Raw genomic sequence first — 55701 nt, 5'->3', positions numbered from 1 at the left:
CCGTCCCCCTCAGACGAGCGCCCCCACAACGCCGAGCCCCCCACTCGACACTGTTCCGCCCACCAATACCCCGGCGACTCCATCCACCCCCACGGCACCGCCGCCGCACCACCCCGGCGTCAGCCTGCCGACCGGAGCATTCGTCGGGATCGGCCTTGCCACGCTGATCACTGCCGCTCTCCTCGCCGTCCGATGGCGTCGACGCGTGAACTACCTCCCCGGCAGCGGACAACGCGACGACCTGACCATCGCCCCTGTCGTACGCGCCCTACGTGTCGCCCACGACGATGCGACCCGTGTCGATGAGCCCGACGTACCGGACGACTCCGACCAAGCCGTGCAGCCTCGTCCCGCCCTTCACGAGGCCCCTCGGCCGCCTGGCGAGGCCCCTGCGCCAGGCGCCTCCGCATCGGTGGGTGCGCGGCTCATCGGCGTCAAGGACGGTCAGGCACTCGCCTGGAACATCGCCCGGGCCCGCGGACTCGGCCTCATCGGCCCAGGAGCCCTCGACGCCATCCGCGCACTGCTCGTCGCCTTGCTCGCCGAGCCGCAGCATCCCACCGCCGGCGACGTCGAGATCCTCATCCCGGCCTCCGACGCCCACACGCTGATCGGCGAAGATACAGGCCACCCCGCCCGACTGCGTGTCGTCGACGACCTGGACGCGGCGCTGGACGCGATGGAGGCCGAACTGCTCACTCGTACACGTACGGACCCCGAGGCCGGCTCTGCAGGGACGAGGCCGTTCGCCGGCGACCTGGTGCTCGTCGCCACTCCCGCTCCACACGCCGACCGCCGCCTGCAAGCCGTTCTCGACAACGGCTCCACGCTCGGGCTCGCCGGCATCCTCTTCGGCCAGTGGCGCCCCGGAGGCACCGTTCGTGTCCGGCTCGACGGCACCGTCGCCGCCACCAGTTCCTCCGTCGCAGACGTACTCGCCGACGCGCGGCTGTTCACCTTGCCCACCGTCGACACCCAGGCTCTACTTGATTTCCTCCGCGACGCAGAAGCTCCAAGCCCGCTTCGTGTTCAGCGGTCCCCAAATACTGCGGGCACCTCGGCTCCTGCATTGGACAAGGGTGACGTCGATTCCGCAGCGCCCGCTCCTAGGCCGACGTCCGCAAGGTCCCGTCGCCGTCTCGCTCATGGCCCCGCTCGCGGCTCCCAGCCCCAGCAACCGTCACATGCGAGCGATCGTCAGCACCCGGCCGACCGGGACGACATGGAAACGGGCGAAGTTTCCCCCACAACAGGTGATGACGATGCCCAGCGGCCCCTTCACCTGGCTGTCCTAGGCCGTACGCGACTGACACATCACCGAACCGGCGGGGACGAACATGCTGACCTCGGCAACTCTCTCGCTCCCAAGCAGCGTGAAGTCCTCGCCTACCTCGCCCTTCACCGTAATGGCGTTCGACGTGAGGCTCTGACCACCGCCATATGGCCGGACGCGCCCAGAGACCGCCCGTACAACAGCTTCCATGCAACGTTGAGCCAGCTGCGGCGGGCATTGCGCACCGCGACCCACGATGCACTCAGCGACGTGACTATGCATGAAGACGGTCTCTACGGCCTGAACCGCGACCAGACCACGGTCGACTTGTGGCACCTGCAAGACGCCCTGGAGACAAGCCGCGACGTCACCGGCGCACAGCACCGCCGCACGGCTCTTGAGCGTGTTCTCGAGCTCTACGTCGGTGACCTGGCCGCCGATCTCACCGTGGAGTGGATCGAAGCCCATCGCGAGGCTCTTCGACGAGACGTGCTGGACGCTGTCAGCGCCTTGGTTCGGATCCTTCGCGACGACGAGCCCGGGCAGGCATTGGCCCTCCTGGAAAGGGCTCGCACCCTGGATCGATACAACGAAGCCATCTATCGCGATATCGCCCGGTTCCAAGCTCAACTCGGCCAGCACGACGCGATCTCACGGACTCTCGCCCTGCTCACCAGGACTCTCGCTGAGATCGAGGAGGAGCCGAGCCGGGAGACCAAGACCCTCTGCGACTTCCTCCAACTTCCCAGGTCGGCCAAGCGCACAACGGGAGGGAGAGAAGCCGGCTGACCATGCCAAGGAACCATTCCAGCACCGCAGTCAGTCGGCTCCGGCTTCCTCAACACGTCGGCGCTCGCGAGTACGTTCCAAGAGGTCTGCGTTCGACTCCGCCCACTCGGCCCAGGACGCCGCCGCGGCGAGTAGCTGCTCTGCCGCAGCAGTCAGCTCGTACGCCGAACGGTAGGGGAACTCAGTCTCGCGGTTGTGCTCGACGAGCTCTCCCTGCTCCAGACGGCGAAGGGTCCGGTTCAACGTGCCATCTCGAAGGTAGTTGTGCTTCTTCCCAGGCCAGCCAGTGCCACTCTGCTTCGACCGAATGACATCAAGGAGAACTGTGTACTGTAGCGGGCCGCTATGTAGAGCCACGAGAACATCCCACGTCCATTCACCACTGATCAAATGGCGAACGTTGTGTATGCCCTGCAAAAAGCGCTCATCTTCTGGTGTCAGGCAGTTCTCTGAATTCGGCTGAGGGAGTCCGATGCCTCTATGTGACTCCCGTCCTTGATCCCCGTCATCCCGGTCTGAGCCGCGTCTCCGCCAGCGGCCTAAGCGATCGGGCACAAAATCCTCCCTCGGATATGGTCGCTACGCGATGCCGTGGTACTGGACTTACGGGAAAGTGAGCGTGCCGCGTTGAAAAATCTCGGCTCTGCTCACGGTTTGCGGGCAACCCCTACGTACAGCGGCTGATCATTGCGAATTTTCATCCCGCTATCAGGATGCCAGCGTGTAGACAAGACGACCCCGGGATCGCAAACCTCAAGGCCTTCGAAGAACCGTGCAACCTCTTCGTGTGACCTGGCCTTGACCGGCGTTCCGCCGGCACGGTAGATGGCATCGACGCGGTCCCAGATCTCGGGATCGAATTCCCATGTCACGTGGGACAGCATGAGGTAGCTGCCGGTGACCATTGAGTCCAGCAGGGTCCTGACAATCTTGTACGGATCCAGGTCGTCGGTGATGAACTGGAGCAGTGCGACCAGCGACAGCCCGATGGGCTGCTCGAAGTCAAGGTGCTTCCTCGCGAACGCGAGAATCGAATCGGGCTCCCGTACATCGGCATGCAAATATGCGGTGTGGCCCTGTTCTGTGCCCTGCAGAAGGGCCTCGGCGTGCCGTAGTACGATGGGGTCGTTGTCCGCGTACACCACGCGAGCGCTGGGGTCGATTTCCTGGGCGATCTGGTGAAGATTGGGCTCGGTTGGGATCCCTGTTCCGATGTCCAGGAATTGTCGGATGCCTCGATTTCCCACGAAGCGGGCTGCTCGATGCATGAATTCGCGGTTCGTCCCTGCCGTATCCTTGACGTTCGGGAACAGACGGACGATCTTCTGGGCCGCTTCGACGTCGGCGGCGTAGTGATCCTTTCCGTCGAGGAACCAGTCGTACATGCGAGCCGAATGTGGTTTGCTGGTGTCGATATCGTCGGCACTGAATCCAGCGTCTGGCACTTGAGTCCTCCGTTGACGAAATAGGATTTCTCGTGAGTTTAGGTCTCAGCGCTGCTGAACAGAACTCAATTTACGAGGAAGTCTGCACCTCCGCCTTTGGCCGCCTCGATAAATTCGGTAATCGCGGAGGGTGAACAGATGAGGGCGGGGCCCTCTGGGTCCGTCGACTGCCGCAGTGCCACTTCCCCGCTGTCCAGTTTCTTGGCCTCGACGCAGTTGCCGCCGTTAGTGCCGCTCCACGGCTTGTGCCAACCTTCAGCCCCCAGATCCTCTGCGGCATTGATGGCGCTTATCATCGATCTAGCTCCTTGCAAACATTCAGAAGAAATTCCCTGGTGCGTCCCTTGGACATTGCTTGGACGCTCATCCGGTCGAACACCTCGCGATGCAGCGCCACTTCATCCTGTTCTTCGCTGTATTTAGCGCTGCTGAGGTTGTCCGTGCAGATGATGTCGGGGAAGTCTTTCATTGGGAAACGGAAGAGGGTGAACGGCCCGAAGGCCCCGGGGTGCAGGCCGGCCGAGAATGCCAGCACCTGCAGGGTGATGTTCGGAAGGTCCATCGCCTTGATCAGGCGCTCTACTTGAGCCTTCATCACCTCCGGCCCGCCAGGCGGGCGCCGCAGCACAGTCTCGTCCATGATGATCCACAGATGTGGCGGCGCCGGGGTGTGACGTGCCAGCAGGGTCTGGCGCTCCATGCGCAGAGCCACACGCCGTTCCAGTTCTTCCGGGATTGGTCGAGGACGATTCAGCCGCAGGACATCACGGGCGTAGTCCTCTGTTTGGAGAAGGCCGGGCACGACGTGGGGCTCGTAGCCGCGCACGTGGGTGGCCGAGTTCTCCAGACTGACGTGCACTGCGAACCATGCCGGGAGCGCATCGCGGTAACTCTGCCACCAGCCAGGTTCGTTGGCCTGGTCCGTAAGGGCCAAGAACTCCTGTGCCTCGGTCTCTTCGACGTCGTAGATCTCCAGCAGTGCCTTGACGGTCGCCCACTTCAAGGCGACCTTGGCTTGCTCCATCCTGATGACCGTGGTGTGCGCCTGGCGCAGCAGGGCGCCAACTTGCTGTGATGACAGGCCCCTTGCCCGGCGCAGCTCCTGGAGCCGTCTACCGAGCACCATCTGGAGAACGGTCGGGGCAGACCGCGGTGCGCTCACGTCGCATGCCTCCTCGAACCCCGGACGCCTCAGAAGTGTGTCATGGTCCTCGCATCCCGGACAGGCTGCACACAAAAGTTGTGCACTGTGCAAAGTGATGGGTTGCCATGTGACTGATGAGGCGAGCATAGTGACGGGGTGACCAAGCTCACCCGTGCCCCACGGCGGGCGCTGGCCGCACGCGGACGATGCGTCAGGCAGCCGGGTGATCCGCCCCGGAAGCCTTGCGGCGCACTTCTCGTATGCGCCACGACGCGCTGCACGCCAGCTGTTGAGCAAGTGATCGCACCGTCTGTCCGAACGCGTGGGCTGATGGCCCGCGTTGCCCCTCCCAGGACCTGCACATCGTCATGGCGGCTCTCGCAGAGGACGGCCGCCCGGTCTTTCCCCACGTTAGGAATCAGTCGTGGCCTTACCCGACGCCGCTACGACGACCGGAGACACAACTCCGCCCGATCTCGGCACCGCAGCACGCCACGCTGCCTTCCTCTTGCCGGCTGAGCGCAGATCCGTCAGCGAAGCCCGTCACCGCGTTCTCCAGCAGCTCAGAGCTTGGGGCATCCTCGCGGAGGGCTGTGACACGGCGGCCCTCGTGGTCAGCGAGTTGTTCGCCAACGCCGTGATCCACACGAGCAGCCGTACGATCGCGTTCAACCTTGGCGCCACGCCGGAGCAGTTGCTGATTCAGGTCGTAGATGACGGCAGCGGTCCGTCCACACCCAGGTCGCAACGAGCCGATACCGATGCGGAGTTCGGCCGCGGACTGCTGCTCGTCCAGTCCATGACGGAGCGCTGGGGGGTGGGGCCGGTCGAAGACGGAGCCGGCCGGATCGTATGGGCGACGGTGCGCCTGAACTGAAGGTGAATGGGCGGTCCGCTGGCCACACGCCAATCACTGCTGCACGTCGGCCTACTCCGGTCTGACTTCCAATCTCACTTCCTATCTGACTTCTGTTCTCACTTCCTGTTAGAGCGGTAGACCTCGACTCAGCCTTGTCGCAGGTAGATTGAATTTGGCCGGCGCCCACGCCGCACGCAACTGGGTACCTGGTGGGCACCTGAACAGACGGGCGGAGGGGATGGTGGGGGCAGCGGCCGGAGCGGTGTGGCTGCTTTGCGGACTGTGATTTTTCTATTATTCACTTCATTATTGCCGGTTTCTGGGGAATCTAATTCGCGCACGTATCTACATGGGTCAATTCTTTTCGGTCACCCTTATTTGAGAGTGCGGCGTCGCATGAATTGGGTGTGAGATGCGTGAATGTTGACCTTCCGGTAAATGGCTCAGAAATAGCCTTGCGGCTGCTTGCGGTAATCCAGAATTGCGAGATAATTGAATTACCGAGGCGCAGTACATTATGGTACGCGTCGCGAATGACCGGAGACGATCGTGAAAAACCATAAATCCGGCAGGGGAGACCCGGAGGGTCGGCGGCTCGGACACGTCACGTCGGAAGACATGAGGCGCCTGACGGCAGCCGATTTCGCGGAGTTGCAAAAGATCGCGCGTGGATACTGCCGTACCGTCGATTCCGCGCGTTCACGCAAGCGCATGGACGGAAGTGCAACTGTCGCCCGTAGCGGAAGCGCGCTGTACGGCACAGATGACGTAAGCGACGACGTCACACAGGATGCCGTTTTGATCTTCGCGAAGCGGCTGGGTGACATCATCGCCACATGTGAGGTATCGGCAGTCTGGGTGGACACTCGCGAGCCGTCCGCATGGCAGTACGTTCGGCGAGACGGCGAAACGATCGTCGTCACCCGTAAGACGCTCCAATACTGGGCCGTGAGGGACGCTGCGGCGCGGAACGGGTACAGGTTGGACGTCAAGCCCGAGGAAATCGACGCCACCCCGGGAATGCAGATAACGCGCGGCATTCCGCACGCGGACAAACTGTCGACGCTCGCAGTGACCCCGTATCTGTCGGGCAACAGTGAAACGATCTTCCGTTCCGCGTGGGGAGACGGGAGTGAATACCCGACGTTGCGCGGGATGCTCCGTCATGCGAGCGGCGCGGATGACCTCGGTCGCGCGGGCGTCATCGGCAAGACTGCGCAAGAACTGTACGGCGGGCCGCTCAATTCGTCGTCCAAAGTGCAGCGCGCGCGGGATGCGGGGGCCAAGGAATGGCGGGCCTTGTCCGCATCACTTGATGCCGTGCGGGATGAACTGATCTACCGCAGCGCGCAGCAGAAGAACGACTAGGGGCGCTTGTCTCTCAGGATCCCTCCGGTTGTACAGCTGGAGGGATCCTGGCATGTGTGCCCTGTGATCGGTATTCGGGGGCGTTCTGGATGCGTATCTAGATGAGGGTTCGATGGAATGCCAGTCGAGTCGTCGCGGCCGCATGGCAGCATTTTCTGCGCGCCCAGAAATGGTTCGCGAAATTTCTTGCCTGATCGGTAATCTGGCGCTTTTGGGTGACGTATTTATATGAGAGCGAATCGGGGATTGCGTGGACGTCTCATTACGCTCTCCGGGCCCTGACCCTTCCGACTGAGCTCCACTTCAGCGCGCGTCTCGTACGTGCGCTGATTGGGGTGCTCATGCCGGAGCCCCCATGACCCGTTGGAGAGGATCATGGAAACCGCAAGTGCGATCGAGTTAGTTGATCACACGGTCTACAAGCCGGGTTGGACGTTCACCGCCCGCGAGCACACGAAGAGGTTCGAGAGTGCCATCGTCGTGCGCGTGGACTACCCGGCACGCAACAGCAACCGGGACCAGGCTCCGGCTGGTTACCCGGAGGAGATCACCACGTACGCGGAATTCCCGCTGGTGGTCAAGGACTGCACCGACGAGGACCTGTACGCGGCTCTCCTCCAGGTGATCATGTCCATCGAGGAGCATGAGGCTCGGGAGTTCCTACGCGTGCGACCGACCCACTGGGCGCCCTTCCACCCGCATCGAGTCGACGGCATGCGCCGTTGGGCGGCCCGCAACGGCAGGAGCGACTTGCTGCCTGATCTTCAGTTCGGCATCGCGTGATGTACGACCGGACCGGGTGTCTGATCGGCTGGTGCGCCTCGACCGTGTGTGCGCTCACCCCGGCCCTCCTCTCTGCGCACTGGTGAGCCTGCCTGCCACGTGGCATGGGTGCGGCACCTCTGCAACGGGGTGCCGTCGCCCGTCCGTTGCAGGCACGTGATCGAGGAGAGGGATCATGCGGCTCATCCATGACGCCACCGCGTCCGCCGTTGAGCCGGGCACCACGATTCACATGGTGTCCGGTCCGAACGCGGGCCAAGCGTGGCGGTTCGAGAAGATCACCGAGCACGCGACCGATGGGCACCGGGTTCATGTCTCGCGGTCGCATTCGAGGCTCGGTCGGATTCACCGGGAGTTCCACCCCGGGTTGTTCGGCTGCTCGGTGGTCATCGATGTCCAGTGGTACGCGGACCGGCAGCGCTTACTGCGGGCTGTTGGCCGCACAGCCGCGACGGGGTTGAGCGCGTTTGGTGCCGCCGTCGTCGCCTGGCTGGTTCATGAGTACGGGAATGCCGAATGGGGCGGAGTCCTCGCCGTGTTCGGCGTGCACGCCGGGAGTTGACCGCTGGGCCATGGGGCGCGCGTCCATGCCGGGACGCGCGTCCTCCTGGTCTCGCTTGCCTTAAGACCCCCGCCATGCCGGGCGGGACCGTGATCAGCTGGAGAGGACTGATCGTGGACACTCTGACCACGCTCGCCGTGGCCTCCCTATACGACGCGCTCTTCCTGAACGGTGGGTTCACGATCATGGCCTGCCCGGACGGCAGCGCGCACGTCCCTACTGAGGGCTACGCCGTAAGCATCACCTCGACACAGCACACCATCTCCGCCGCTGCACCCTTCGATGCGTTCGCAGAACTGGTCCACAGCGTCACGGACCGGTACGGAGACGCCGACGGCCTGGGCGGCTGGCTGGCCGACGGCGTGATCTACATCGACCCGGTCGAGGTCATCCCCGACCGGCAGGCCGCGACCTTAGCCGGAAAACAGCGAGAACAACTGGCGATCTTCGACCTGGCCACAGGAGCGGAGATCGCCTTGTAACTGCTGGGCCGCGGAAGGCGGATCCGAAGCTGGAGTACGCCTTCCTGGATGAGGGCCTCCAAGCTCGCCAGCGGGGATGCCGCCCCGTGGCGCCCGCTTCTGGGAAGCGGCGCCTGGCGCCTTGGTGGCCCTCACGGTCCCGTGTCTTTGGAGAGGAACAGGACCTGTGAAAAAGCTTGCCACGCACTCATGGGCAGCGCGAGAGGCGCTGGCCCGGCGCGAGCCGTTCCATACATACGGCGCCTTTCGCGCGGTGGACGGCTACTCGCTTCCGTTCGGCAACCGGTTACCGTCCTCCCGGCAGGAGAAGTACCGTGCCGACCGGGACGAGATCATCTACACCGTCCTGAGTTACCAGACCCCGATCGCGTGGGCGCTGCGCTCCGGGGAGATCGTGGTCCCGGACGTCAAGTACTCGCGCACCACCGCGGGTCACCAGAGTCTGTTGTACGCACTTCGTCAACCCGCGGACGGCCCGCTGGCCAGGGCGGCTCAGGAGGAGCGGCAGGCGGCCCGTACGCGGATCGCGCGACGCCGTGCACCTGCTGCGCTCGGCAAGTTCGGCGACCCGGCGGCAGTGCCCCCGACCATCGTGGCGCGTATCGATGATGTGCTGTCCCGCCCCGTGCCGGCCAACTCCGGGGAGGCTGCGATCTACAGCACGGAGTACCTGGAACGCCGGGACGGCGCCGCTCAGTTGTCAGAGGCGGCGTGATCGTGAGCTACACGATCGAGGTCACTCGCAGCGTCCTGAGCTACCGCACCCCGACAGGGGTCACCCAGACCGGTGACCGTAACGGCGGGGCGTGGATGGACGGCGATTCCCGCGTGATCGAGCAGCCGTCCACGACCGGCGAGACATACGACGAGTACGACGCGGAGTGGTGGGAGGGCGACGTGGTCGCCTGGGCCATCGACAAGATCGACCGCACAGGCGTGACCGAGCCATCCACCTATCCGATCGGCGATGCCGTACCCGAGCACGCCTGGCTCAGCGGCAGCTACGAGGACCCCTATGAGAGGGACGGCAAGGTCACCGAAACATCCGTACGGCTCACCGGCGACTGGTCCCCTTAGCAGCGCGCGGAAGTCTTCCGCGCGGTGAGTCATGTCTGACGCGCGCGCTGCCCGGCTCCGCGCAGCGGTCGCAACGCACTGACCAACAGAGACTCCCGCACCCCCTCAACTCGCTCCCCACCCTGAGGGGGTGCGAGGCCAAGCGTGGGGCGCCGCCGTGCCGGGCGGCGCCCCTGCCATCCGGCCGTCGTGCTCACGCTCACCCCTTCTCTCGGCCAATCGGAGGTTCTCCGCCATGACCATCGCTGCCCGCGCCGCATCCGCTTACGAGCTGCTGCGACAGCACTCCACCCATCCGCTGATCTCCGATCACCGCGCCGCCGATATCGCTCGGACGGCAGCACGCCTGGCCGCACTATTGGGCATCGATCTGGCTCACGTACGGCCGAAGCACAGTTGGAATCATCTGTCGTTGCCGCTGTCGCCGCTCACGCTGTACGCGAGTGATCCGGACGACCCGCAGCAGGTCTACTGTCGTTGCCGCTGTCGCCGCTCACGCTGTACGCGAGTGATCCGGACGACCCGCAGCAGGTCTACACATTCTCTTACCGCGACCCGCTCTACGACGATGAGCCGTTTTACTATCTCGGCCCTTGCCCGGATTGCGGAGCCATGGTGCCGCTCGCCGAGGTCCGCAGCTTGGCGGAGCTCGGGGCCTTTCTAACCGTCGGGCCCCCGCCTCTGCCGGACGACGGAGGTCTGCCGGTCGGTTACCCCGACGAGTTTGATCGGCACCCTGCGCACACTTCGTCCTGCCGGTTCTGGGGCGAGTAGAGACCGGCCCCGGTAATGCCACAAACGGCCTTCCGAGATCGGTATTTGGCGGATTTTCGGAGCCGTATTTAAGTGAGAACGGGGGAGTCATCGCCCCCGGATTTCATTCGGTGATGCGTGCACCCCATCTCCCCTAATCGGCAGGAGGGAGGCAAGTCATGATCTCCGTCAGTATTTCTGAGGAGACGCGCGAGCAGTACATACGAAACATCATCGCTACGTGGCGGGCCGCTACTCCGGCGCAGATTGAGCGTGGCCGCATGTGGTACCGCACGGCGCACGACCTTGCAACGCAGATCACCAAGGGCGACGCACGGGCGGGTGCAGGCGTCCTTGCCGCACTCTCCGCCAACAAGTCATGGTCGGAAAATTGCCGGTTAGCCCATCAAGCATACGAAACCGGCGTACCTTCTGGTCATTTCCAGGACGCGTTGAACAAGGTCGCCAGGATCATGGCGGGGGAAGACCCCGCGGATGTGCTGCCGATGGAGCGCAAGACGGGGATGTTCTTCCGCTGCATCACGGACCCGTTCGACCCCGATGCGGTGGTGATTGACCGTCACGCCCACGACGTAGCGGTGGGGGAGACATACGGCCAACGCGACCGAGGTTTGGGAAGCGCCCGTCGGTACGCCCTGCTGGCGCACTGCTACCGCGAGGCCGCCCATCGGCTCGGCGAACTGCCCAGCACAGTGCAGTCGGTTACCTGGGTCGTCCACACGGACCGCATCGCGGGCACCGGCACGCGTGGTCCTCGTAGATGAGCACGTCGGCCCCAGTGCAACATTCGGGCCCGTAGCTCAGTGGCAGAGCAAGCGTCTTAAAAACGCAGAGTGTCGCCGGTTCGATTCCGGTCGGGTCCACCCCTCGCGGACTATTCGTGTGCTATCGAAGCATTTTTTGAGTTCCTCGCTTCACCGTCCCGGCCGCTGGGCTGGATGTTCAAAGCTCCCGGGCACCCCTCCTCTCCCTCCTCGGGGTGCCTGGGTCCCATTGCAAACCTGATGAGCCGCCAGAAGCGCTTACGGCCGTGTTTCGGGCCGCTTCAAGGGCTGTTCTCCAATACTCACCCCCGGGAGTGCGGTCTGTGTGCTCGGTTGCGTAGCTCAGTTGGTAGAGCGCCGGTCTTATAAGCCGTTGAGGTCGCGGGTTCGAGTCCCGCCGCAACCACAACCCGATAAAGCCAGCTTCAGGAGCAAATCGAGTGGCCGCATCAGTTCAAGGAGATAGCCAAGGAGTCGGACCGTGGCCAACAACGGTTGGGAATGCGACAAGGGGGACTGCACGAGGTTCCCCACTTACGCCCTGCGGACGGACCGGTTGACGAGCACTTTCGAGGTGTGCAGCTTCCACGTCACCTGGGCGATCAAGTTCTTCATGGAGATGCACGGCCGCAAGGTCGAACCCTTCGTCATCTCGAAGATCGCCTTTCGGCGAGAGACCAGCGCGGCGGTACCCGCGATCAAGGCCGAGTTGCTGAACGAGGCCGCCGACCGCATCCAGGAGACGGTCACCGTCCAGAACCGAAGCGAGGAGCACGGCAGGGACCGTGCTATCGAGCTGCTGCGCGACATGGGCCAGGAGCCTCGCTCGTGAGCCGCAAGGGCACTGGCCCGCGTGCTGGTTCAGCTTCGGCCGCTGCGCCGAATCCGGCCCAGTGGCGCTCACCGCGCTGCTCGATGAGTCCGGGCCCCACCGCTGGCGCGGAATGCACGTCCCGATGACGGGGCCGTTGAGACGGCCCTCGCCAATCACACCGTCAAGCAGGTCATCAAGGAGTCGAACCATGGGAACCGACGTCAACGACGCGTTTACACAGGAGAAGACGAGCCAGATCGAGGCCGTGCAGGAGGAGGCACGCGCGTTCCAGGGGCGCATAGACCGGGGTGAGATCGCGCCGATCGGTGACGACCGTTACCGCGTCCTCACGGGCTGGGACGAGGGCGAGACCTTCACCGTGCGACGCAACACCGAGGGACGAATCTGGCAGATCCTCGCCCAGCACGGTCTGGACACCACGACCGGCGGCGCTGCCCTCTACACCAGCACGCCCGCTTGGCACGGCCTGGGCGCCGTGATCCCCGGCGGGATCACGGAGATCGACGAGGTGCTGAAGCTCGCTCGGATCGACTGGGAGGTGAGCAAGAGGCCCGTTCTATACGAGTGGGATGACGGCCTCCGCGCCGCTGCTGACCACTACGTCACGGTCCGCAGGGACTCAGGCGACGCCCTCGGCGCCGTGGGCGGCCGGTACGAGGTTTTCCAGAACCGGCGCGTCTTTGAGTTCCTTCAGGAACTTGTTCACCGCCACGACGCGGTCTGGGAGTCGGCCGACGCGCTGCGTGGGGGCCGGAAGGTCTTCGTAACCATGCGGATCCCCCAGCCGATCGTGATCGACCGTGGTGGCCTGGACGACGAGATCACCCTCTATCTCGCGGCGATCAACTCCCACGACGGTACGTCTCAGGCCGAGTCCATTGTTACGCCGTGGCGGATCGCGTGCGGCAACACCGAGCGCTTCGCGACCCGGGACGCCGTGCACCGCTGGGGCATCCGGCACACGAAGGGTGGCCTGTCCAACTTGGAGGAGGCCCGCCGGACCCTTGGCCTGACGCTCGCCTACGCGAAGTCGTTCGAGGCCGAGGAGAACGAGCTCGTCCGCGCGGAGCTGCTGCTCGACGACTTCCACGCGCTGGTGGACAGCCTGTGGCCGGTGGACGAGGACGCCAACGGCCGGGCCAGGACATTCGCGCAGAACCGGCATGACGAGCTGGACGGGATGTTCCGCGAGCAGTTCCGAAACCTGGGTCGGACGGCCTACGCGGCCGAGCGGACCATCACCGACTTCCTTGACCACCGTGCCCGCGTCGTGCCCCGCAGCCTGAGCGAGGACCTGGCGCGTGCACAGCGGTCGCTGGAGGGGACGAACGACGACCTGAAGTCCAAGGCCCACCGTCAGCTGCTGCTCCATGCCCGGTGACGAGCGTGCACTCACTGCGCACCGTAGGTCGGGCGGGAAGACGAGGGGGTGTTCCACCACCCCCTCGTAGAGCAGCGCCTCGACGCCGAGCAATCGTCAGCGCAACAAATCCGTGCCAGAAGGGAGGGAGGACCTTTCGTGGAACCGTTCATCCTGCACGAAGAGGAGGTGATCAGAGGCTCGCGACTGGCTGACCGAACTCGTGGTCGCCCACGAAATCGATGTCGGCTTCGGTGAAAGGAGCTTCATGCGGAGCGCCGACTCCCCGCCCATTGGGATGGCCTGGCGCCCCACAGACCCCGGCGAAGAAGACGGCGCGTTCCTCCTGGTCCGTACGGCGCAAGCGGCTGGCCTGGTCACCAGCACCGAGGGGATGACCATCACCTTCGAGTTCATCGACGACGGCGATGAAGGAGTCTTCCGGTGGCTTCTGGACGTCATAGCACCGACTCCGCTGAAGCTGGCGTCGGTGTCCGAGGCGATGGCCGTACTCGTGGAGCCGGAGGTGTCTGGAGTGCCCGCCGCCATGGCAGTCCTGCGCGAAGCCGTTCGGAGGGCTAACCTCCTCGTTCAGCAGCTGTCGGACTATGTCGCGGCCAGGAACATGCCGGGCCACGGCAGCTGACCGCCGTGCCGAATACCTTCGGGCGTTCCGGCTGCGGGAGACTGCCTAAGAGCCTGGAGGTTGGACGTTGCAGATCGACCTGAGCGCGGTACGGCAGACCGTGCGGGAGCTGGCCGAGCGGCTGGAGGAACTCGACGGAACGGTCGTGGACGAAGCACCGACACGCACCGGCTCGCGCCAGCGCACCGAAGTGAGCCGCAGCCTCCAGTACCTCGCTCACCTCGGTGACCGAAGCTCCGTCGAAGTCATGGACGTCTTCTATGCCTTCAGGCGCTGGGACGGGGACCGACCGGCCGGGAAGTGAGCAGCCGGATGAACCACGCCACCGAGATCCTGCTGCGCGACGTCACGGACCGTCTGGAGCGGGCGATCGAGGAGCGGGACTGCCCGGCCATGGTCGCGCTGCAGGGAGACCGGACCTTGGTTCTCTCCGACTTCGACTATCTGCGAGATGACCCGACCGCCCAGGCATTCGAGCACCGCGCGGCGGACAAGGCACAGCAGATTCATGCCTCCCGTTTCGCCTTCGCCGTCCCGCAAGTGTGGCTGTTCGCCGACGACGCCGTGTACGGCCGGGCAGTTGCCAACCTGCCCCTGCGGGAGGGCGAGCAGGAGCTCATCGCCTGGATGACCTACGACGCGGACGACGGAGTGGACTACGGCTATCTCCCGTACGCACGTCGCCCAAGTGGCGAGCCGATCTTCGATGAGCATGAGGTGATCACCCTCCCGGTTCAGCCGTACGACGACTACCCGGGCCGCCACCTGCTGCGATACCTGACCCAAGGCCCGTGAGTCTTCAGAAACTCAAGGTCACATGTCAGCTGGCGGAGTGTAGGTGTTCGAACAGGAGATATTCGTACGGGATCCTGGGCCTGGATCCTGGGGCCGCCCCTACCAGGCGTCTGTGAGGACGGGTAAGTCGTCTGGGGACAACTACTCGTGTCTCGCGATCAACCGCCACACGTTGACTTCTGTGGCCGTCGCGTGCCAGAGGGTACGGTGGCCCCCTCGGCTGCTACCAAGGGGGTTTGATGGAAGCGGAGTTGATGGCACTCGCCGCCGCAGGCGCTACGGCATTCGTTCAGCAGATGGCGACGGACTCCTGGGCACAAGCACGTGACCGCATCGTCTCGTTCTTCTCGCATCATCGCGCCGGTGCGGAAGATCAGATCGAGGGGGAGCTAGAGACCTCGCGTGGAGAGCTGACGATGGCGATTGAGACTGGCGACCAGCAGACGGCCATGGACGTCGAGGCAGAGTGGCGTACGCGATTGCGGCGCATTTTGCTTGTCGACCCAGCTGCCGCCTCCGAACTGCGCGCAATGCTCGATGCCTTGGGGCCCACAGTGAATGGGCAACAGGTCGCGAATGTCCACAACACAATCAGCGGCGGCGTGCAGCACGGCACAGTGGTTCAGGCCGGCAATGTGGGCTCGGTCAACCTCGGGACGTCTACAGGCCAGGTCTGACCTCGAGTCATCAGTGGGGTATGGCGGCTGATTGGCCTGGCGCTTCGCCCCCTTTGTCCCGTATGGCTGCCGACGGAGTCGCCGCCTCACGCTGCGGCTGCGCTCGGTTCCACGGGCCAGGAGTAGCGCGCCGCTCCTATGTTCTACTGCGGGACCGTCAGATCACCCGATTCTACTGAGCACCCAGGTGCTAGACCCACGCGCCCCCGGCTCGGGCAGAGGCATCTGGTCAGGCTTCGCGATCAGTTCCTCACTCGGCCCGTATCCATAACTACCCCACCACCCCGAGGGTGCACGGCTGGCGCTCCAACACGGCCTGGCGAATCGCTGGCTGCCTGAGGTGCTGATGTGTACCGATCCGCCGCTCCTGCGATTACAACTGCCGTGCATCCGGTTAACTTGCGTGAGGATCGACGATCCAGAAGACCTAACGATTCGGAGTATCGGTCATAATGGAAGGGCTTGTCGGGTGCGGTTCGTCATGTCCCCAACCCAGCACGCTGAATGGAACTCCTGCCTGATAAGCCGCAATTCCGGCGGCGGGGTAGGAAATCGTCGCCTCGGGCAGGCCGTCCAGAGGGAACCACTCGACCGCCGAGCATTTAGTCGGTTCACGGTTGACCGGCTCGCCGTGCCATTGGGTCGCCTCGAAGAAGAATCCCACTCGCGGCTCTTCGCCCGGGTGTTGGACATGGATCGCGTGCACACATCGGAGGTCGGCAGTTTTCACCATGATGCCCACCTCTTCTCTGGCCTCCCGAATGACCGCAGTCTCGACGGACTCCCCCTTCTCGACCTTGCCGGAGGGCAGGTGCCACATGCCATCGCCGTAGCTGCCTCGGCGTCGGGTGAGGAGAACGTTCATGTCCCGCACCAGTAGTAGATGGACGTCGATGATCGCGCGGTGTTGTGAACCGTTCACCTTCTCGCCTTCCGTTGGCTTGTCGGCAGAGTGGAAGTCACCCCGCAGTAGGCAGCGTCGGGAGGACGAGGCGCTCGGGCCACAGCGCATCGACCATGCCCCTCAGCATCTCGTACCCCTGCTGCACCACGGCGAAATCCTCCGTCGTGCCCCACCAGTGCTCGTGGTTGTGGTGGATGTGGTAGCGGCGCCAGTCTCCATCCCAGTCGGCGTCGCGATCGGTGTGGTGCAGGTCGAATTCGTCTGGATGTTCGTACACATAGGTGCCAGGCAGCGGCACGAACCGCAACAGCGAGACGCGTTCGATGTCCGGCGCCAGCTCGTTGAGGAGCCGCATGGTAGCGCGGGTCGTCTCCAGGTTCTCGCCGGGGTAACCATGAACGAGAAATACCTTGACCTTGATGCCGACCTGGCGGGCCATCCGGACGGCAGAACGTATCTGTTCCTGCTTGGTGTCCTTCCGCATGGCCTCGAGGATTGCTTCGCTGCCGGACTCCATGCCGAACTTGACCTCAATGCAGCCGGAGGTCGCCATGGCCTCCAGGAGGGCGCGATCCACGGTGTCGACTCTCGACAGAGCAGACCATTGGAGGCCGAGATCCTCGATTGCCGTGCATATGTCGCGAACCTTTTGCTTGTTGACGACAAAGTTGTCGTCGACGATGGCGAATCCATCGATGCTATAGGAGCTGACGAGGTGTTCGAGCTCGTGCCGGGCGCTGGCCCCTGACCGATACTGGATACGGGTCTGGGCTGCCGCGCAGAAGCGACACGGGAACGGGCAACCGCGGCTGAACATGACGTGCGCCATGCGCAGGTCGGTGGTGGACACGCGATCGGACATCACGAAGTCGTCCGGGTTGAGTAAATGTCGGGCAGGTAATGGCAGTACATCGATGTCCCGCATCAGCGTGCGCGGTCGGGTCCTGACCGGTTCGCCGTTATGCATGTGGCACACACCGGTCACGCGATCAAATCGTCGGCTTGTGACCTCGTCCAGGAGGTCCAAGAGGGTGGCCTCCCCTTCTCCGATGCCCACTACGTGCGGTGCGATGTCGATCAGTGTCCGTTCCGGGTAGAAACTCGGGTGCACCCCGCCAACCATGATCAGCGGGTCGTCCGCGTACAGGCTGTCGATGCGAGCCTGCTTGATGACCCCGTACGTGGCCGAGGATGGGATACTGAAACCGACAGCCTCGAAGCACCTGAGATCCAACGTCCAATGCTCGTCGGTTACCGCGAACACCGAGACTTCGTGCCCGGCCTGTTCGGCAACAGCAGCAAGGTACATGACCCCGAACGGCGGGAACTCCTTGCGCTTCTCCTTGAAGCGGGCAAGGTCGTAGACCTCCGGATACACGAGGGCAACGCGCATGACTTCCTCCCGTTGGTTGCCGTACGGCAAGGTGGTCGGGTGATCGGGAGTGCAGAAGAACCCATGAGAGAGAACCCGGTGGTTGCCAGCTCAGCTGAGGACGATCAGACGGCCAAGACTCGCAACCAGGTGGACGGCGCGGTCAGTGGAGCGGTCGTGCAGACCGGTTCGCTCCACGGAGGGGTGCACATCCATCAGGCTACGCCCGCACAGATCGTGATTCCACGGCAGTTACCGGCGGCAGTGCGCCATTTCGTCGGGCGCGACCGTGAGTTGCACTCCTTGGCCAAGCTGCTCGGCAGCGCCGGAGCGGGCGCCGGTACGGTAGTGATCTCCGCCATCGACGGCACCGCCGGGATCGGCAAGACAACCCTGGCATTGCATTGGGCTCACCAGGCCGCCGATCGTTTCCCGGACGGCCAACTCTATGTGAACCTCCGGGGGTTCGATCCGACGAGTGCGCCGATGCCGCCGGCCGAAGCAGTGCGTGGTTTCCTGGACGCCTTCGAGGTGGCACCGGAACGGATTCCGGTCAGCCTCGACGCCCAGGCGGCGCTGTACCGGAGCCTGCTGGCCAATCGGCGGGTCCTGGTGGTACTGGACAACGCCCGGGATGTCGAGCAGATCCGCCCCCTGCTTCCGGGCAGCGCCACCTGTCTGGTGTTGATCACCAGCCGCAATCGGCTGTCCAGCATCGTGGCCAAAGAGGGTGCCCATCCACTTGCCCTGGATGTATTGACACCCGACGAGGCCATCATGCTGTTGGCTCATCATCTCGGCGACAACCGAATCGCGGCCGAGCCGCAGGCTGCCCTGGCGTTGACCGAGCACTGTGCTCGGCTCCCCCTGGCCTTGTCGATCGTGGCCGCTCGCGCGGCAACCCACCCGCATTTCCCGCTCAGTGTGCTGGTGCGAGAACTGCGGAGCGAACAGGATCGGCTTGATGCCCTTGACGCCGGTGACCGGGATACCAACGTTCGAGCCACCTTCTCCTGGTCCTATCGCACTCTCACACGACGGGCCGCGCGGCTGTTTCGGCTGCTCGGCCTGCAGCCCGGCCCCGATGTGAGCCTTCCCGCCGCAGCTAGTCTCGCTGGTGTCCCCACACCGCAGGCTCGCGCATTGCTGGCCGAACTCACCCAGGCGCGATTGCTCGACGAATCCGAACCCAGCCGGTATAGCTTCCACGACTTGCTGCGCGCCTACGCCGCCGAGCGTGCCGCGAAAGAGGACTCCGAGCAGGACAGAAGCACGGCAATGCACCGGATTCTTGATTACTACCTGCACACCGCCTTCGCTGCTGCCATGATCCTTGCCCAGCACCGGAAGCCCCTCGCTCTGGACCAGCCGCAACATGGTGTGACGCCCACCGCCGTACACGACTATGGACAGGCGACGTCCTGGTTCGCGGCCGAACATTCCACGCTGATCGCCGCCGTTGAGTACGCCGCCGACAACGGGTTCGGCAGTCACGCCTGGAAAATCCCCTGGACTCTTACGACCTTTCTCAATCGGCGTGGACGCTGGCACGACTGGGTTGCCACCCACGAGACCGCCTTGACTTCGATCGGAAGTACGGACGACCTCGCGGCCCGAGCCCAGACCCACCGCGGCCTCGGCCGTGCTTACAGCCGTCTGGGGCGCTACGACCACGCCCTTGTTCATTTCCGGAAGGCTCTCACTCTGTACCGAGAGCTTGATGACGATGCCGACCAGGCGCGCACCTATTACGCCCTCAGCCGGGCCTCTGAGCGGCACGGAAGATACGAGGAAGCACTTGGTTACGCTCAGGAAGCTTTGAACCTCTATCGCGCTGCCGGCAACGATGTGTGGCAGGCCCGCACCCTCAATTCCGTAGGCCGAAACCATGCCAAGATCGGACGCTATCAACAAGCTCTTACGTACTGTGAACAAGCTCTGGAGATACTTCGCGACCGCGATGACCGTGCCGGTGTAGCGCAGACCCTGGACAACCTCGGCTATGCCCACCGCCATCTCGGCCAGCACAGCCGCGCAGTCGACGACTACCAGCAGGCATTGCAACTGTTCCGTGAGCTGGGTGCGCATTACGATGAAGCCGTCACCCTCGATCAGCTCGGTGACACTTATGCCACCACCGGCGACCAGACCAAAGCCCAGAGAGTCTGGCAGCAAGCCCTGGAGATTTTCGAGCGCCTCGGCCACACTGACTCCGAAACGGTCCGCAGCAAACTCATGGGCGTTGATGCCGCATCCAAGTTCAGCGATGCGGACAGGCTGGCGTGAGATTCACCCACGATCTAGTGCGGTCTGTTGCATCGTTTCCAATAGCCGAGCTTCGGTTGGCCTAGTCGCACCGGCGTAGTCGTCTCCTTGATAGCGGTAGGGCTCGATCCGGATGGTCTTGCCGGGCCGGGGCGCGTCGATCATTTGGCCGTTTCCGATGTAGAGGCCGACGTGGTGGATGCCGCCGTTGGGAGTGCCGTAGAAAACGAGGTCGCCGGGCTTCAGGGGTTGTCCGGACTGTACTCGTGGGCCGGTATCGAACTGCTCCTGGGCGGTACGGGGCAGGGCGATGCCCGCTGCAGCGTACGCGGCCTTGGTCAGACCGGAGCAGTCGAAGCCGGCATCGCTCTTGCCGGGGCCGTCGCCGCCCCATTTGTACGGCAGCCCGAGCTGGCCTTGGGCGTAGTTGATCGCCTGCAGGGCGGCTGCGGTGGGGGAGGCGTCGGCGCCGAAGGCCGACCCGCTGGAGTAGGCCTGCGCCTGGGTCAGGACTTGTGAGACGTACCAGTCGGCGTGGTTGTAGGCGTAGACGGCGCCGGTGAGGTCGCGGCCACCGCGGGCTCCGGAGTCGCATAGGTACGCGGCAGCGGCGTAGACAGCGTCGTGCGCGTTGTACGGCGAGGGCGGAGTGGCTCCACCCTTCGGTAGCCGGTGTCTGGCGACGACGCTCTGGAAGGTGGGCAGGAGGAACTGCATGGGGCCCCGAGCCCCGGCGTAGTTCGCGCTGCTGTGGACGCCGGGAAGTGTCGAACGGCTATGGTCCGATTCAGTTTTGCCGACTGCGGCCAGGACCGACCAGTCCAGACCGGGGCAGGTAGTCGCGGCGTCCATGTAGAGGCCGAGGTAGTCGGGCGGGATGTCTGTGAGGGCCGCCCTGCTCGGCTGGGTACTGCCGCTGCCGAAACCCGACAGCAGGCCGCCGGTGCCGGCGGCGGCCAAGACGATGACCAGGACGACGGAACACAGGACGCCAATGCCTATCTTTCCCATGACAGGGTCACTGCCCAGGTCGGCGGGATGTCGGGCCAGGAGCCAGCGGGGGCGGCGGAGGCGGCGTTCGGAGATCGCCGGAGGCACCGCTGCCGGTCGTGATTGCGGGTGATGGGGAGGGGCCGAGCGGCGGCAGGTGCGGCCAGGCTCGGCCGAGTTCTGCAAGCCGGAGACGTTCGTAAGCGGGTTGGTGGGGGGTGAGGGGCTGCCAGCGGGCGGTGGAGGGATCGGAGGGGGAGCCGTTCGTGTGGAAGTCGGTGGTGGCGGTGGCGACGGGGACCCGTTCGGGGTTGCCGAGATTGCCGAGGGCCGTGGTGAGCGCTTGGCGGACGCGAGCCTCGCGACGAGTGGTGGGCATCCAGATCAGGACGGGGGTGGTGATGCCGGTGGCGGCGGCGAGTTGTGCGTAGCGGGGCAGTTTGGCGGCGACGCGGGCCGGGCGTTCCGTGGCGAGGTCGAACTCCAGGAACCACTCGAACTCGGCGTGCTGCTCTTGCCAGCGGCCGTAACCGTCAGGAAGGACGATGTCGCCGAAGTGACGTCGGCAACGGGATTCAGACCACCAAGCGGTGAGCTTTCCGGGGGCCCGGGGCTCACGGGAGCGGGCGATGAGGGCGGTGAAGAAGGCGTTGGTACCGACGGTGTGGGCCAGGTGCAGGGAGTGGGCCAAGCCGATGGCCCGCTCGTGCTTGTAGTTCAGGTCGCGAGGGTCGAGGCCGTCTTCGCGGGCCAGAACGGCGGCGCCGGCGACGTCGAGGACGTAGTGCATGGGCGCGCTGCCGGACGTGATGAAGGGCTGGAAGCGGTCCACCAGGCGCCACTTGTACAGCTGGAGCAGCCGGGTGTTGGCGGCGCGGGTGGACGGATGGGCGATTTCGGCGATCTGGTGGGTCGTGAGGACCTTGTGTTCGTAGAGCATGCGGGCCAGCCAGCGGTCGCGGTCGGTGAGGTGCCGGGAGAGCCGGGCGATGTAGTCGCCGGTGGTGGCGGCGCGATCGCTGAGGCGCTGAGGACGATGTCCGCGCAGGGCGCGTTGCTGGGTGGGATTGGTGATCACGGCTTGCACACCTCCAGTTGATGAGCGCAGGAGTAGTCGCTGGGGAGGTTCGAAGGGGCATGCGGCGAGTGGCCGGTCGGCCGCGGGTGGGAAGCGCGACGGTCAGATAGCGCGGCGCGGATCGACGGCGTTCTGCCCACCCGGCACCTGGCGGGTGGGGGATGGCCGTGGGTGGGCGTTGCGGCGGGCAGCGGCGCGGATCCGCTTTGCCCGGCCGGGGATTGCCGGGGGGAGCTGTTCCGTGACCACCGTGAAGGCCGGGGCTTCGGCTCCGCCGACCACCGGGCGGACGGCCGCGTGGAAGGCATCGAGGTTGGACAGGTCGTGCGCGGTCAGCCGGGGTTCGGTGTGCCGGGCGAGGTGGCGGGCGTCTTCCGGCGAGGCGTTGAAGAAGATCTTGGTGCGGGCGTTTGTGCTGATGCCCTCCTCCAACTCCTTGGGGAGTTGGCGCAGGTACTGGTGGGCGAGGGCCATCGACAGCCGGTAGCCGCGGGCCTCAGCGAGCATGTCCTCCAGCGGGTAAGGGAGGTTCAGGAAGTTGTGCGCCTCGTCCAGATACAACCCGGCGTCCTGCCGGTGGCCTTGGGCGATGTGGGCGCGGCGGGTAGCGGCCTGCCAGGTGCGTGCGACCACGATCGAGCCCATCAGGTGAGAGGTCTCGGTGCCCAGCGCGTCCTTGGCGATACGGACCAGGCAGATTCCGCCGTTCAGTACCTGGTCCATGTCGACAGTGGAGGGTCCTCCGGCGAGGGCGGCCCGGACGAAGGGCCGTAGCAGGAAGCCGCGGACCTTGTTCATCAACGGGGCGGTGACCTGGGCGCGGGCGGGACCTGACAAGGCGTCGTACCAGGTCCAGAAGCCTCGCAGCACATCGTCGTGGATCTGCTCGACGGCGCGTTGCCGGAAAGCGGGGACCGACAGCAGTTTGGGCAGGTCGGTGAGGACGGGCGTGCCGGGCAGCTCGCGCAGGGTGAGCAGGCCGGCGCGCAGGATGTCGTCGGTGCGTGGCCCCCAGGAGGAGGCATAGACGCGGGAGAAGATCGATACCAAGTTGTCGACGGTCCGAGCCGTGTCCACGCCTTCGAGCGGGTTGAGGACGGGCGGGCGATTCCTGCTGTCGGCGTCGAAGAGCACCACCCTCTCGCCCAACTCCTCGGGCAGGCGCATCAGGACGTCGGTGATCAGGTCGCCCTTGGGGTCGACCACGACCAAGCCGCGGCCCGCATCGGCGTCGGCGAGGATCATGCGGGCCATGAGCTCGGACTTCCCGGAGCCGGTGGCACCGAGGATGTGTACATGCTGGCGGGTGTCGGGAATCCGCAGTCCTACCGGGCGGGTGTGTCCCGAGTCCGTCAGGCCGATGGGCCTGACGGACGGGCCGATGGTGGCGATGCCGGGCGGCGGAGGTACGGCGCGGGCGCCGGCACGTTGTAGTGCGGGGATGGCCTCGTCCCAGGGCAGGTGTGCGACCGCGGCCAGCTCTGGGATGGACAGCAGGTCGCCGCCGTCGAGGCGGCGTTCGGTCAGGTAGGCCAGAGGGTGGCGGAGGCGGGCGCGGCGGTAGTAGTTGTGCTCGGTGAAGGCGGCGAACGCCGAGGCGATGGCGTGACATCGGCCGCTCAGCCGGTCACGGATCGCGGCGCGCTTTTCGGCGTCCAGGCCGTCGGGCACGGCCGCCGTGACGACGTAGCGGACACGGGTTTCGTACGAGGCGCCGCGCTGCTTGGCCACGATCACCTTGTCTTCGGCGGCAGTGGTCAGCGCGGTCTGCCGGTCCACCAGCGAGGCCGTCTGGCGGGTGCGGGTGCGCGTGTGCCGGCCGGGGGTGATCAGGTCGAGGAGGCGGCCGATGGGGCGGGCGGAACGGCCGGCACGGGTATGCCGGGCGGCTCGGCGGGCCTTCTTCACACGGCGTCCGGTGACGGGACGGGCCAGGATCTGGACCACGGCCTGCTCGTGAGGGCCGAGACCGACGGGCGCGCCGAGCAGAGCCCGGATCGGGTCGGCCGGGAAGTCGGTTCGGATGGGCAGCGCCTCGCTGCGGGCCAGCCGCAGGTCGCCCCCTGCGGCCTCGATCTCCTGCCGCGAGGCGGTGACCCGGCGTGGTGTCGGTGAGCAGCGGGTGTGGGCCCCGGGCCAGGCGGCTTCGACGGCGCGTTCCACCATCCCGGGCGGGACCACGCCGGGCACCCACAGACGCAGACGTATGGTCTCGCGGTCGAAGGCGTATTCCCAGGCCAGATGGGGCTGGCCGGTGAGGAGGCGGTGCCAGGCAGGCCGTAGGAGCCCGAGCAGGTTTGCCCATAGCGCTTCGGCGCCTGCCGGGTCGGCGGTGGGCGGGGGCAGCACACTGATCAGGCGGGCACCACGCGTGAGATTGTGGCGGCAGCGGCGACGCCACCACCAGCGCGCCCAGCCCAACGCGGCGACGGTGATGGCCGCGGCCAAACCGGCGACCGGTCCCCAGGTGACGGTCCAGCGCGTCGCATGGTCGAGAACAGTGTGGACAGTGCCTGCCGGATCGCGCAGATAGTTTTCCAGCGGGGAGTCGGGGCTGGCGGGACCAGAGTGCCGAGGTGTGGGGAGCGAATGGCCGACGACCATGGTGAGTGCCTCCGGGAAGATGGTGAGGAAACACAGACGGCGGTGCCGAACTCTCTGGTGCCGCGGTGGCGTTGCGCCGCTGAGAAGCCGTCATGGCAATGGACTGTGGCTGGCGACAACGGTTACAGGGCATGTCGGCGCTGGATGACCCGACGCATTCCGTTCATCGGACGGTAGTGGCACGCCCGATGAAGGCAGGAGCCGTCGCAAACTCGGCTCTGAGCATGAAGCAGGAGCTGTGGGTCGGTAATTGACGGGCGATCACCAGTGGCCTCACACCAGAAGGCGCCGGAGGGACGTCGAGGCCGAGGACACTGTCCTCCCGCAGAGCGCCGCGACGTCCCCGGGTTCCAGACCTCGTAAGCACTTGCCGTCGGTCCTGACGTCCCTGGAGCCACGCGCTCTGCCTTGTGGATGGTCCCGGCGACTACCTGCCGGGGTAGTCGCCTTTCGTCAGGTTGCGGTGTTGCCGGAGCCGCTGCGCTTTGCCTTGCCGATGCACGCGGCGCCGTACTGCAACATGAAGTCCCCTCGCACGGCGTGCCGCACGTCGTAGGTCACCTGAGCGATATTCGGGCGACCGATCGCCTTGGTGATCTCATGGACGAGATGCTGGATCTCGCCGCTATCTGTCGACCACACGGCCTCACGCAGAGTGCCTGAGGAGTTAAGGACCAAGCCGCACAAGGGCGGCTTGCGTAGCACAGTAACGAGCCGCCAGACCAGCAGAGTCTCCACGGCCAGCAGGATCAACACGCCAACGGGCCCTGCGCTGACTGCCAGAAACCCGCCGAAGAACAGGCAGAAGAGAGTGCGCAGAATGAACTTCTTCCAGGCTGGTCCCTTGTTGACTTCCAGATTTCGCTGTCCTACGTGGGAGATGTTGCTCAAGGGGTAGGCCTCCCCAGCCACCCATAGCACGCGTTCGTTCACTCGGACCTGAACCGTTGAGGAGTGACGGTTCCCGTCTCGTCCTCGTGACTTAGCTCTCTCATTCCGTTCTGCTGGCTGGCGGCGGGATGCTTGCCGTGCCTCGCGGTCTGTAAGCGTTTTGATCAAATCGAGTCCAGCCGCCGTGAGTCGAACAGGCCATTTTTTCGTGGGCTCGGAGCAGAATTCGTAACGGGCTTCAGCCTCAGTTGGGGCGGGCTGTGGTTCGGCAGCCTGGCGGAGCGCACCGAAATTGATACGACCCTCGTTACGGATATGAACGACGAGTGCTTGACCGTCGCCCCGGCCGTGGGCGTCAGCTTCGGGTTCGTCCTCATCGATGATCAGGCGAATACGGGCGGCCTCGGCCGGATCGTCGTGCATTCTCTGGAGGGCCTGCATGAACGACGCAACTCGCTCGTTCCGCGAGGGAGATTCCTCCTGGTTGGTGTTCACTGCTCCTCCCCACTGCTGGTGATCTGCCCATCGGCTTTCTCCTGAAGCTTTCGTAGGGCATCCCGTGTGTAGCCCTTGACCGCTCCCTCTGACACGCCCATGTCGTCAGCGGTCTCTTTGACGCTTCGCTGGTTTATGAAGCGACGAAGGACGGTCTCGCGCTCTCGGGGCGACAGTTCCTGGAGGGCCTGCCCGAGGTAGATCCGATTGACGATCTCTTGATATTCGTCACGGTCGTCGGGGACGTCGAAATCTCCGTGGAGGCGGCGTTCCTCGTGCTGGCCTTCCTGTCTCCACCACTTATTGCACTCGTTGGTTGCGATCCTGTAGGCGTAAGCCATGCAGTTCTCGTGTCTGAGGCGATCCCAGCGGAGACGTAGCGCGGCGAAGACATCGTTGACGATCTCCTCGGCAACCTGGCGTGGCACGCCTCGGCGGATGAGGAACCCCTCCATCACGCCCCTGTGCTCACAGAACAGGTCGACGACTTCGTTGTCGTACTGTTCCCTCTCGCTCACTTGACCTGCTCACTCGCCGGGTAGCCACCCTGGCGCTGGTGCCCTGGCAGCGCCAGGGGGCTCGTGCCAACACTCCGACTGAGGGCTGGTGGAGGCGTCGAGTAGCCAGCGGGGGCGCCGTCTCCTGACAGTGAAGCTTCCTTCGGACCCGAGCTGTTGAGCGAGTCTCCGCTGTGCGGAATCGGGGCAATGCGGATGACCCGAGTGCGACCACCCTCCTCGGTTTCCAGAAAGTCGACGCCGGGCTTCAGCATCGGGATGACGTTCGCGGTGGCCGCGTTGCGCTGGCGCTCAAGCTCGATGGCTGTGCGGTTCTTGGCCCGCTCGGTCATGTACTCCCAGAAGCCTCCGCCGCCGTGGCGGAGGAGGCTCGTGGCGATGTCCAACAGTCCCATCTGGATTTCTCGCTCTCGTGGCTGGTGTCTCACCAATCACAAGTGGAGTGCGAGGTGATAGGTGGGGGCCGTCTTCAAGATTTTTTGGAATCCAGCTTCATGAACTGCTCTCAGATGTGCGTCGTCGGTCGTGGCCGAGGATGCCGCCGGTCATACAATCCGTAACAACCCGCAGTAGTCCACCGCGTAGTTACGCTTCGCTCCGGCTCCAGTCGTGCGAACGACGACCGGCACCGGTACGTGCTGGGCAGCGAGGTCCACTTCTGCAGCCGATCGCGTGCATCTCGCGAAAACTGTGCGACGTGGGGAATGGCATCGGCTTGGGGATTGACACACGGGCTCTCCTCGGAGCGAGGACGTGAGACAGCAGGTCACGGGCGATGGGGGAGAGTGTCGAGCTCACCGCCGCCTAAAGCGGCATCGGTCACAGGTCCAGATCGATCTGGCTGCTCGAATCGGCTGCGAACGCCTCCGCGTCGGGATCTGCGGCTTCCAGATCCAGGAAGGAGGCGTCGTCCGTCGTAGAGATGTCGCTTTCGGCGTAGGCGGCGAGCTCGGCGGGGTCGGTGGTCACCAGGTAGTGCTCGGTCGGCGAGGCGACGGCATGGAAGGCGACTCGCTGCGTGCCGGTGGACAGCAGCCCTTGGCCGCGGTCGGCCGACAGCAGGAACTGCCGCTCGCCCTCGGACAGGTCGAACGTGCGGGTGATCTCGTCGATGGCCTGCGGGGCCTGGCGCAACAGGATCTGCGTGGCGGCATTGGCCACGACGGCCTTGCCGAGGTCGGTGCTGAGGACATCGCCGGAGTCCTGGGTGGCCACGGTCAGGCCGGCCCAGTGCTTGCGGGACGCCTTGGACATCCGGAGCAGGAATTCGGCTCCGGCCGGTTGCTTCATCAGCAGCCATGCCTCGTCGACGGTCACCAGGCGTGGGCGGCGCACGGCGGGGTTGGACACACGGCGCCAGACCGCGTCCAGGGTCAACAGCGTGCCGATGGGCTTGAGTTCGTCGGCCAGGTCGCGCAGGGAGAACACCACGAGATGGCCATCGGGCCGCGTGGTGGTCGGGCCGGCGAACAAGCCGGAGAACGCGCCGTCGACGAACGGATGGAGCCGGGCGGCCAGTTCGTGGGCCGTGTGATCCTCGGACAGGCGGAGAGTGGCGACAAGATCGGCCAGCAGCGGTGCGGGCCGCGTCCAAGTGCGCACGTCCGCGGTGATGCCCGCCCGCTGGTAGGTCGCAGCGATCGCCTGGTCGATCACGGCCCGCTCAGTGGGCGCCGGGTCGGCGCCGAGCAGTACGGCCAAGACGGTGTGCAGGAACAACGCGCGACGCATCAAGGCGTCCTTGGGCGCAGTGCGGCGGCAGTCCGGACGGGTGTGGATGGGCAGATCGAAGGGGTTGAGCCGGACGTCGTCGGCGCCGAGATGAATGTAGGTGCCGCCGACGGCGCCGGCGAGGCGGGCGTACTCGTCCTCGGGATCGATCACGTGGATTTCGATCCCGCGGTAGAGCGATCGCAGCAGCTCCAGCTTGACCAGGTAGCTTTTGCCCGCACCGGAGCGGCCGAGGATCACGCTGTTGTGGTTGTCCAGAGCGAAACGGTCCCAGTGCACCAGCCCTTGGGAGCCGATGTTGTAGCCGTACAGCACACCGGACGGGGCGGCGACTGAGGTGGGGTCGGGTGGGGGCAGATCGGGGCTGGTGAACGGGAACGCCGCCGAGAGCGCCGCGGTGTCGAAAGTGCGGCGCATCCGCACCAGGTCCAGGCCCATCGGCAGGCAGGTCACCCAGCCCTGGAGACTGCGGTACGTGGTGGGCTTGGCGTCCAGCAGCAGGCTGGCGGCCAGCGACCGCACCGCGGCGACCTCGTCGACCAGGTGGTCGTGGCTGGTGGCATGCACGGTCAGGTACAGGCCGAGCCGGAACAGCTTGCCCTCGCCGCGGGCGACACGGGCTGACAGGTCATAGGCGTCCTCCGTGGCTGCCTCGACCTGAGGGTCGAGGAGCCGGCCGTGCTCTTGCGTGTAGCGACGGCCGGACTCCATCTTGGCCAGCTGCCGCTTCAGCCGGCTGGCCGCGGTGACCGGATCGATCGGCTCGATGTGCAGGCTGACGTCCACCCGGCCGGGATAGGTCAGCAGCGGCTGGAGCCAGCCTGGATGCACCTCGCGGGGGAAGCCGGTGACGGCGAAGGAGGCCACCCACTCGCCGCCGACCTCCAGATGCCGGGCTGCGACCGCCAGCGCGTCCGGGGTGAATGCTTCGGCGCCACCCGAGACTGCCTCTGCTTGTCTCCGCGGCCGTGTTCGGGGTCCCTGCCGCTTCACGCGGAGCCCCGCTCTTCGAAGTGAGCGAGCCATGAACCCTCTACGTCATCCTCGGCGGCGGTCGCCGTGGTGATGACGTCATCGGCCCCGGCGAGTGCTGAGGACGGAGACACCATGCTGTCGGGATTGCAGGCGGAGGCCAGGACAGCGGTGGCCTGTCCCGGATCCAGCGGGGTCACGATGACGCCGATGGGCCCGAGGAGTTCGGCTGCCTCGCCGAGGCGGCGCGCCAGGCGGGCCTCGGCGGCACGTCGCGTCGCGTTGACAGCAGGAGCCGGTCGCCGGGCGGGCTTGCGGCGGGTGAGCGAGGCCAGCGGCGAGGCTCCGCCCAGCCCGTCGACTGGGGCAGTGGCACCGAGGGATTCGCGCAGGACGAGCAGGATCTGTCGTCGGAGCAGATCGGTGGTTCGGCCGAGATGGGTGAGGTAGTCGGCGTGCTCGCGGGCGGCGATCTCCAGCGCGGGATGCGGGAGTGAAGGGGCGTACTCGTGCAGTTCGGCGATCTGCGCGGACAGGTCCAGGCGTTCTGCGCGGATGAGTATCTGAACAGGGGCCGTGAGCGAGTGCAGATAGCGGCCGAACACGGTGACCAAGGAGTCCTGCTCGGCCAGAGTGCGCAGGGCGAAGTTGACGGTGCTGCACACTGCAACCGCCGCCATCCCGTCCGAGCCCAGGTCGATCACGCCGGTCGCCGTGACACCTTCGGCGGGCAACCGCAGTGCGGCGGGAGAGACAGTGACCTCCTGTTGCCCATCGCTCACCGTGGCCTGTTGAGACAGCCAAGTCGGTGCGGGGTGGATGCCCTCCGGGGCGGTCACCTGATAACGAGGGGCTACGCGTTGGCGCACGGCGGCGAGCATCAGGCGGTCCAGTGGCAGCCCATCACGCCGTCCCAGAGCAACGAAGACAGCGGTGGCCGAGATGGGGACGGCGGGGATCAGGAACACCGGCAGGGGCACGAAGGTGCGTGTGACGGACCAACCCCCGTACAGCACAAGCCCGGTGACGGCCAGGATCATCAGCTGACGGGCAGTCAGGCCAGCCAGGACGGTGTCCTCGCGATCGACATCGGCAGGAATGCGCACGAGCTGAGTCACGACGGGGCACCTCCTGAGCGGTCGTTCCGGCCACGGTGTGCGGGTGGCGGCAGAGCGCGCTGTACGCGCGAGTTGTTCATGGGTGGTGGGGGACGGAAGACTGTCGGCGGCCGGGCGCTGGGAGGTCCGTAGCGCTCGGAGGCTGCCTGGGACTCGGGTACCGGCGACCGGAAGGTGGTGGGCGCGGGCGGCCCCGCGGTGTACCGGGGTGCGATGTGGGGCTGTGGGGTGGGCTGTTGGAAGCGGGGGTGCGCGGGAACTGCGGGCCCACCGATTGCCCCGGTCTGCGGGGTGGGCCTGGCTCCGCCGTCGGGCGCTTGGAATACCGGCAGACCGGGAGGCCGGGTCGGTGTTGTCGACGGCATGGACGGCCGGGCAGGGTTCGCGCCGGCTGGTGGGTCTCCGGGAGCCCGGAAATCCGGCATCGATGGCGGGCCGCTGGCCCGGCCGATCGGCCGGTTGCTCTCGGGGCCCGTGGGAATCGGCGGAAGGAACAGCGGGGTCCCGGACGGGCGGAGCGGGCCGACTGCCGGTCGGCTCGTCCCTGCCGGTGAGGGAGTCCCGCTGCCTCGGCGGCCCGAACCACCTGAAGACGGTCCTGCCCCGGACGGCATGGGGGAGCGGGTGGTTCCGCCCGGTCCTCCGGAGGGAGGTGTACGGCGTCCACCACCACGTGCCCCACTCCCACTGCGCAGCAGCCCGAACGTCTTGTACATCACGTATGCGCGGGCCATACCGCCGACGAACGAGCGGCCGCTGCCGAGACGGATGGACCCCAGGATCCAGAACGGGATCTTGAAGACGATGTACATCAGCGCCAGCGTGATGAGCACATTGACCAGCCCGCTGTCATTGAGCCCGAACAGCCCTTTGGAGCCGAATCCGCCAGGAGTCAAGAACACCCGCACGCCGGTGATCAGCGCGAGTGACTGGGCGACCTGGATGGCCAGCACGCCGCCGAAGGCCTTCCACCACCAGCGGGCGATGCCGTCGGTCTGCGGCAGGACATGGCAGATCAGCGCGAGGGGCGCAGCGACTATCAGAATGATCGTCAGAGCCACTCGCACGACATACGTCAGTAGCAGCGCGACCAGGACCCCGATGGCCACGAGCCACATCAGGACGAGGAAGATGCTGCCGCTGTCGGAGTTGAAGGAGTTGAGGACGAAGTCGCGCAGGGCGGGTCCCGCGGTGTCGGCGTCGAGACCGCCGCCCATGGCGGCGTGGGAGAGTCCGTTGGCCAGGTCGACGGCCTTGCCCGCGAGAAACAGCGACAGGGCCGCCGCGAGGAAGGCCACGGGGATCCGCGGAGCCATCTCCTTGATCGAATAGCGGCTCTGCACCGTCTCATGACCCATCACCACGACACCGGCGATGGTGACGAGCAGGGCGTAGCAGGCGAGAGCGATCTGCCAGGAGTTCGTCCACAACTCGCCGACGCGTGGCATGGACGTGGGACTCGGCGTAGTCAATAGCGTGCCGCTGAGCAGGTCGAGCAGCGGATTGAGCGCGTACTTGATCACCGATTTGAAGAAGCCTGTGATCGCGCTGGTGACACCTTTCGCGATCCATCCGGATATCCCGCCGGTGCCGTCGCCCTCGGGCACCTCGGCCGGGGGCATGAGTCCTGCGGTGGGTGCCGGGGAGGCCGAAGCACCGGGCTGTGGGATGCAATCCGACCCTGAGCACGGGGACGCGGATCCTGTCGGTGTTGCTGTTGGTGTGGGTTCGGCGGGGGCGGTTGGGGTCGGCACTGGTCCCGGACTTGGGCTCGGGTCGGCGTACGCGGAGAGCACGGAGGCGAGCACCGCCAGGGTCACGATGCCGAGCACGAGTGCGCGGCGTCGGCGACGTTGATGACGGCGGCGACTCGGCTGTGCCGCACGGGCGTTCCGGGGCCGACCGGAGGCGGTCGGACCCGGGAGCCGATCTGCCACGGAGGTGCTGGCCCGGACGGAAGCCATCACGCACCCACGATTCCTTTGAGGATTTCGACCACCAGCGGAGCCAACGCCGCCAGCCCGTAGCCATAACCGGCGCTCTTGAAAGCGGTCTTGGCCTTCTCCACCTCCCCGGGATCACCACCGGCCATGACGTAACGCACGCCGCCGATGCTCAAGAACACCGTGGCGAGACCCGCCAGAATGCCCATGATCCAGTTACGGATGTTGTCCAGCACTTCGTCGACGGACTTGGCCAATGCCAGCACCTGTTCCGCCCCTGCCGCGTGTGCAGTCGAGGTGCATAGGAGGGCCGTTGCCGTGGCGATCAGACCGAGCACAGTCCAGCGGAACGCTCGGCCGGCGCGATTCCGAGCAGACCGTTTGAGGCGCGGCGTGGGCGGCTCGGTGATGTTCGAGCGGCGCTTCATGGCGACCATGGCGGATATACGGCGCATGGGACGTACCTCCGGCGAGGTATCGAGGGCGCGGGCGCCCGTATGGGTCTCCCGCACTAGAAGAGGCCGCGCTACGCGGCGCCTTTGGACACTGCGGTCGAAGTTTCCTTGCCGGTGCCCGATGGGCTTCGAGCGGAAGAACCGCTCACGGAGAGTGAAGTCCGTCGGCCCTGGCGCCGCCTCTCCGAGGCCGCGGCATCGGCCATCGCGGCGTTGGCGACGGGATCCGCTTCGGCCGTGGCCGAGGAGCCGTCCCGGATGAAGGCGACCAGTCGGTGCTCGGACCGGCTCCGGGCCTTATACACGGCCTCCGGGGTCATGCCGTGCCCGTCGGCCCAGTCCGTCACGGACTCGTCGCCCAACCGAGTGCTGCCGATGAGGTCCGCCTCGGTCCGGGTGAGGACTCCCGCCCGGACCGCCCGCGCCAGCACCAGGTCCGGATGTCCCCACGGAGGATGCGGCGGAGTGGAACGGAAACCAGGGGCTACAGGAGTGGGGGCATCGAGCGCCTCAGTCAGCGCAGCGAACCCACGCCGGTATGCGGCCCACTTCAGCCGTATGAGCACCTGCGGTCGGTCCAGGTCGATCGTGGCCAGTCCGTTGAGGAAGCCAACAAGGACTTCGGCGTGCACATCGAACGGATCGTCCGGATAACGGGCCGCGAGCCACCCGGTGGTGTGGGCCAGCGCGGGCAACGCCATGCCCACACACGCCAGCGTCCATGTGGCACCCTCCGACCGCGAGCGGCGTATCAGCTGTGCCCAGACCACGTCCTTCGTCCGGCGAGGACACGCTCGACGCATCAGCAGGCGTTGCAACTCGTCAAGGGCGACGGAGCGGTTGGGAAGCCCCAGGAGGTCGCGGCAGTCCACGGACAAGGGCTTCGGCCCGGTCACCAGGTACGTGAAGCACTCCTGGGCGGTGTCCAGAGGGAGCACGCGTTCTCCCGGAGCAGTCGGACGATGCTTTCCGCTGTGTTGGGCGACGTTCGGCTTCACGGCGTTTCCTCCGTCGTTGAAGGGATGACGCCTCAAGGAGGCGACGCCAACGACAAGAGGAGGCCAATTGGCTCTTGCATCACTACGTCGGCGGGCCGCGTTGGTGATGACGGGCGGGTGCTCGGCGGACCGACTCGCGCGGCGGCATCGTGAGGAGCGCAGGTGCCGGTTTCATAGAGGGCTTGGTCCGTCTTAGTAGCGTCGTAGTAGCACCTGACCGGGGTCTTTAGTAGTGATCTAGGCGTGAGTTCAGTACGCGGCGTGGAGCGCGGCGCACGACCAGTGGCGCGAGCCAGCGCATCCCGTCGGATCGTGTCCCTTGAAGTGGTGTAGTCGGGCCGTGTCCCGGAACGCGCGGGTGTCTGCCCGGGGCGTGTATCCGCTGACCGTGCGTGCTCCCTGAACAAGGGCAGGCCATCGCGTAAGTCTCCCTGGTGAACGGGCAGTTCAACCGGAGGAGCACGCGATGGCCTTGTCCCAGTCTGAGCTGATGCGGCTGCTGGAGTCACTACGTCGGTCCGATGGAGTTGAAGCAATCAGGGTGGTGTGCGAGCGCATCCTGCAGGAGCTCATCAAGGCCGAGGCCACCGACGTGATCGGTGCCGCCCCGGGTGAGCACACCGACAAGCGCACGACCTGGCGCAACGGACACCGCGACCGGCTGCTGACCACGCAGGCCGGCGACCTGGACCTGAAGATCCCGAAAGTGCGGACCGGCTCGTTCTTCCCCTCCCTGCTGGAGCGGCGCCGGCGCATCGACCGGGCGCTGTTCGCCGTGGTGATGGAGGCATACGTGCATGGCGTGTCCACCCGCAGCGTGGATGACCTGGTCAAAGCACTTGGCGCGGACTCCGGGATCTCCAAGTCCGAGGTCTCGCGGATCTGCGGTGAGCTGGACGAGGAACTGACCGCGTTCAAGGAACGGCCGCTGGATCACACCGTCTTCCCCTACGTCTTCCTGGACGCCACCTACTGCAAGGCCCGCGTGAATCACCGAATCGCCTCCCAGGCTGTGGTCATCGCGACCGGCATCTCCGCCACCGGGCACCGCGAGATCCTCGGCCTCATGGTCGGCGACAGCGAATCGAAGCCGTTCTGGACGAAGTTCCTGCGCAGTCTGCGGGCTCGTGGCCTGGAGAACGTCCAGCTGGTCATCTCCGACAGCCACAGCGGGCTGGTGGCCGCGATCCGCACGGTTTTCCTCGGCTCGGCCTGGCAAAGGTGCCGGGTTCACTTCGTCCGGGACGTGTTCTCGGTGATCGAAAAGGGTTCCGGGGAGATGGTCGCGGCCACCATCCGCACCATCTTCGCGCAGACCACCGGCGAGCAGGTCCGCAGCCAGCTGGACGTGGTCGCCGACATGCTCGGACGGCAGTTCCCGCAGGTCAAGAAGATGCTGCTGGACGCCGCAGCCGACATCACCGCGTTCGCGGACTTCCCACCAGCGCACTGGAAGAAGATCTGGTCGACCAACCCGCTGGAGCGGCTGAACCGGGAGATCAAACGACGGGCCGACGTCGTCCAGGTCTTCCCCAACCCCGCCGCCCTGGACCGGCTCGCCGCCGCGGTGCTGGCCGAACTCCACGACGAGTGGCAGGTCTTCGACCGCCGCTACCTCTCCGAAGCCTCCATGGCTGAACTCTTCAGCACCCAGCCGACCCCACCCGACCCGCAGATCACCCCGCAACCGGAACCGAAACAGCTGCCGTGACTACACCACCCAGCGGGACATGACCTCCCGTCGCGATGAGGCGTGTCGAAAATGCAGGCGATTTCCGGCCTCTTGTAGTGACAGGACACTTCGCGTCCGAGGGGCTCGCCATGTCTCAGTCTGATCGACCGCATGATGCAGAAGAGGCGCCGTGGCTGACGGAGGCCGTACTCGACGTCGTCTCTCGATACAGCCAGCGGTGCGAACGCGTACTCGCACTGATCTCGCATACGGACGAGTACCACCCAGTCTGTCTGACCGCGTTGAAACGGGCCGCCGAGTCTGCCTTGCGACTCGGAAGGACCGTGGAGACGCGCACCGTCGACCCAGCGTGCCCCGGCCCGGCCTGTCGTTCCGAGGGGCCGACCGAGCCCGAGTCCGTGCCCGGACTCATGCCACCGCCTTCTGGCTCGGAGCCGCCGGACGCAGTCGTACACCGGACCCTCAAGTCCGCAGCGGACTCCCGGCGGACCGGCCGCACGGCCTTCGGTACGGTGATCGCCACCGTGGACTCGCTGTCGGTTCCCTGGGTCGACGACATCCCGTGGCGCGAACTGCTCGGGCCCGCCGGGCTACTTGCCTTCATCACGTACAGTCACCTCGGCCGTGAAGGTACAGCCGATCCCTCCCACTATTTGGCGAGTGCGGCCCACCGTCATGGACTGGTCCTGCTCGATCAGATGGGCCCGCTCGACTCGCCCGATCATGTGCGCGTGGACCTGCTGCTGTTCATCCAGCCCTTGCCGGTTCCGGCGAGGCGCCTGCCATGACGCGGAATCCTGTTTCGGGCCGGGTGAGCGGAATCGCCGGGAGCTCCAGCCGCACGGCGTCCTCGACCGTAGGGCGGTTCCATTGGGGCACCATGCGCGGGCACGAGCCGATCGCGTTGCCGACGTGGCGAGTGACGGCGCTGGCGGAAGACGTTGCGGCGGGTGTCGCAGGGATCCTGGGCGGTGAGCTGCGAAGGGAAGTGGTTTCTGACGATCACCTGATCGAGTTGATGACCAACATCTCTCGCGTCGACCTCGAGATCTACGATGTCGCGGACTGTTATGGGGATACGCGTCTGTACGGGTTATGTGAGATGGACGGGGCCCCTTGCGTGACGTCGGAGCTGTCGGCGGTCGTGCGCGGATCACGGCCGTACATCCGGCTGAGGTTCAGCCTCGCCGAGGATCCCGCGCTCGGACTGTTCGAGTTCCACGGCTCGTCCTGGGCGCTCGCGCGTGACCTGGCCCCGGTGCTGGATGCGCTCGGCGGCCGATCGGTCTCGGCAGCGCACTGCGCGCTCAGCATTGAGGCCTCTTGGAGCCCACGCTCCCGGGACTGCCGCAGTCGAGCAATGCCTGGCCCCAGGCTTCGACTCCTCGACGCAGTGACTGTGCGTGGGCCTGAACGGTGAGGGTGGTCCTGGCCGGTCGTCTTTTGGACGGTTCCGGACCGGCACACCCCGGAACTCATGGAGACCTTCCACCATCTGGTGGTTCGCGACGGCCTCGAGCCGGCCGAGGCGCAGGCACGAATGATCGGCGAACAGGACGTCCATCCCTTCCACTGGGCCGCCTTCTCCCACCAAGGTCGGTAGAGGTCTGACATGGATCCCGTCGAGTCGTGCTGGCACAGGCAGTTTGTGCTGCTGAAGGGGGCTTCCCGCCGCGGAGCGGATGGACGCGCAGGCCGGAGTCGGCGTTGCAACGGTGTGTGTGCTCTGCATCGGCGGACTGCTGAGCAGCGGAGGCGTCTGGCCTGACCTGGTCTTTGAGGCCGTATCTCTATCGATCACATCGCGCTCATGATCGATAGAGATACGGCCTCTCACGCCAGCCCTGGTAGGTCCGGTCGACGAGAGGGTCGACGGAGTCCGGCGCGACGGCCGAGGCGACGATGCGGATCTGAACGCGTGCCCAGCGGATGGCTGATGCAGGGGTCGGACACCGGGCGGAGTTGATCCGCCGTCCATCCACGTGGCGCCAATCGCACCAGAATCCCGGCGTCAGGATGCTCTCGGCGTGCGTCAGCGCGGACGAGCCGTGCAGCAGCATGGGGTGATCAGGTCGCATGAGGGCTCGGCTCAGTGTAGATCCACAGCAGGCGCCGGGCCAGGTTGGCCACGTCACGCATGTAGAAGAAGGCGTTGAAGGCCGCGGTCTGCTGTGTGGGACGGTTCGTCTTCTCCAGCAGGTGGTAGGCCTGTCTGAACAGGTTTCTGACGGCGGCGTCTTCGTCGGCGCCGAGTTCCTCGCCCAGCAGCAGACGCAGCTGTCCGACGATGGCCGTCGTCCTGGTGTCGATCTCCTCGCGGGTCGACGTGCCCAGCTCCATCTTGAGGGCGGCGTCGGTGCCGTCCGCGATCGACTCCACGTCGATGGGCGGGCCGTCGACGGCTGGAGCGTCGGGTTCGTCGGTCACGGTGGCCACCACGCATCTCCCCTCGGTACCGCAGGGTGCGGCTTCCTCAGTTGCTCGGGTTCGCCAACGACCGTAGGACGGCCGCCTTCCAACCCCCAAGTAGATTGCGCGAGTTTGCAGCAAGTCGATTGACGGCCTCGAACAGGGACTCGACCATCGTGATGTCGCGCAAACAAGCGCAAGGCAGCAAATCCAACACTTCGACCAGATGCCGAGCGACTAGGAGAGCACCATGCAGACCGTGGACCCCAACTGGCGTACCAGCTCCTACACCGGGACGGAGAACTGCATCGAAGTGGCCGACAACGAACCGACGATGGTGATGGTTCGGGACACGAAGGCACGCAGCCGCGGAATCAACCGTCCGGACGGCCGCCTGGGCGGCATTCGTGGAGCTCGGCAAGGAGGGATAGCGATGGGCTGCCGACAGCCCATCAGAGGCACCGGTGGCTCGTACGCCTCGTGAACCAGTGGGCCGGTCGGTCCATGTCCGGGACTTGTGGCCCCTGCCCCGTGCGTATTTCTGTCAGGACCATGAATTGGGATCCCCGATTCAGGAGGTGGACACCATGGTCCGCACCGTCACTGTGGGCCTCGACGGCTCGACCGAAAGCCGGACGGCCGCCGAGTGGGCGGCCCGCGAGGCGAAGTTGCGCGGTTTGCCGCTGAAGATCGTCCACGTATGGGAGCCGGTCCCGGAGCCAATGGCCCAGGCACCGCTGCTCGGTGCCGAGACGCAACAGCACTGGAGCGAACGGATTCCCCGCGAGGCGGCGGACGGCCTCAGGCTCCGGCACTCCGGGGTGGACGTGACCGAGCAGCAGATCAGCGGCCGGCCTGCCGAGGTCCTGATCCAGGCGGCCGAGGACGCGGAACTGCTCGTCCTCGGCTCCCGTGGCCTGAGCGGGATCGCCGGGTTCATGGTCGGCTCCGTCGGCATGTCCGTCGTGGCGCATGCCGAACGGCCCGTCGTCCTGGTCCGCGCCGGCGAGCAGGCCGCCGACGAACATGAGGAGGATCCGACGGGCATCCCGTCTGCCGCCGCGCCCTACCGGCCCGTCGTCCTGGGCCTCGACGCAGGCAGCCCGGACGACTCGGTGATCGAGTTCGCCTTCGAGGCCGCCACCCGGCGCGAGACCGGCCTGAGGGTCGTGTTCGGCTGGAACCTGCCGCCGTACTACGTCTACGGCCTGTCCGCCGACATCGGCCTGCACGACGAGATCTCCCGGCAGCAGGCCACGACCCTGGCCGAGGCCGTGCGGCCCTGGCGCCAGAAGTACCCGAACGTCGATGTCGTCGAGGAGTCCCGCTCCGGCAGTCCCTCGGTCCACCTGGTCGATGCCTCCCGTGAGGCCTCGCTGGTCGTCGTGGGCCGTCGGATCCGCCGCAGTCCGATCGGCGCCCACATCGGCCCGGTCACACACGCAGTACTGCACCACGCCGGCGCGCCCGTCGCCGTCGTCGCGCACGACTGACACCGCCGTCCCGGACACCCCTGAGGAGCAATCCACTATGAGAGGAGCGAGGCACGGACGGTATAGGCGTTGGGGGCGGCCTCGCGCCATGCGGACCTCCTGGTGACAGGCGCCGGACGCCGCGAGGGACGTCACCCCGGCCCCAGTCCGGCCGCATGGCCTACGTGGTCCGGGAACCTCGTGGCAGGGGTACGGAGACCAGCAGGTAGGCGATCATGTTCAGCCGGGCCGCTTCCTGCTGTCGCTCGACCGGTCAGGAACGGCACCCGCAACACCGCTACCCGTCGAGCACCGGCCCAGCCGTGTCGAGCGCCGCGCCCACATGGTCGGCGAGGCTCACGGCGGCCAGGCGGGACTGCAGGGGAGCGGGCGCGATCCCGGGTTCCGGGAGCAGCATGAAACGGCCGAGATAGCGGCCGCCCACCGAGGTGCGCAGTTCGATTTCTCCGTCGGGCCAGCCGTCTTGCTCCAGAGGCCAGTGAGCGCGCCCTGCAGTGACGGAGCCGTCCTGTTCCAGGCGAGGCGGTCGGCCGAGCAGTGTTCCGTGTTCGAAGCGGCAGCCGCGCAGTCCCAGGATCTCGACGAATTGCCGGCGTACCTGGTCCACCGCGGCGTACGGCGAGGCTCCGGACTGAACGAGGTTCGCGGTGTCGTGGATGCGGGCGAGAAGCGCCGCGTCGGTGATGGTGACCAGCTTCAACGTGCGGGCATGGGCGACGAGTTGGGAGACTGCCACGCCTACCGCCAGGAGCAGGAGTGTCGTGGCGATATCGTCGCTGCCGGCGATGGTGAACCGCTGGTACGGGCGGGTGAGGAAGAAGTCGAACCAGGCGGCCGACGACAGTGCCGTCAGGACCCGGCGGTCCGGTTGCCGAGGGCGGCCACCGCCACGACGACCACGACGAGGACGAGGGCCAGGTTCGCGGACGAGATGTGGGGGCGGAACGGGACCAGGGCGAGAGCGACCATGAGCGGGGCGATCAGGGCCGCCGCGAGGGCGATCCGGTCACGAAGCTGGTTCCGCATGGTTCACCTCGCGGGACTGGTAGGCAGCCGTTGACGCAAGCATCCCGCCGCCTGCCTCGCACGGCACCGGGGCGTGCATGGCCTTGACACGTCTCTGACGCCGGCCGTAGCTGCAGGTGCGTACGGTACGGCGTGGCCGTCGCCGGAGGGCTGGAGTGCGACGGCTCCTGACTGGGGGCGGCCGGGAGGGTGAGGGCCATGGTGAAGCCGCCGTCGCAAGTGTCCTCGCGGCATCAACGACGGGCTCGCCCTGCCGGTCGGCCTCATCGTGATCGCCGCGGCCGGACCGACCTCCGGGCACGCTGAGGCCGACCTCGGGAAGACCGCGCTGGAGCTGGTCCTCGGGCTGGTCTTCGGTGTCGCACTTCCCTTCGCCGTGATCGAACTCGTGCGGTTCCGGCTGCTGGGCGCCGAGCCCAAGCTGCTGCCGCTGGCGGTCGGCGTGATCCTGTACGCGGTCTGCCACCTCACGCACGCCACCCCCTATCTCGCCGCGTTCTCCGTGGGCGCGGTGCTCACTGCACGCTTCCTGGAGGACCGAGGCGAAGCCCTTCGGCCCGAACCAGGCGGCGACCAGCTTCTCCTGCCAGGTGAACCGGGTACCCAGCAGCGACAGCAGCGGCGAGGCCGGCCGGATCAGGACGATGGCCAGCACCACCGCGACATACCCGCCGTTAGAGCCGCTGGGTGGGTCACCGGCGGAACTGGCCAAGTTCGCCGTCCTGTTGGTGTTCGGCGCGCGGTGTACGGGCTGCTGGTGCTGCAGGCTGGGATCCCGCAGGGCGAGGAGGCGTTCACGCTGATCGCCGTGTGCATCGCCTTCTAGATTGTCGCGCACAGTTCCACCGATGTACCGATCGCCCGTCTGTTTCACGTCGACGACCTCGCCGGGGTGGACGGTGGCACTCCCGCACCTCGTATCGACCCTGGCCGCCGTCGTCGACGAAAAGCACGCCGACCGGCTGCGCCAGGCGCTGGCGGGCCGCAGCGTAGGCGACTGCCTGTCCAGCAAGGCGGAGCCGCCGCCCATCGCGGATCCCGACGACACCGCCCTGGAGGTGGCCGCGCTGATGGCGCGGGTGCGCAGCCCGCTGGTGGCGGTCGCCGAGAAGGTCAAGGGCGGGCCGGAAGATGGGCGTACGCGTCCCATCGGTGTGATGATCACCGCCTCGCATCTCCTGCACGAGCTTCTGGGCGCGGCGGGCGCGATCAGTACGACGGGCTCGTAGGGGCTGTCCCGAGCCGCTCGGCGGAGCCAGGACTCGTCTGTACCTGTGATCCAGCCCTGGAGTGGTGCCGGTCCTCCAGGGCAGGTGGGTGATGCGTGCGCAACTCGCCGATGGAGAATGGGAGTTCATCAGGCGGCACCGAGATCATCCCGGTGCTGGGGAGGGCGCCGGTGGGGAGTCGCAGCCCGTTACGACGAGAGCACCACTGAAGACAGCCCCCGAGTTCATCCCTGCGGCTGCTGCGCACAGGGGCGGGGGACACGCGGGGCTTCGGCCGCATCTCGATGAGGCGGACAGAAGGTTGCGCCATGCCGGGAGCTTGAGCTGCAGTTGACACACTCGTCCATGCGCAGCCTCGACAGTGCCTCGCCACCCTCGGCGCAGGCCTGGTGAACGGCTGGATGGCACGGCGCCCGGGTGTTGTTGGCACCGGTGAAGGGGAGGCTGGAGCAAGGAGGCCGTTCATGCCTCGCGCGGGGGACCCTGATGGAGATCATGATCGTACGGACGCGCGTGCTGGCCGAGGCTCCGGGGCGGGTGTGGATCGCGGTCAGCGGGACGCTCGGACCGGCCACCGAGCCTCGTCTGCGGCAGGATCTGCATGCCCGTGACGACGCCGAGCACAGCGAGTTCTTCCTCGACCTGACAGAGCTCCGCTGCAAGGACGGGCTTGCGGACGACGCCCTTCGGGGGCTGTTCGCGTTCGACTGCGAGGTACGGTTCCATCTCATCGGCGCTCCTGGCCCGATCCGCAGGTGTGTCGCCGATGATCCGCGCTTCATGCTGCATTCCACCGTGGAGTCGGCATGGGGTGCGTGGGGGTGACTGTCCGCGTCACGTCGGCGACCTTGCTGCGCGCCGCGGCCCAGCGCCCCCTGTGACCTCAGCGGGACCTGAGTACGTCCATCTGGGCGATTAACGCACCAGCTTCGGGGAGTGTGTCGAAGCGGGAGGGCGGGCCGGGTCGGACTCCCGCGCGCGCAGGAAGTTCCGAAAGGTGTCGGACGCCGCCTTGTCCGCGGACACCACGTGGATCAGATAGTGCTCCTGTACGCCGCTGGTCTCCGGTCCCCAGGCGGCGGTGGCCGTGTACGTTCCGGCCCGGTCGGCGATCAGTCCGGGCTGCGGCCAGAACTGCGGTGCCTGCACGGGCTGGACGCAGATCCAGAACCGGGTGCCCTGCGGAACGGCGCCCGTGACCGTGAAGGGGACGCTCTGCAGCCTGGTCGTTCGTGCACCCGGCCGGGAAGCGTGATGCGCGCCGTGGCCATCGCGTGGTCGTAGGAGCCGACTCGTCCGGCGGAGACGAGGCGGTGATCGTCGTCGAGGCCTGAGGGTCGTCCGGATCGCCGTTTGAGCCGCATCCGGAGGTTGCCGCGATCGCACCCAACAGGGCCAGCGGGGGCGGCGACTGCGCAGATGCACCTATGGCGCGGTAACACTCGGGTCTTCATGGCGAGGCTCCGGGCGGACCGACGTGAGTGTCGTCGTCACGCTGGATCTGGACGGCCGCGTCGATGCCCCCCTGGCCCAGGACGCGACCGGACTCGGTGGTGGAATGCGCGGTGCGCGTTACAGGTGACGGGATAGTTGGCCGAACCCGGCAGGACCGTGCCGGAGAAGGTCCCCTCCGAGATCTTGCAGCAGGCCCGCTGTTCGTACTCCGCCGCGTCGCCGCTGGGGCTGACGAAGAACTTCAACCGGCCGAACTCCTCGGTGGTGCCCACAAGATGGAATCGCACCATGCCGTCGTTGGGTACCTCGTCGGTTGTCTTCGTGGTGAAGAGGGGGATGCCGTCCAGTCGGAAGGCGTTGAGGGTCACCGTCGCGACATCGACGGTGTGCATTCCATGACCTGCGGACACGATCCCGAAACGACATGTCCGCCCCGCCCCCCCTTGGCCCCAAGCGGTCAGTCCACCTGGCCTCCGTCGGGCATCGTCACACCCGGTCGGTCCGCGCGAAAGGAGCCCACAGGCGCAGCCCGAGCCGATCGGCCTCTCCGCGGGGATGTGGATCCGTCCTGCCACGCGCCCATGGGGCCGGTCGGCCCTATGGGATGAGCCGTTCGGTACCTGCCCCGGCGGCGTCTGTGGTGTGAGGGTAGGGGGCGAGCCCGCGAGACAGGCGGCGAGGGGGTTCCTTTTGGGGAAGGACCTCCTCTCCGTGTTTCTCTTCCCCGGGCCGGGCAGGGTGGCGGCCCGGGGAAGCGGACGCGTCCCGTGGGCGGCGTCGGCACAGGGACCGGCGCAGGCCGCTACGGCGGCTCCTCGGGAAAGAAAGAGGGGCGGGCCGGGTCGTCCCGCCCCGGCGCTGGGCCCGCGTGAGGCCGACGGACGACGATCCCGTCGTCGAAGGTGATCCCCGATCGGCCCGCGGGCCCGGTGTCCGAGTGCTGGGTTCCTGGCCAGGACCTCGGCCGGGCTCGCTGCGGAGCACTTCGTGACGCACGTGGACATCAGGGTCTGGAGGGCCGCCACTGTCTCGGACAGGAGCCTGCGGCACTCCCATCAGGTCGCGTGCACGTCCAGGACACCAAGCAGGGGCGAGCTCAATGCGCGGGAATCGGTGAGTCCGGTCCGCGGTCGCACAGCCGTGTGATGCAGGGTCGGGCGCGGCTGATGTCCGCGAGGGTGACAATGCCGATGACGCGAGGGTGACAATGCCGACGAGGAGGCTGCTGGCGAGGGCGCGGAACAGGCACTCCGTCACTGGGCGCGGTGGCCGAAAGGGCCTGGAGCGGAACCCGGTCGACGAGTACGGCCGTGACAGCCCGACCACCGTTCCACCGGGAGCGGGTGCCGGGAATCCGATGCGCCGGTTCCGGTCGAAGGGAACCGCGGCCACGGACAGCACAGCGGAGTTGCGGGTGACGTCCCTTGCTTCTTCTACCCCTTCGGCCGTGCGAGGAAGGCGCTGATGATCGCCGCGATGGCGAAGACGACAGCGATGACGACGGCTGCGGTCGGCCAGTTCATGAGGTCCTCCCAACTGTTCCTACGTCTGCTCGATTCCACTTGACTCCGGACCGCGGCGGACCGCCAAGTGCCGATGGGCCCAGGGGCGCCGTCCGAACGGCCCGTGATGGATACGGCCGTCGACAGTGAGCAGCCGGGCGTCGCGTTGGAGAGCGTCATCGAAGAGGCGGGCTCGCTGTCTTCCCGGGCACGCCGTGACAGGGGATTGCCCGGTGTGCCCGGGAAGGGCCTGGCCCCTCCGCTGCGGCCCGCGTACGGGCCGGTTCCGGCGTGGCCCCTCCCGGCTCCGAAGGCGGGACTGCGGGTACCGGGGCTGGGGCACTGCCCACCGTAGAGCGGGCGGCCGGGATGGAACAGGGGCCTGCCGGACACGAGCGGTCGGACCCGGTCACTCCGGGGAGTCCAGGCACTGGGCGGCCAGTTCCTTCAGCCGGTCCTTCTTGGCGCGTAGCTGTTGGCCCTCACCGCACCAGTGGTGGCGAGCCGCGGGGCGCCAGCGCGGTGGCTCTCGGCGCTGCCAGTCCTCGTGGGCGACCTGGGCACAGAGGTCCTCGATGACCAGCACCATCACGCTCGGCAGGCACAGGGCGGCCTCCACGCCCACGGTGCGCTCCACGTACGGCAGGTCCAGGACGGTCATCGCGCGCTTGCGGGACCGGCGCCAGGGAACCGTGCTCACGGCGACCACCTCCAGGTTGTCCTCCTCGCGGCCCGCTCTGACGCGCCGAGTTCTCGCGCGACGGGACGTGTGCTCATCGTGCGCGCCCCGCGCTCGCCGCGACAGGGGCCGACCGGCCCCTCACCGGGCCGACAGGCCGCGTGTGTGGCTGCTGGGCGGGGCTTGCGGACTACTTGTCGGTCCTGATGCCGGAGATGAGCATGGTCGCCAGGTCGGACTGGACCATCAGGTGCGTGTGGTGGGTCCGGTTTCCGGGGTCCTGCCAGGTGAGCGTGACCCGGCTCCAGCAGTGGCCCATACCGCTGTCGTTGTAGACGACGGACCATCGGACCGGGACGCCCTCGGCGCGCAGCACGCCGTCCCGGTGGTGGACGGTCTCCCAGCGGGCCAGGCTGCGTTGCAGGTCAGTGGTGAGGTAGTGGGCGCGCAGGGCGTTCGCGAGTCGGCCGCGCCCGGTGTCGTACAGGACGTCGATGTAGGTGCCGTAGAAGTCCGCGACCCGGTCGACCGTGGAGGTCGGACTGCCGCTGCGGCTGGTGACCCCGGCTGCGGCGGTGGTCGTGGTGGCCGCGGCGGCGTCCGCCCGACCGCCGGTCGCGGGAGTGAGCATGCCGAGCGCGAGCACAATGCCCCCGAGTACGACACGGCGGATAGCGATGCGAGTGGTTGCCATGGTGTTCCCCACTTTCATCTTCTGGGAAGAACGGGGGTAAACCTCACTTTCAGTGCACCATGTGGGAGTTGCCGATATCGCGGGCCAACTGGCCTGACTCGCTGGGCCGTTCGGAGCCTGCGAGTGGGGCATGTCTGGTGTGCGACGGGGGGAGACACGGGCGGCCGCGCGGTGTGCCGGCGCCGGTTCAGGGCCTGTGCTCGCCCTGCGGAGGGTGGTTGGCGGTCAGGAACAGTTCGCGGGCGAGGATGGCGCGGGCGGTCTCCAACAGGGGGCGTCCGGTGTGGAAGGCGTGGGCGCGGATGCGGACGAGGGCCTCGGCGGGGCTGACGTCGAGCTGTTTGGCGACCATGCCGGTGGCCTGGTGGACCTCGGCGCGGTGCAGGTGGCTGGTCTCGGTCAGCCAGACGGTGGGGTCGTCGGGGGAGGCGGCCCGGTCGAGGAGCATCAGTGTCAGCCGCTGGGCCAGGGCGCGGGCGTCGGCGTCCTGTTCGCCGGAGAGGGCTCCGACCGTGGTGCGGTGGCCGGTGAGGACGCCGAGACGGACGGTGCCCAGGGCGAGGGGGTAGGCGAAGACGGCGCGGACGCCCAGGCCGAGGAGTTCGGGGACGAGGCCTGGCCAGCGGGCGGAGTGGTTGGTGGTGAGGTCGGGTTCGGTGACCGGCAGGCCGGTGCGGGCGGCCTCCGGTCCGGGGCCCTGGCCCTGGGTGAACTGGATGTCCTCCAGCTGGGCGGCACGGGCTCCGGTGTGCCGCAGCAGTTCGGCGGAGCCGCTGTGCTGGGCCAGGGACAGGGCGAGGCCGTCCAGGCCCAGCACCTTGGCGCAGGCCCGCAGCCGGGCGGGGGGCAGGGGCGGACCGGGGTCACGTTCGGTGGTGAGGTCGTGCAGGAGCTGGGACATCTGTGGGCTGACCATGGTTCCTCCCCTCTTCCCCGCGTCGGGGTCGTTCGTCGGTGTGCTCGGCTCGGACGCCGCGGTGGTCACTGTTCCGGCGCGGGGAGAGGCACCTCGGTGCTGCCGTCCATCACCTCGCGGGCGACGTCGGTCAGCCGCCGCCGGTGGTGGCGGGCGTAGTGGCGCAGCTGGTGGAAGGCGTCGTCCACGCTGATGCCGCGGATGTGGGCGAGGGCCCCCTTGGCCTGCTCGATGACGATCCGGGAGTCAAGGGCGGCCTGCAGTTGCCCCGACACGATGGCCTGTTCGTGCACCGCGCGCTGTTGCAGGATGCCGATGGTGGCGATGTCGGCCAGTGCCTGGCCCAGGCGCAGCTGAGCGGGCTCCAGCGGGTCGGGGTCGGCGCGGAAGAGGTTGAGCGCTCCGATGGTCTGCTCGCGCAGCCGCAGGGGGGCCGCGGCGACGGAGGTGAAACCGAGCTCCTGGGCCCTGTGGGCGAAGCGGGGCCAGTGGGTGCGCGCGTGCGGGTGGACCAGGGGGATGCCGGAGATCGGCTTTCCGGTGTGGAAGCAGTCCAGGCAGGGGCCTTCGTTCCAGTCGATGCTGTCGGTCTCCAATTGGCGGGTGCGGTCGTCGGAGGCGGCGGCGTCGAGGATGTCGCCCTGGGGGGTGGCCAGCATGACGCCGGCGGCGGTGACGTCGAGCAGGTCGACACAGTGGTCGGCGAGGGTGTGCAGGAACGCGATGATGTCGAAGTCGCCGACGAGAGTGTCGGCCAGCTCGACGAACGCGGTGGCCAGCCGTTCCTCACGTGACTGCTTGGGCATGGGGGGTTCACCTCGTTTCGGGGTGGTCCGGCAGCCGTTGGACCGGCCGCCGGAACGGGGGGATCAAGGCGAACCCTGCCCACTGATGGCTGGCCTGTGCATCTTCGGTGAAGGCATTTCGGCCGCCGCCGCGCACAGGGCCACGTGTTCGTCGCACGGGCGGGACAATAGCGCCTGCGAGAGCCCCGGCCGAACGGACGGAGCCGTTCCGTGTCGGGCGGTGACCAGTACCGACGCCGCGCAGGGCGGATGCAGAGGGACGACGCGGCCGTAGAACGCGATACCCCAGATGCCGGACAGGATCCGGTCGGTGGGCGGGCGGACGCTCGACAGATTGCGGAATCGCATCGTCCGATTGTGGGCCGAGCCCGGGCGGACGGCCCGCGTAGGGGTGGGGGAGTGCGATGGCGTACGGCTGTCCGACGGATGTGTGGCCGGGACGGCATACCGGCGGCGGAGGCTGAGCGTCTCCGGGGACTGAGCGTGTGTGCCCCGCCGGGCCGGGTGTGAGCGTGGCCGTGCCGCGGGACACGAGTGCCAGGAGCAGCTTGTTGACCTCGTGCGGGCGTTCCAGGGGCAGCAGGTGCGAGGCGCGGGGCACGACGGCGAGTTCGGCGGAGGGGATCCGGCTGGCGAGGGTGGCGCTGTGGGCGGCCGGGGTGATCTGGTCGTTCGTGCCGACGGCGACGAGGACCGGGCAGCGGCCGAGCGCGGGCAGGGCGGCGAGCTGGTCGTGGGCCATGAGTGCGGGATAGCAGGCGGCCACCGTGGTGATCGGCGCCCGGGACATGGCACGGACAGTGACCTGGGCGGCGGCCCGCTCGACCGGGGCTCGGTAGAGCAGCGGGCGGGTGAGGCGGAAGGCGAGGGGGCCGGTGTGGCGGCGGACCGTGTCCACGGTCCGGGGCAGGCGGGCGAGCTGCGGCAGGCCGGCGGCGAGCGCGAGGTGCAGAAGCCGGGCCGCGGCAGGGGGCAGCCCCATCGGGGTGCCGTTCAGCTGTCCGGCGGAGGTGGACAGCAGGGCGGTTCCGGTGATGCGGGTGCCGAAGAGGTCGGGGTGGGCGGCGGCCAGGGCCATGACGGCCATGCCGCCCATGGAGTGGCCGACGAGCACCACGGGGCCGCGCAGGGCGGTCGCCGTCAGAACCTGATGGAGGTCTTCGCCGAGGCGCTCGATGGTGACCGGGGCGGTGCCGAGGGTGGAGCAGCCGTGGCCGCGCTGGTCGTAGAGCACCAGCCGGGCGGCCCGGCCGAGGGCGGGGAGCTGGTAGTGCCAGGCGGTGCGGTCGAGCATGTAGCCGTGGCACAGCAGCACGGTCACCGGCGCGTCCGGGTCCCCGGCGACGGTGGTGTGGAGGCGGGCGCCGTCGTCCGTGGTGACCGAGGTGGTGGCTCGCATCGGCAGCTCCTCCTTGCTCGCCCCGCCGGGCACCTGTCCCCGGGGCTCAGAGCAACGCTAGGGACGGCGGGGCGATGCAGGGGAGAGGCCGGGCGGGCTGCCGCGAGGGGCCGTACGGCCCTTGTGGGGCGCACGCTTCGGCCCTCGCGCGGTACGAGAGTCTGCGCGTGGTTGCCGGTGGACGGTCCGCCGGGCTGTTCTCTGGTGGTCGCGTGTCACCGTCGTGTTCACGCCGACCGGGGCAGTGGTGTCCCGCTGGTAGGGCGGGCGAGGTGGGCGGTGAACCAGTCGCGGGTCAGCTGGGCGACCGTGGCCAGGGCGCCGGGCTCCTCGAAGAGGTGGGTGGCGCCGGGGGACCACCGCGAGGTGGTGCTCGCAGGTCATCCGGTCGGCGGCGAGCCGGTTGAGGTCCAGCACCGCGGTGTCCCGGCTGCCGACGATCAGCAGCGTCGGGGCCCGCAGCCGCGCCAGCACTGCCGGGGTGGCCAGGTCGGGACGGCCTCCCCGGGAGACGACCGCCCGGACGTCGGCGTCCGGGGCGGCGGCCTCCAAGGCGGCGGCCGCACCAGTACTGGCTCCGAAGTAGGCAATGGGCAGGGCGGTTTCGCGGCGCAGCCAGGCGGCGGCGTCATGCAGGCGCTGGGCGAGCAGCGTGACATCGAAGACGTTGTGCCGGTCGTTCTCCTCGTCCTCGGTGAGCAGGTCGAGGAGCAGGGTGCCGAGGCCGGCCCGGTGGAGGACGCCGGCCACGTACTGGTTGCGGGGGCTGTGCCGGCTGCTGCCGCTGCCGTGCGCGAACGCCACCACCGCCTGCGCCGTGTCGGGAACGGTGAGCTGTGCCTGCAGCCGCACCCCGGCGGCCGGCACCGGCACCTCCTGGCTCGGGTGCGACGGATCGCGGGCGACCGTCAGCCGGGGCGCGGGCGTGGGGTGGGTGGCCTGGGCGAGCAGGGCGGCCACCTCGGCGTCGGAGGTCTGTGTGAAGTCGTCGTACCAGGCGCCGACCGAGCCGAGACGGTGCACGGACTGCAGGCAGACGACGTCGTCGGCCACCGAACGCAGCCGCGCGACGGTGGACATCGGTCCCACCGGCACCGCCAGCACCACCCGTGCCGCGCCGAGGCCACGCGCCACCTGGCAGGCGGCCTCGGCGGTGGCGCCGGTGGCGAGCCCGTCGTCCACGATCACCGCCGTACGCCCTGTCACCGGAACCGGCGCCCGGCCCGTGCGGTAGCGGCGGACCTCACGCTCGAGTGCGGCCCCTTCGGCCTGTTCCACGGCGGCCTGCTCGCCGGGCCCCAGCCGGGTCTGCTCGATCACGTCGTCGTTGAGGACGCGTACCCCGTTCTCGCCGATCGCGCCGAACCCCAGTTCCGGCTGCCACGGCACGCCCAGCTTGCGTACCCCGAGCACGTCCAGCGGCGCGCCCAGCTCCTGGGCCACCTCGTAGGCCACGGGCACACCACCGCGCGCCAGCCCCAGCACCACCACGTGCCGGCCGCGCAGGAACTCCAGATGCCAGGCGAGCCGTCGCCCGGCCGCCCGACGGTCGTCGAAACGCATGACCGCCATCTCCCTGACCGTCGACCGCGGCGCTTGGCGGCACCCAACCGCCGCACCGCGGTCGCGAGTTGTCCCTTTGCTTCTATTCCACAGCGAGCCGAAGGGCCGCGGCGGGAGCGAAGGGCCTCGGTTCGGGACCATTGGTCCCTGTCGCACAGGGGCCGACGGGGGCATGCTTTTTATGCGCTTGCATGCGGTTGATCCAGTTATGCGCCGCGCTTGTTCCACCTCTTCGGTCGTGCTCAGGGGGCACCATGACGTGGAGCGTTTCTCTTCCTCTCCGCCCCAGGGCGGCACTTCTGTCCTGGCGGTGCTCTGCGGCGGCATCACGGCCGCGGGTGGTACGAGCCGTCGACGCAGACCCGGGCCCGTCACCGGTCACCCTCCGCCGTCACTCCGGATGGCTGTTGATCGAGGTCCGGCGGGAGATCGGTCCGGCCGCCGAACCGCATCTCGGACGCCTGCTGCACGGTGCCATCCGCCCTGGGGGTGCGGGGGTCCTGGTCGACCTGCGGCACACCGCCGACTTGGGCGCGGGCGGTATCGGTGTGCTGCGGCTGGCACGCACACTGGCGGATCGGCACGGGCTGGCGTTCGGCTGCGTCGGAGACGTTCCGGGGATGCCGACCCTGCCCCTGCTTGGGCAGTCGGCCGCGGTCTCGGACTCCGGGTTGTCCTGCGCCGAGGTGGGCGCGGAGGACGGCAGAACCTGCGAGGTGGGCTCCCTTCGCCGGCATGGTCCGGATCAGGTGCTGGAGGTCGCCGTCCGGTCCATCGACCTTCCGGCCTCTCAGCCCGTCCGTCGACACTTCGACCCCCTCTCTTGACAGGGGCGGTAACTCCCTTGTTGGAGGTGGCCGTTCCGGGCGGACTCCCTCGCTCGCCCCGCAGGCTGATTCCAGCTTATGTCTGATTCCGTGCTGTGACAGGGCTGAAAGGGCCAGGGTGTGAGGGCCGTTCGGCCCCGCTTCTTTCAGCGCCCGGGCTCGAACCGCACAGGCGGAAGGAACGATTCCCCACCCTTGGCGCGGGCCCGTAGGCTCCCGCTCGCCGACGCGAGACCTCGAACGTGCTGCTGCCCGTGGAGAAGGAAACCGTCGCCGTCGACGAGGCCGGACATGCACCGGGCGCCGCGCTGTCGGCGAGCGCGGACCCGATGGCCAAGGTCACCACCCTGCCCGCTGGACGGGTCCTCGATGCCGCAGAGCAACTCCCGCTGGTAGAGCGGCACTTGTACGGCGAGGACTTGCTCACCCAGAGCCTGGCCGTACGGTTCGGCGGACGCGCCGCCGAACTGGTTGTCCTCGGCCAGGGCTCCACGGGCGCGGCCAACGACCTCGCGTCAGCCACCGAGTTGGCGACCAAGATGGTCCGCGAGTTCGGGTGTCGCCCGCGCTCGGACCGGTGGGCTGTCCGCAGGGCGGCTCGGTCTCCCTGGGCGGCAGCGGGAGCGCCATGTCCAGCCGCCCCTTCGCGGAGGCCCCCCCGGCCGCCATCGACGCCGAGGTCGCCCGCCACCTGCGCGAGGCCGAACACCACGCCACCGACCTGCTCACGCGGCACCGCACACAGCTGGAGGAACTGGCCGGGCTGCTGCTCAGCCACGAGACCGTGGACGCCACCGATGTCTACGGCCTCCTGGACGCCGAGCCCCCGAGCACACATCCCGTCGGCGGCACCATCGCGCCGCGCCGCGTCTCCGTCACCAAGAAACCCGCCCACACCGGACCGACCACATACCCGCCACACCCGGTCCCGCCCCCGGAGGGAACGGAAGGTATCCGAAGGTCGAATCCTGAAGCACCCGCGCATCCGTCGGGAACGGTGGGGTCCCTCGAACGGAGCCCCGTGCTCAGGATGGGGTGCCCGACCGGACCAAGGACGAGGGACGTTCGGGTCCTGGCCAAGGCCCTTGGGGCCCGTGCGGAGCCGGCGGCGGCGGGGGAGCCTGGGGGTGAGGCACTTTCGTCGAGCCACCTGGAGCCCGCCGGAGGCCGGAGGAGGAGGCACCGTCGTGATCATGCGGATTCTCGGCGAGGGACAGTACGAGGTCCCCGACGCGCACGTGGGCAGGCTGGGCGAGCTGGATGCCGCGCTGCGGTCGGCGGCCGCGTCCGGGGACGACGAGGAGTGCGTGGCCGGGTTCCAGGCGCTGCTGGACGCGGTGCGCGGTCTGGGCACTCCCTTGCCTGATGACGTCCCCACCCCGCTGGACGTCATGTTGCCCGACGAGGGCACCAGTCGACGCCACATGCACGAGATGCAGGAACTGCTGGCCGACGAAGGCCTGATTCCGGGATGACGGCCGTACACCGCCATTCTGTTCCCGCCCGCTGGACGGCCGGACTGCGATCTGTCTCGGGTTGCCATACGTGCGGGGCGCGGCGTCCCTCGCTGCTCTGTGCCACGGCAGCCTGGGCGTGCCGGGTTCAGCCGGTGGCTTCCGGGGCGTCGGGCGTGAGAACCTCCGCCAGCGTCGGCACCGTGGCGAGTCGGCTGCTCAGGCCCGCGAGGTGCAGGATCTGGAGAATCAATGGGTGGGGACAGACCAGCAACAGTCGCCCGCCCTGCTCCCTGACCCGCCGCTCGGCGCGGTCCAGCAACCTCAGCCCGTAGCAGTCGAAGAACTCGGTGGGCGTGAGGTCGACGACCACCGTCTGCCCCGCCACCGCGGTCGCGGCGTCCAACTCGGGCATCATCGGAAGAGCGGCGGCGATGTCGATCTCGCCGTGGAACTCGATCACGACCAGTCCGTGAACCCCGATGACCTGGATGTGCCCGACGGGCCATGCGGTCGTCTCCTGAATGGCGGCTCCCCCTGAAGAGCCAGGCCCTCCGAATACTCCCCCCGGAGAGCGGCGATGACATGTGCGGGCCACCAGGGACTGGGGTGACGACAGCCGACCAGCCTATGGCGAGACCGGTCACCCGCAGGAAGAAGGAACGATTCTTCGAATTCGATTCCCCCAATCGGATTGTTTTTAACGTATTTCCTTGACACTCGCGTCCCGGCGACTCCATGTATGCCCATGTCAATGGGCTGATGCGCCCGCGTTCCGGGGCAGACGGGCTCTCACCGAGACAAGCGCGGTCGCCGTAGGCTCTCTGGCAGTGCCCCGGACCCCGGCCGACGCAGTACGAGTGTGGCCGCGGAGGCGTTGAACTGGCCCCGTCTCCCGCGGCCCGCCCTCCGCCGATCACGACGTCAGCCGGGAGGCCACCGATGAGACAGCTCTCCCCACCACTTCCTGCCGCCGCACGGCAGGCGCCGTACGGCTGATACCGGTGAACCATCCCCGCCCGCGATCCTCCCGCGTGGCGGGCGGGGAATCCGGTGCCCGGCCGGCGGTGCGGAGGGGGGCGTCGGCCGGGCACAACTACCCCTCTCTCGGGTGTTGACCAGCAGCTCGGCCGCCTGTCTGGTCCGGTACGCCGAGCGGTTCCACGGTGGAGACTGACACGGTTGACGCCGTCGAGCCGGGTGCAGATGCCGGGTGGAGGGACGTGCCTGCGATGGCGGGTGCCCCTGCCTCCCGGTCCGGCCGATGCGCCGTGCGCTCACCGGGACACGCGGCGCCGGGGCGCGACATAAGGTGCGCCGCCCCTGAGAGGGGCCCTTCGGCCCCTTTCGCCCGCCCGGTGCGGGCAGGTGGACTGTTCGTCGGTACCCTCGCCTGACGGCCCGGGTTTCCTCGCGGTTCACCCGGGCCGACGGAGAGCAGGTGCCCGGCTCGGGCGGAGTGTCTTCCCCTCCGCCCGGGCTTTCGGCAGCCGACTGTGCGCGAACGGACGGCTCAACAGGGGCCGCCGGGAAGCATGGTCAGCCGCTCGACGATGCCTGGGGGCGGGTGCCGTTGACCAGCCGGACGCCGGTGATCAGGTCGGGGCGGATGCGGACGACGTGGTCCATCCGCTGGTCCGACCACGGGTGCAGCATGTTCTGGTACCGCGCGATCTGTTCGGGGTCGGTGACCAGACGGCAGTAGCCGGTGACGACGACGCTCCAGCCGAGATGCGTGGCGGGGTCGATGTCGTCGGCCTCGTAGGCGACCACGACGCCGTGGTCGCCGTCCTGCGGCACGTGCGAGACCAGGGCGGCGCCGTCGTGGGTGCGGATGACGACATCACCGTTGTCCAGGACGTGGTTGACGGGACGTACGGCGGGCAGCGCCTTCTGGGTGAAGACGACTCGGCCCAGCGGCACACTGCCGAGCAGCCGCAGGGCCTCGTCGGGATCCAGCGAGACCGCACGACGCGGTCCTGCGACTGCTGCTGCGCCCTGTGGGCGGGCCATGGCGAGGCGGCGGGCGGTCTCGTCTTTCACCGCGCTGTCCCGATGGGCGCGGGGGAACGGCCGTCGGCCCGGACCGCGGTGGTGGGTGGACGTGACCGGTCGGTCATGGCAGGTGATCCTTCGCGTGCGGCGGTGCCTGTCCGCCGCACGGGGCCGGGGGCCGGGGCCGCTCGCAGGTCTGACGCCTCTATCGAAGGCTGCCCGTATCCCCGCTGCAAGGGCCGTTCGGCCCTTCATGCCGCTGGGCCTGCTGACCTCGCTGATCTCGCGGTCCCGTCGTGGTGCTTGCATCCCGCTCATGTGCTCTGTCAGGCAGTCTCCGTCATGGGCACCGAGCCGCTGCTGGATGCCGAGGGGCGCCCCACCGGCGCGGTACGCCGTCCGATGACCGCCGCTGATGGGGCTCTCTGAAAATCCCCACCAGGTGCTCAGCAGACGGACAGCCTCGCTCAGTTGATCTCCCCATCTCGGATCCGAGATGGGGTCGGCATCGGATCGTGGGCACACCTGAGGCCACATGTCACCGCCACCGGGCCTGTTGGGCTGCGGTGGCGGCGGCGATGACGTGTGGGAGTT

Annotated in this window: 55 protein-coding genes, 2 tRNA genes and 5 pseudogenes (1 of these 62 only partly in view); 29 read left to right on the top strand and 33 right to left on the bottom strand. The window is 67.4% G+C overall.

Annotated elements, in window-relative coordinates:
• Positions 1-2062 carry the 3' portion of a hypothetical protein gene (locus tag ABZ928_RS39850; RefSeq protein ID WP_361530047.1) on the top strand. The gene continues 800 nt to the left of window position 1, outside the view, so only the last 2062 of its 2862 coding nucleotides appear in the window; the start codon falls outside the window, past its left edge; the stop codon is at positions 2060-2062.
• A 30-nt stretch (positions 2063-2092) separates the two neighbouring features.
• On the opposite strand, the gene ABZ928_RS39845 is transcribed toward ABZ928_RS39850, so the two are convergent.
• From ABZ928_RS39845 to ABZ928_RS39830, 4 genes are all read right to left on the bottom strand, one after another.
• Entirely contained in the window at positions 2093-2452 is a 360-nt protein-coding gene (locus ABZ928_RS39845) for a winged helix-turn-helix transcriptional regulator (protein WP_361530044.1), read from the bottom strand.
• 257 nt (positions 2453-2709) lie between these two features.
• Positions 2710-3507, bottom strand: a complete 798-nt coding sequence (locus ABZ928_RS39840) for an SAM-dependent methyltransferase (protein ID WP_361530041.1) — start codon at positions 3505-3507, stop codon at positions 2710-2712.
• Positions 3508-3572: 65 nt separating this feature from the next.
• Positions 3573-3803 carry a DUF397 domain-containing protein gene (locus ABZ928_RS39835; protein WP_361530038.1) on the bottom strand — a complete coding sequence of 77 codons (231 nt, stop codon included), beginning with the start codon at positions 3801-3803 and terminating at the stop codon, positions 3573-3575.
• Positions 3800-4669 (bottom strand): helix-turn-helix transcriptional regulator, encoded by an 870-nt coding sequence (locus ABZ928_RS39830; RefSeq protein ID WP_361530035.1) that lies wholly within the window; start codon positions 4667-4669, stop codon positions 3800-3802. Before ABZ928_RS39830 ends, ABZ928_RS39835 begins: the two co-directional genes overlap by 4 nt.
• Positions 4670-5075: 406 nt before the next feature.
• On the opposite strand from ABZ928_RS39830, the gene ABZ928_RS39825 reads away from it, so the two are divergent.
• The 16 genes from ABZ928_RS39825 to ABZ928_RS39750 all read left to right on the top strand — a co-directional run bounded on the left by ABZ928_RS39825 (position 5076) and on the right by ABZ928_RS39750 (position 15633).
• Positions 5076-5528, top strand: coding sequence for an ATP-binding protein (locus ABZ928_RS39825; protein ID WP_361530032.1), 453 nt, complete (start codon positions 5076-5078; stop codon positions 5526-5528).
• A gap of 600 nt (positions 5529-6128) precedes the next feature.
• On the top strand, positions 6129-6878 hold the full coding sequence (locus tag ABZ928_RS39820) for a hypothetical protein (RefSeq protein WP_361530029.1): 750 nt from the start codon (positions 6129-6131) through the stop codon (positions 6876-6878).
• 375 nt (positions 6879-7253) lie between these two features.
• Complete coding sequence (locus tag ABZ928_RS39815) at positions 7254-7661, top strand: hypothetical protein (RefSeq protein ID WP_361530026.1); 408 nt, start codon at positions 7254-7256, stop codon at positions 7659-7661.
• A 175-nt stretch (positions 7662-7836) separates the two neighbouring features.
• Positions 7837-8223 (top strand): hypothetical protein, encoded by a 387-nt coding sequence (locus ABZ928_RS39810; protein WP_361530023.1) that lies wholly within the window; start codon positions 7837-7839, stop codon positions 8221-8223.
• A gap of 113 nt (positions 8224-8336) precedes the next feature.
• The gene (locus tag ABZ928_RS39805) at positions 8337-8705 is read left to right on the top strand and encodes a hypothetical protein (protein ID WP_361530020.1); all 369 of its coding nucleotides are present in this window, start codon (positions 8337-8339) and stop codon (positions 8703-8705) included.
• A 166-nt stretch (positions 8706-8871) separates the two neighbouring features.
• A complete protein-coding gene (locus ABZ928_RS39800; RefSeq protein WP_361530017.1) occupies positions 8872-9420 on the top strand; it encodes a hypothetical protein in 549 nt (182 codons plus the stop codon).
• Positions 9421-9422: 2 nt separating this feature from the next.
• Positions 9423-9782 carry a hypothetical protein gene (locus ABZ928_RS39795; protein ID WP_361530014.1) on the top strand — a complete coding sequence of 120 codons (360 nt, stop codon included), beginning with the start codon at positions 9423-9425 and terminating at the stop codon, positions 9780-9782.
• 932 nt (positions 9783-10714) lie between these two features.
• Positions 10715-11320, top strand: a complete 606-nt coding sequence (locus ABZ928_RS39790) for a hypothetical protein (protein ID WP_361530012.1) — start codon at positions 10715-10717, stop codon at positions 11318-11320.
• A gap of 25 nt (positions 11321-11345) precedes the next feature.
• Positions 11346-11419: transfer RNA gene (locus ABZ928_RS39785), tRNA-Leu, on the top strand.
• Between the two features lie 232 nt (positions 11420-11651).
• Positions 11652-11726 (top strand) — tRNA-Ile (locus ABZ928_RS39780).
• A gap of 75 nt (positions 11727-11801) precedes the next feature.
• A complete protein-coding gene (locus tag ABZ928_RS39775; RefSeq protein ID WP_361530010.1) occupies positions 11802-12152 on the top strand; it encodes a hypothetical protein in 351 nt (116 codons plus the stop codon).
• A 190-nt stretch (positions 12153-12342) separates the two neighbouring features.
• A complete protein-coding gene (locus ABZ928_RS39770; protein ID WP_361530007.1) occupies positions 12343-13536 on the top strand; it encodes a DUF932 domain-containing protein in 1194 nt (397 codons plus the stop codon).
• A 247-nt stretch (positions 13537-13783) separates the two neighbouring features.
• The gene (locus ABZ928_RS39765) at positions 13784-14161 is read left to right on the top strand and encodes a hypothetical protein (protein ID WP_361530004.1); all 378 of its coding nucleotides are present in this window, start codon (positions 13784-13786) and stop codon (positions 14159-14161) included.
• Positions 14162-14228: 67 nt separating this feature from the next.
• On the top strand, positions 14229-14465 hold the full coding sequence (locus tag ABZ928_RS39760; RefSeq protein WP_361530001.1) for a hypothetical protein: 237 nt from the start codon (positions 14229-14231) through the stop codon (positions 14463-14465).
• An 8-nt stretch (positions 14466-14473) separates the two neighbouring features.
• Entirely contained in the window at positions 14474-14956 is a 483-nt protein-coding gene (locus ABZ928_RS39755) for a hypothetical protein (RefSeq protein ID WP_361529998.1), read from the top strand.
• A gap of 239 nt (positions 14957-15195) precedes the next feature.
• Complete coding sequence (locus tag ABZ928_RS39750) at positions 15196-15633, top strand: hypothetical protein (protein ID WP_361529995.1); 438 nt, start codon at positions 15196-15198, stop codon at positions 15631-15633.
• 427 nt (positions 15634-16060) lie between these two features.
• On the opposite strand, the gene ABZ928_RS39745 is transcribed toward ABZ928_RS39750, so the two are convergent.
• Together ABZ928_RS39745 and ABZ928_RS39740 are read right to left on the bottom strand one after the other, a co-directional pair.
• Entirely contained in the window at positions 16061-16555 is a 495-nt protein-coding gene (locus tag ABZ928_RS39745; protein ID WP_361529992.1) for an NUDIX domain-containing protein, read from the bottom strand.
• 37 nt (positions 16556-16592) lie between these two features.
• On the bottom strand, positions 16593-17930 hold the full coding sequence (locus ABZ928_RS39740; RefSeq protein WP_361529989.1) for a radical SAM protein: 1338 nt from the start codon (positions 17928-17930) through the stop codon (positions 16593-16595).
• A gap of 63 nt (positions 17931-17993) precedes the next feature.
• Here ABZ928_RS39740 and ABZ928_RS39735 point away from each other — a divergent pair, with 63 nt between their 5' ends.
• Entirely contained in the window at positions 17994-20195 is a 2202-nt protein-coding gene (locus ABZ928_RS39735) for a tetratricopeptide repeat protein (protein WP_361529986.1), read from the top strand.
• 3 nt (positions 20196-20198) lie between these two features.
• Here the strand turns inward: ABZ928_RS39735 and ABZ928_RS39730 are convergent, their stop codons facing one another.
• From ABZ928_RS39730 to ABZ928_RS39680, 11 genes are all read right to left on the bottom strand, one after another.
• A complete protein-coding gene (locus ABZ928_RS39730; protein ID WP_361529983.1) occupies positions 20199-21185 on the bottom strand; it encodes a C40 family peptidase in 987 nt (328 codons plus the stop codon).
• A gap of 7 nt (positions 21186-21192) precedes the next feature.
• On the bottom strand, positions 21193-22242 hold the full coding sequence (locus ABZ928_RS39725; RefSeq protein WP_361529980.1) for a replication-relaxation family protein: 1050 nt from the start codon (positions 22240-22242) through the stop codon (positions 21193-21195).
• A 102-nt stretch (positions 22243-22344) separates the two neighbouring features.
• A complete protein-coding gene (locus ABZ928_RS39720) occupies positions 22345-24690 on the bottom strand; it encodes a DUF87 domain-containing protein (protein ID WP_361529977.1) in 2346 nt (781 codons plus the stop codon).
• 609 nt (positions 24691-25299) lie between these two features.
• Positions 25300-26232, bottom strand: coding sequence for a DUF6232 family protein (locus tag ABZ928_RS39715; RefSeq protein WP_361529974.1), 933 nt, complete (start codon positions 26230-26232; stop codon positions 25300-25302).
• Positions 26229-26750, bottom strand: a complete 522-nt coding sequence (locus ABZ928_RS39710) for a sigma-70 family RNA polymerase sigma factor (protein ID WP_361529971.1) — start codon at positions 26748-26750, stop codon at positions 26229-26231. The genes ABZ928_RS39715 and ABZ928_RS39710 overlap by 4 nt, the downstream gene beginning before the upstream one ends.
• Positions 26747-27145 (bottom strand): hypothetical protein, encoded by a 399-nt coding sequence (locus ABZ928_RS39705; RefSeq protein WP_361529968.1) that lies wholly within the window; start codon positions 27143-27145, stop codon positions 26747-26749. The genes ABZ928_RS39710 and ABZ928_RS39705 overlap by 4 nt, the downstream gene beginning before the upstream one ends.
• A 424-nt stretch (positions 27146-27569) precedes the next feature.
• Complete coding sequence (locus tag ABZ928_RS39700) at positions 27570-29474, bottom strand: ATP-binding protein (protein ID WP_361529965.1); 1905 nt, start codon at positions 29472-29474, stop codon at positions 27570-27572.
• Positions 29471-30571 carry a PrgI family protein gene (locus tag ABZ928_RS39695; RefSeq protein ID WP_361529962.1) on the bottom strand — a complete coding sequence of 367 codons (1101 nt, stop codon included), beginning with the start codon at positions 30569-30571 and terminating at the stop codon, positions 29471-29473. Before ABZ928_RS39695 ends, ABZ928_RS39700 begins: the two co-directional genes overlap by 4 nt.
• Positions 30568-32193 (bottom strand): hypothetical protein, encoded by a 1626-nt coding sequence (locus tag ABZ928_RS39690; protein WP_361529959.1) that lies wholly within the window; start codon positions 32191-32193, stop codon positions 30568-30570. The genes ABZ928_RS39695 and ABZ928_RS39690 overlap by 4 nt, the downstream gene beginning before the upstream one ends.
• Positions 32194-32534: 341 nt before the next feature.
• Entirely contained in the window at positions 32535-32969 is a 435-nt protein-coding gene (locus tag ABZ928_RS39685) for a pilin (RefSeq protein WP_361529956.1), read from the bottom strand.
• 71 nt (positions 32970-33040) lie between these two features.
• A complete protein-coding gene (locus ABZ928_RS39680) occupies positions 33041-33907 on the bottom strand; it encodes a hypothetical protein (RefSeq protein WP_361529953.1) in 867 nt (288 codons plus the stop codon).
• A 526-nt stretch (positions 33908-34433) separates the two neighbouring features.
• Here ABZ928_RS39680 and ABZ928_RS39675 point away from each other — a divergent pair.
• The 4 genes and pseudogenes from ABZ928_RS39675 to ABZ928_RS39660 form a co-directional block, all read left to right on the top strand.
• Positions 34434-35678 carry an IS256 family transposase gene (locus ABZ928_RS39675; protein ID WP_361529950.1) on the top strand — a complete coding sequence of 415 codons (1245 nt, stop codon included), beginning with the start codon at positions 34434-34436 and terminating at the stop codon, positions 35676-35678.
• 494 nt (positions 35679-36172) lie between these two features.
• Positions 36173-36448 (top strand): hypothetical protein, encoded by a 276-nt coding sequence (locus tag ABZ928_RS39670; protein WP_361529947.1) that lies wholly within the window; start codon positions 36173-36175, stop codon positions 36446-36448.
• Positions 36445-37080, top strand: a complete 636-nt coding sequence (locus tag ABZ928_RS39665) for a hypothetical protein (protein ID WP_361529944.1) — start codon at positions 36445-36447, stop codon at positions 37078-37080. Before ABZ928_RS39670 ends, ABZ928_RS39665 begins: the two co-directional genes overlap by 4 nt.
• Positions 37081-37116: 36 nt before the next feature.
• A pseudogene (locus ABZ928_RS39660) lies at positions 37117-37263 on the top strand (hypothetical protein); the annotation flags it as partial.
• Positions 37264-37468: 205 nt separating this feature from the next.
• Here ABZ928_RS39660 and ABZ928_RS39655 read toward each other — a convergent pair.
• Together ABZ928_RS39655 and ABZ928_RS39650 are read right to left on the bottom strand one after the other, a co-directional pair.
• On the bottom strand, positions 37469-37720 hold the full coding sequence (locus ABZ928_RS39655) for a hypothetical protein (RefSeq protein WP_361529941.1): 252 nt from the start codon (positions 37718-37720) through the stop codon (positions 37469-37471).
• Between the two features lie 7 nt (positions 37721-37727).
• Positions 37728-38096: a hypothetical protein gene (locus ABZ928_RS39650; protein ID WP_361529938.1), complete on the bottom strand. Its 369-nt coding sequence runs from the start codon at positions 38094-38096 to the stop codon at positions 37728-37730.
• 223 nt (positions 38097-38319) lie between these two features.
• On the opposite strand from ABZ928_RS39650, the gene ABZ928_RS39645 reads away from it, so the two are divergent.
• Together ABZ928_RS39645 and ABZ928_RS39640 are read left to right on the top strand one after the other, a co-directional pair.
• The gene (locus ABZ928_RS39645) at positions 38320-38553 is read left to right on the top strand and encodes a DUF397 domain-containing protein (RefSeq protein WP_361529935.1); all 234 of its coding nucleotides are present in this window, start codon (positions 38320-38322) and stop codon (positions 38551-38553) included.
• Between the two features lie 103 nt (positions 38554-38656).
• A complete protein-coding gene (locus ABZ928_RS39640) occupies positions 38657-39562 on the top strand; it encodes a universal stress protein (RefSeq protein WP_361529932.1) in 906 nt (301 codons plus the stop codon).
• Between the two features lie 277 nt (positions 39563-39839).
• Here the strand turns inward: ABZ928_RS39640 and ABZ928_RS39635 are convergent, their stop codons facing one another.
• The 4 genes and pseudogenes from ABZ928_RS39635 to ABZ928_RS39620 form a co-directional block, all read right to left on the bottom strand.
• Positions 39840-40298 carry a hypothetical protein gene (locus tag ABZ928_RS39635; protein WP_361529929.1) on the bottom strand — a complete coding sequence of 153 codons (459 nt, stop codon included), beginning with the start codon at positions 40296-40298 and terminating at the stop codon, positions 39840-39842.
• A 24-nt stretch (positions 40299-40322) separates the two neighbouring features.
• A pseudogene (locus ABZ928_RS39630) lies at positions 40323-40406 on the bottom strand (DUF4118 domain-containing protein); the annotation flags it as partial.
• A 5-nt stretch (positions 40407-40411) separates the two neighbouring features.
• Positions 40412-40588: a hypothetical protein gene (locus ABZ928_RS39625; protein WP_361529926.1), complete on the bottom strand. Its 177-nt coding sequence runs from the start codon at positions 40586-40588 to the stop codon at positions 40412-40414.
• A 532-nt stretch (positions 40589-41120) separates the two neighbouring features.
• Positions 41121-41267: pseudogene (locus ABZ928_RS39620) on the bottom strand (sodium:proton antiporter); the annotation flags it as partial.
• A 169-nt stretch (positions 41268-41436) separates the two neighbouring features.
• Here ABZ928_RS39620 and ABZ928_RS39615 point away from each other — a divergent pair.
• Positions 41437-41817 (top strand): hypothetical protein, encoded by a 381-nt coding sequence (locus ABZ928_RS39615; protein WP_361529923.1) that lies wholly within the window; start codon positions 41437-41439, stop codon positions 41815-41817.
• 495 nt (positions 41818-42312) lie between these two features.
• The gene (locus tag ABZ928_RS39610) at positions 42313-42642 is read left to right on the top strand and encodes a hypothetical protein (protein ID WP_361529920.1); all 330 of its coding nucleotides are present in this window, start codon (positions 42313-42315) and stop codon (positions 42640-42642) included.
• A gap of 90 nt (positions 42643-42732) precedes the next feature.
• Here the strand turns inward: ABZ928_RS39610 and ABZ928_RS39605 are convergent, their stop codons facing one another.
• The 8 genes and pseudogenes from ABZ928_RS39605 to ABZ928_RS39570 all read right to left on the bottom strand — a co-directional run bounded on the left by ABZ928_RS39605 (position 42733) and on the right by ABZ928_RS39570 (position 50831).
• Positions 42733-42966 carry a hypothetical protein gene (locus ABZ928_RS39605; RefSeq protein WP_361529917.1) on the bottom strand — a complete coding sequence of 78 codons (234 nt, stop codon included), beginning with the start codon at positions 42964-42966 and terminating at the stop codon, positions 42733-42735.
• A gap of 341 nt (positions 42967-43307) precedes the next feature.
• Positions 43308-43664, bottom strand: coding sequence for a hypothetical protein (locus tag ABZ928_RS39600; protein WP_361529914.1), 357 nt, complete (start codon positions 43662-43664; stop codon positions 43308-43310).
• Between the two features lie 1519 nt (positions 43665-45183).
• Complete coding sequence (locus ABZ928_RS39595) at positions 45184-45474, bottom strand: hypothetical protein (RefSeq protein ID WP_361529911.1); 291 nt, start codon at positions 45472-45474, stop codon at positions 45184-45186.
• A 169-nt stretch (positions 45475-45643) separates the two neighbouring features.
• A complete protein-coding gene (locus ABZ928_RS39590) occupies positions 45644-46147 on the bottom strand; it encodes a hypothetical protein (protein WP_361529908.1) in 504 nt (167 codons plus the stop codon).
• Positions 46148-46334: 187 nt separating this feature from the next.
• Entirely contained in the window at positions 46335-47063 is a 729-nt protein-coding gene (locus tag ABZ928_RS39585) for an ANTAR domain-containing protein (RefSeq protein WP_361529905.1), read from the bottom strand.
• A gap of 65 nt (positions 47064-47128) precedes the next feature.
• Positions 47129-47869 carry a GAF and ANTAR domain-containing protein gene (locus ABZ928_RS39580; RefSeq protein WP_361529902.1) on the bottom strand — a complete coding sequence of 247 codons (741 nt, stop codon included), beginning with the start codon at positions 47867-47869 and terminating at the stop codon, positions 47129-47131.
• A 7-nt stretch (positions 47870-47876) separates the two neighbouring features.
• The gene (locus ABZ928_RS39575; RefSeq protein ID WP_361529899.1) at positions 47877-49268 is read right to left on the bottom strand and encodes an alpha/beta hydrolase; all 1392 of its coding nucleotides are present in this window, start codon (positions 49266-49268) and stop codon (positions 47877-47879) included.
• A 227-nt stretch (positions 49269-49495) separates the two neighbouring features.
• Positions 49496-50831 (bottom strand): annotated as a pseudogene (locus ABZ928_RS39570) (phosphoribosyltransferase).
• A gap of 407 nt (positions 50832-51238) precedes the next feature.
• On the opposite strand from ABZ928_RS39570, the gene ABZ928_RS39565 reads away from it, so the two are divergent.
• The 3 genes and pseudogenes from ABZ928_RS39565 (at position 51239) to ABZ928_RS39555 (ending at position 53133) form a co-directional block, all read left to right on the top strand.
• Complete coding sequence (locus ABZ928_RS39565; protein ID WP_361529896.1) at positions 51239-51658, top strand: hypothetical protein; 420 nt, start codon at positions 51239-51241, stop codon at positions 51656-51658.
• Positions 51659-51900: 242 nt separating this feature from the next.
• Positions 51901-52451: pseudogene (locus ABZ928_RS39560) on the top strand (cell division protein FtsH); the annotation flags it as partial.
• Between the two features lie 400 nt (positions 52452-52851).
• Positions 52852-53133, top strand: coding sequence for a hypothetical protein (locus ABZ928_RS39555; protein ID WP_361529893.1), 282 nt, complete (start codon positions 52852-52854; stop codon positions 53131-53133).
• Between the two features lie 127 nt (positions 53134-53260).
• Here ABZ928_RS39555 and ABZ928_RS39550 read toward each other — a convergent pair whose 3' ends face one another.
• Together ABZ928_RS39550 and ABZ928_RS39545 are read right to left on the bottom strand one after the other, a co-directional pair.
• Positions 53261-53596, bottom strand: coding sequence for an STAS domain-containing protein (locus ABZ928_RS39550; protein WP_361530600.1), 336 nt, complete (start codon positions 53594-53596; stop codon positions 53261-53263).
• Positions 53597-54651: 1055 nt separating this feature from the next.
• Complete coding sequence (locus ABZ928_RS39545; protein WP_361530597.1) at positions 54652-55125, bottom strand: pyridoxamine 5'-phosphate oxidase family protein; 474 nt, start codon at positions 55123-55125, stop codon at positions 54652-54654.
• Positions 55126-55701 lie beyond the last annotated feature (576 nt).

The organism is Streptomyces sp. NPDC046909, from assembly GCF_040644695.1.
Lineage (GTDB): Bacteria > Actinomycetota > Actinomycetes > Streptomycetales > Streptomycetaceae > Streptomyces.
This window is presented reverse-complemented; position numbering and strand designations above follow the sequence as displayed.

What these genes read in the sequence shown, in the direction of transcription:
- ABZ928_RS39625 (WP_361529926.1), bottom strand. Translation starts at nt 40,588, where the DNA reads ATGCGGAACCAGCTTCGTGACCGGATCGCCCTCGCGGCGGCCCTGATC.
- ABZ928_RS39580 (WP_361529902.1), bottom strand. Translation starts at nt 47,869, where the DNA reads ATGCCCAAGCAGTCACGTGAGGAACGGCTGGCCACCGCGTTCGTCGAG.
- ABZ928_RS39615 (WP_361529923.1), top strand. Translation starts at nt 41,437, where the DNA reads ATGTACCGATCGCCCGTCTGTTTCACGTCGACGACCTCGCCGGGGTGG.
- ABZ928_RS39730 (WP_361529983.1), bottom strand. Translation starts at nt 21,185, where the DNA reads ATGGGAAAGATAGGCATTGGCGTCCTGTGTTCCGTCGTCCTGGTCATC.
- ABZ928_RS39675 (WP_361529950.1), top strand. Translation starts at nt 34,434, where the DNA reads ATGGCCTTGTCCCAGTCTGAGCTGATGCGGCTGCTGGAGTCACTACGT.
- ABZ928_RS39820 (WP_361530029.1), top strand. Translation starts at nt 6,129, where the DNA reads ATGAGGCGCCTGACGGCAGCCGATTTCGCGGAGTTGCAAAAGATCGCG.
- ABZ928_RS39655 (WP_361529941.1), bottom strand. Translation starts at nt 37,720, where the DNA reads ATGCTGCTGCACGGCTCGTCCGCGCTGACGCACGCCGAGAGCATCCTG.
- ABZ928_RS39735 (WP_361529986.1), top strand. Translation starts at nt 17,994, where the DNA reads ATGAGAGAGAACCCGGTGGTTGCCAGCTCAGCTGAGGACGATCAGACG.
- ABZ928_RS39600 (WP_361529914.1), bottom strand. Translation starts at nt 43,664, where the DNA reads ATGCACACCGTCGATGTCGCGACGGTGACCCTCAACGCCTTCCGACTG.
- ABZ928_RS39665 (WP_361529944.1), top strand. Translation starts at nt 36,445, where the DNA reads ATGACGCGGAATCCTGTTTCGGGCCGGGTGAGCGGAATCGCCGGGAGC.
- ABZ928_RS39835 (WP_361530038.1), bottom strand. Translation starts at nt 3,803, where the DNA reads ATGATAAGCGCCATCAATGCCGCAGAGGATCTGGGGGCTGAAGGTTGG.
- ABZ928_RS39585 (WP_361529905.1), bottom strand. Translation starts at nt 47,063, where the DNA reads ATGGTCAGCCCACAGATGTCCCAGCTCCTGCACGACCTCACCACCGAA.
- ABZ928_RS39750 (WP_361529995.1), top strand. Translation starts at nt 15,196, where the DNA reads ATGGAAGCGGAGTTGATGGCACTCGCCGCCGCAGGCGCTACGGCATTC.
- ABZ928_RS39555 (WP_361529893.1), top strand. Translation starts at nt 52,852, where the DNA reads ATGCGGATTCTCGGCGAGGGACAGTACGAGGTCCCCGACGCGCACGTG.
- ABZ928_RS39590 (WP_361529908.1), bottom strand. Translation starts at nt 46,147, where the DNA reads ATGGCAACCACTCGCATCGCTATCCGCCGTGTCGTACTCGGGGGCATT.
- ABZ928_RS39640 (WP_361529932.1), top strand. Translation starts at nt 38,657, where the DNA reads ATGGTCCGCACCGTCACTGTGGGCCTCGACGGCTCGACCGAAAGCCGG.
- ABZ928_RS39740 (WP_361529989.1), bottom strand. Translation starts at nt 17,930, where the DNA reads ATGCGCGTTGCCCTCGTGTATCCGGAGGTCTACGACCTTGCCCGCTTC.
- ABZ928_RS39645 (WP_361529935.1), top strand. Translation starts at nt 38,320, where the DNA reads ATGCAGACCGTGGACCCCAACTGGCGTACCAGCTCCTACACCGGGACG.
- ABZ928_RS39690 (WP_361529959.1), bottom strand. Translation starts at nt 32,193, where the DNA reads ATGCCCCCGGCCGAGGTGCCCGAGGGCGACGGCACCGGCGGGATATCC.
- ABZ928_RS39765 (WP_361530004.1), top strand. Translation starts at nt 13,784, where the DNA reads ATGCGGAGCGCCGACTCCCCGCCCATTGGGATGGCCTGGCGCCCCACA.
- ABZ928_RS39545 (WP_361530597.1), bottom strand. Translation starts at nt 55,125, where the DNA reads ATGGCCCGCCCACAGGGCGCAGCAGCAGTCGCAGGACCGCGTCGTGCG.
- ABZ928_RS39815 (WP_361530026.1), top strand. Translation starts at nt 7,254, where the DNA reads ATGGAAACCGCAAGTGCGATCGAGTTAGTTGATCACACGGTCTACAAG.
- ABZ928_RS39755 (WP_361529998.1), top strand. Translation starts at nt 14,474, where the DNA reads ATGAACCACGCCACCGAGATCCTGCTGCGCGACGTCACGGACCGTCTG.
- ABZ928_RS39575 (WP_361529899.1), bottom strand. Translation starts at nt 49,268, where the DNA reads ATGCGAGCCACCACCTCGGTCACCACGGACGACGGCGCCCGCCTCCAC.
- ABZ928_RS39790 (WP_361530012.1), top strand. Translation starts at nt 10,715, where the DNA reads ATGATCTCCGTCAGTATTTCTGAGGAGACGCGCGAGCAGTACATACGA.
- ABZ928_RS39705 (WP_361529968.1), bottom strand. Translation starts at nt 27,145, where the DNA reads ATGGGACTGTTGGACATCGCCACGAGCCTCCTCCGCCACGGCGGCGGA.
- ABZ928_RS39610 (WP_361529920.1), top strand. Translation starts at nt 42,313, where the DNA reads ATGATCGTACGGACGCGCGTGCTGGCCGAGGCTCCGGGGCGGGTGTGG.
- ABZ928_RS39770 (WP_361530007.1), top strand. Translation starts at nt 12,343, where the DNA reads ATGGGAACCGACGTCAACGACGCGTTTACACAGGAGAAGACGAGCCAG.
- ABZ928_RS39685 (WP_361529956.1), bottom strand. Translation starts at nt 32,969, where the DNA reads ATGCGCCGTATATCCGCCATGGTCGCCATGAAGCGCCGCTCGAACATC.
- ABZ928_RS39810 (WP_361530023.1), top strand. Translation starts at nt 7,837, where the DNA reads ATGCGGCTCATCCATGACGCCACCGCGTCCGCCGTTGAGCCGGGCACC.